This is a genomic window from Bremerella cremea, from assembly GCF_003335505.1.
Lineage (GTDB): Bacteria > Planctomycetota > Planctomycetia > Pirellulales > Pirellulaceae > Bremerella > Bremerella cremea_A.
Genome location: NZ_QPEX01000006.1, coordinates 1 through 57,671 on the forward strand (window position 1 = coordinate 1; position 57,671 = coordinate 57,671).

Here is a 57,671-nt window from a genome sequence, read left to right on the forward strand (position 1 = left end):
ATGGTTGTGGAAACACCTGTTCCCATTCCGAACACAGCAGTTAAGCACAACCAGCCGATGATAGTGCCCACCAGTGCGAAAGTAGGTATCGCCGGATTCATTTATACAAAACAAGCCCCAGCTTATCTAAGCGGGGCTTTTTTGTTGCGCTGTTGCTAACTTTTCACCAAGACTTAGCACGTTCGCTATGGCTATCGGTCTTGTTCTCTTAGTTATTGAGCCCCACGCTGCCAGCCTTGCCGCGACATCAGAACGTGGCCGACCTGGTTTATAGGGTGGCCCCACGATGCAGCAGTTGTTTATCGCAACCGGGTTCCGAGGGAAACCTTCTTAAGGTACTCGCGCCACGCTTATCTCAACGACTCTTCCTTTTGCGAAAGAAAAAGTTAGTCCGTTCCAAGGATAAGAGATTAGCGCGGCATTAGAATGTCGGCTTGGCTCCCCATAGGCTGCGATTACTTCCTCCCGCGTTGAGCCGATCCGAATTCCTTCTTCCGTTTGTCCTGGAAACGAATGTTGGTAAGCACCACGGTTAGACACGACAATAATCCCAAGTCGTCCTAGCTGGACATGGCCGGCTAACTGTAGCTCCAGCCCCATGGAAGGGTACTTGAGTGTGTATTCTGAGTTGATCGTGACTTCCGGTTCCCCCAGTATGGCGACAATCTCACTCCGTGACATGCCGAAGTGAATATCGCCGATCCCTTTTTGCGGTTTCAAGACCAGGTGCGTCGCCTCTTCCGCGCGTAGCGGCTCTTTCAGGGTAGGGTGTTTGTATTCTTGATATCCTTCTGGGATGCGGAACTGGAAAGCTGCCTGATCTACCGGAACATCGAACTGCATTTCTTCTACCAGGAAAAATTCCTGCTTGGTTTTCATAAGCAGCACCTTCATTCGGACCGGCATGCTCGTTTCTTCGTCTCGCCACACATGCACTTCAACCGCCTGTTTAATTTCACCGGCAGCTATTTCTGTTTGCCCAGCCCAGCCTCGATACCGCTTTTCGGAAGATGGCACATAATCTTCAATCGGTTCCGCAGCCGAATTGGCCAAACCCGTTAACATTTCTCGTAAATTCGGACGCCATTGCTCAGGCATGAGCTTCGAACGCTTAGCGATCTTTAATTGATGATCCAGCTCAAATACTTCTTTCAAGTCGGCATCCCAAATCACTTCCGACTTCCCATCCATGTCGACGACTCGCGTTTGCTTCCCCATTTCGGTTATCGTGATCCCGCGTTCCTGTTGGTTGTCGATTATCTTGGCCTGGAAAGTCTTGGTTTGTTCAACGGCTGCCAGCATTTGGGCGAATACCGATGTTGATTTGCCAGGCTGAATCCAAGCTAACGCCGCTAAAACCAAAAGAATGCTCGCCGCAAGCACGAGTTGTCCTCGTCTGCTGCTTGAGATGCGACTTTTCTGAGGCTCTGCTGGGTGCGGAATTGCAATTTCGCTGAGCAATTCTGCCGGAACATCTGAAGTGGGGAACGATTTCATGGCTGCTATCGCGTCGGCAAGACGATTTTCTGGCTGGTCTAAACCACGTTCTTTATCCATCACTTGGCTCTCCCTTCCGGGGCAAAAACAGATAGTTTGGTTTGCAGTACCTTACGGGCACGAAATAGAAGCACGCCCAAGTGATTGACCGTCACGCCCAGCACAGAAGCGGCATCTTCGTGCGAGACTTCTTCGATCGCCGTCAAAACAAAGGCCGTGGCCTGGTCGGGCGGGATTTCGATCAAGGCAAAACGCAACGCTTCCCGCAGTTCCTCTTCTGCCAGCACTGCTTCGGGGTTGAAAGATCGCTGCGCTGGCATGGAATCAGGCTCGGCAACTGTTGTTCTGCCTCGCTCGCGGATTCGCCGGCGGACCAGATCGATGGCTCGGGCGGCAGCGATTTTTTTCAGTAAGGCATTCGGGTTACGAACCGGCGACTTTTTGTCGGCCTGAGCGGCGTATTGAAGATACGTTTGCTGAAAACAATCGGCTGCGTCGTGCCCATCGTCACCTAACAGGCGGACGATAACATTCCACACGCTTTGCCCATGCTCGCGCAGCAAACAAGAGTTGGTCGATTGGTTCGTGGGCGCGTCATTCAAACTTCAGGCTCCTTCCCCCTTTAGGTCGCCTGAGTTTCGTTTTCATTACAGGACCGTATTATTTTCTGAAAAGCGAACCTATCCCGGCCCGATCATGTGAGATATTTCTTTTCCTAGGATTCGTCTTGAACGATAGCCGATCGGCTCGAGATCCGCGATCTGCCGTGGGGTGAAGTTTTTTTTGAGGCTCAATCAGCCAGGGGCATCTGGTTTAACATGCGTTCGAGCAGTTCCATCGGCAGGCCGACGACGTTGGACAGGCTTCCTTCGTCGATGCTGACCCAGCCGGTGCGGTCTTGGATGCCGAACGCGCCAGCTTTGCCTTCCCATAGGCCAGAGTCGAGGTACTCTTCGATTTGGTCGTCAGTAAGGTTGGCCATTCTTACGGTGGTTTGGTCGACATCGACGATGATTTTGTCGCTGGGACGATGCCACAAGCAAATTGCCGACCAGACAAAATGATCTTGGCCACGCAGCGTACGTAAAATTTCGCCAGCATGGGCTCGGTCGCGAGGCTTGCCGAGAGGCTGCCCGTTGAGTTCGGCCAGGGTATCGCCGGCCAGGACGATGCCCCTTTCCACCCGCTGGGCCACGTCGGCTGCTTTTTCTTGCGCAATTCGCAAAACCGCATCGCGGGGTAGTTCGTCTTTTCGAGGAGGAGACTCGGCGTGAGGATGAGGCGTGACTACGGTCACTTCGTACCCAGCCTCCCGTAAGAGGTGTTGTCGCCGAGGGGACTGACTGGCCAAAATGAGAGAAGTCTTGCTGTTTGCCATCCAACCGTTTCTCAAGAAAGAGTTACGTTGCCTCGCCTGGAAGTTTTGTACGAAGATAACCACCTGATTGCCATCACGAAACCGGCGGACCTGCCCACAATGGGAGTTAGCGAGGGAGAGGCAAGCGCGGTCACGCTGGTAAAGGATTACCTGAAACAGAAATATCACAAACCAGGTAATGTTTATTTAGGCGTTGTGAGTCGCTTAGACCGGATGGTGACCGGCGTGTTGCTGTTTGCCCGCACCTCGAAGGCGGCCAAACGGCTTAATGAGCAGTTTCGCGAACGCACTACGGAAAAGCAGTACCAGGCCATCGTCGCCGGCCAGGGAAGCATTAGCCCCGGTAAACTTACCGACTGGCTGCGCAAAGACGAACAAAACCACCGTATGATTGCCTCGCGGCACGACGGCCCAGGCGGGCAAAAGGCCGAACTGCAAATTGAAAGTGTCCAAGAGTTGCCCCAAGGATACTTGCTGGAAATCAAACTTCTGACAGGCCGCAAGCATCAGATTCGCGTGCAGTTGTCGAGCCGCCGGCTGCCGATCGTCGGAGACCGTAAGTATGGCAGTAATTCGCCGTTTCCGGCAGGAATTGCCCTGCATGCGGCACAGCTAGAAATTATCCATCCTGTTTCCCGCGAAAAGCTTCGTTTTCGCTCGGCTTTGCCTCAGAGTTGGGAAAACTTTATTTAGAATGGGGTGTTAAAAGCAACCGGTCAGAACATCTCCTCAAACGAAATCCTGTCTTTTTGTGAAATATTGTTTCGCTTAGTCTCCCCAAGACATAAGCTCAAAAGTTAAGATAACAAAGCCTGAAGCCTCTTTTTGTCGACCTTGCGGTGCCTAGTTCTCAAACGAAAAAATTCCGAGACTCTGCGATTGCCAGCGGCCTTGTGACTGCCAAGCAGCTTGAGGACGCAATGAAGACACTGCGCGAAAACTCGCTCAAACACGAGTTTTCCGACGAAGAGCTTTCCGAGTATCTGATCAACCAGAATCTGCTCACCCAATATCAGGCCGACCAGCTTTCCAAGGGGCTCTCTAAACTTACGCTAGGCCCCTATGTCATTACCGACTGGATCGGTCAGGGGGGCATGGGCCAGGTTTTCAAGGCCGAGCACAACTTTATGGGGCGCGAAGTCGCCATCAAAGTGCTGCCTCAGCAGCGGTCGACGCCTGAATCGATTGGACGCTTCTTGCGCGAGATACGCATGCAAGCGCAGCTCGATCACTCGAACCTCGTCCGCGCTTACGACGCCGGCCAAGATGGCAACGTTCACTTTCTGGTGACTGAATATGTCCCCGGGACCGATTTGCGGCGGTTGGTAAGGGCCAAAGGGCATTTGAATCAGCATCAAGGGGCCAGCATCATTTCTCAGGCCGCCCGCGGCTTGGCGTATGCCCATGAAAAGAAGTTGATTCACCGCGACGTCAAACCAGGCAATATCCTGGTAACCCGCGATGGGACCTCGAAGGTTTCCGACCTCGGTCTGGCCGACTTCATGAACGACAACTCCGAGGAATCGAAGCTGGGCAAGATTGTCGGCACGATCGATTACCTGGCCCCGGAACAAATTCGTAACCCGCACGATGTTTCGGCCAAGTGGGATATCTACTCGCTGGGCTGCACATTCTATTACGCGTTGACCGGCAAGGTTCCTTTCCCTGGCGGCAACGTCAAAGACAAGGCCCGGCGCCACTGCGAAGAGCCACCACTGCACCCGCATCGCTTCAATCCGACGATCGATCGCGAGCTCGTCGAGATCATCGCCGAGATGATGGAGAAAGATCCGCTGCGGCGGATTTCGTCCGCCAGCGAAGTGGTCGCCCGGCTCGAACCGTGGGCTTCCGATCATCGCGCGTCCGACTTCACCGGTCAGCCGATCAAATCGGCCTGGCAACCACCGCCGCCGGTTTATTCCGGCACGGAAGGAAGCCGCTTGAACGATACCGAAGCAGGCTCGAACATCTACGAGCTTTCGGAATCGAGTTCAGAGCAGGGGAGCCAGTATTCGCAATCGACCGTCCAGTCGTTGATGGCTGACCAAGATACCAAAACCATTCGCGAATCGCGTCGTTCGTTCGGTGGCCCGCCACCGGTTCCGGTAATTACCCGTTACACGCGTCGCGAAAAGCAACTGATGATGGCCTTAGTCTTCGGCCTGCCAGCTTCGGCAGTGTTTGGGGCGATTGTGGCCTACGTGGCAACCGTTTTAAGCCGCGGTTAGCTCTTTCTCTGGGGCGAATGCTACTTCTGGCGTTCGTGTTCTGCGCACTTCTGAATAGTACTCGCAACAATTTCTTGCTGCCCCCTGTCGATTAGTCGGTTCCTCGTTCGACCATTGGTAAAACGCCATCGGTTCCCGCCCAAGAGGAAACAGTTCATGACTAATTCGCTAAGCTCTGTCCGTCTCCATCGCGTGCTTCGTGCCCCAACCGAACGCGTGTATCGGGCATTTCTCGACCCCGACGCGTTGTGCCGTTGGCTGCCGCCGTATGGTTTTCTGGGGAAAGTCGATCGAATCGATCCCCAAGTCGGCGGCAGCTATCACATGACCTTTATCAACTTCAGCACGGGGCACAGCCACAGCTTTGAAAGCACGTTTCTAGAACTGGTACCAGGCGAGCGAATCCGTTCGGCAGGTAAATTTGATGAGTCTGGGCTCGATGGGGGCATGAACCGAACAATCACGCTGCGCAAAGTAAGCTGCGGAACCGAGATTGAAATTGAACAGGAATTTCCCGCAGCCATTCCTGCGGAGATGTGTTATCTCGGCTGGCAGGAATCGCTCGCGCAGCTTGCTCAGCTTGTCGAGCCAGAGATTCCAGGGCAGCCGTGATCGCAGTCACTTTTCGACGGATAGAATCGATGGCCAGGAAGAAGCCACGCAAGCAAACCCCGTTACCCAAGATGGCCAAGCCTGCCTTGCGAGTGCTGCAAGTCGAGTTGGGAAGCGAGACCTTGGAGGAAGTTTGCCAGTACAGCCGGCGCCAGGTGCTTGCCCTGCACGGCATGGGCCCCAGTGCCATGGCAATCCTAGAGCAAGCATTGGCCGCCAACGGCTTGTGTTTTGCCAACGATTCGTAACTTTTAGCCGCCTCTTTTTTCGCCACACCTCAGCATCTTTCGGGAGAATCCTTTTGCAGAAGTCCAACAAGTTCGCCATCGCTGGCTGGGTACTCAGCGGTTTGCTCGCTGCCTTTCTGATCATTGCCAGCGGGATGGGTAAGTTCACCCAATGGGAAGGCAAAGCCGAGATGTTCGCCAAGATGGGCTGGACCGAAGAGGTGATGTTTACGATCGGCATCGTTGAAGTCGCCATCGCGGTTTTGTTTCTCATTCCGCAAACCGCGTTTGTGGCGGCCATTTTGCTAACAGGCTACCTAGGGGGCGCCGTCGCAACGCATGTGCGAGTAGACGATCCTTTTTTCTTTCCGATCCTCATCGGCGTGCTGGTTTGGGTGGCACTGGGCCTACGTCAGCCGGTGATTTTCCGTTTAGCAATCGGGCAAAGTAGCGCGAACACTTCTGTCGTCGACGAAAGCTGATCAAGCCTACTTTCAACGAATTCATAACCCGCCATCCTTAAGCAGGTCAGGCAATGCAATTTCAAAACAAGATTACGCCGTTCCTTTCGTTTCCAAACGAAGCCGAAGAGGCTGCGAACTTTTATGTGTCGCTACTGCCTGGTTCGCAGATCGTGCGCACCCTTCGCAATCCGCATTCGGGCGACGTGATGACCGTTGAGTTTGAACTGGCCGGCATGACCTTTGTCGCATTGAATACCGGTCAAGACTGGCCGTTCAGCAACGCTTTCTCGCTGGCCATCAGCTGCGAAAATCAAGCCGAGATCGACGACCTCTGGACCAAGCTACTCGACGGCGGCAAGGAAATGGCCTGCGGCTGGCTCAGCGACAAGTTCGGCGTCCCCTGGCAAATCGTCCCCGCCGCCATCGGCCCCATGCTGTCCGACCCCGACCCAAAGCGGGCCAAACGGGTGTTTGATGCGATGTGCCAGATGATCAAACTGGACATTGCGACGCTGCAAGCGGCTTATGATGAAGGAAACGGCTAAGAAAGTAGTGCTTGTGTGGTGGCTGCTTTCTTGGGCTTGTTAGAGGACTCCAGCACTGGGAGACATCCTCCCTTTTGACGGTGGTTGACTCAAATCAGATTGGCTGAGCGAATATCAAAGGATATAATACTAGCATCGAAAAAACTCCTAACACCTGTTGGTGCAGAGGTAAGACATGCCGGCATTATCAACCTCCGAAGCTTCCGAGCTGTTAGCACAGGGCATCGAAAAAGCCAAGCCAACCGTTCTAAGGGAGATTAACGCAGAACTGTTTCCGGAGGAAGTTGCAAACAAAACTCGGACTGTCAGTGAGCTTACAAGCCACGTTCGAGGTGGCCTGACTGCAGAAGAACTTGTTGATCTCTGGAACGTCGTATTTCCCGCTCATCGTAACGTTTGGTACGACGAGGAAGACATGAAGATCCACTACAATGAACAAACACTCGGTTATGCCGAGGGAATTGAACGTTAGTTCTAACGAACTATAAATGCCTTTGGGAAAAGAGTGTGCCTGCTACAGCCCTGCAACACTTCAAGGACGATATTAAGCGAGCGAAGGCAATTCGGACGCATGCAGACTCGCTCCCCACGCAAACTATTCTTGAAAAGCAACTTCGCTCTGACTTGCTACGAAGTGCTTGGATGTTTGCAGTTGGAGCACTTGATGCCTATTTTTGCGATGCCTACACAGATATCATCGCCGCAACCGCTAGTTCAAAAAGTCGTCAACCCTCAATCACTCTTCCGGAGTGGTTCTACGAAATAAAATTTCCGCTACGAGCCATTCTTGAGGAGTACGATAATCAGAATTGGCGTTGGCGGATGGCCGCCAGAAAGATGATGGAACGAGAAAACGTTACTAGCCTGTCGGCAATACAAAGTCTCTTTAATAAGTTTTTTCGTGATAAGCAGAAGTTCTTCCAAGATCTACTTGATGTTTGGATGTCAGATCAGGATGCAAAGATTCGGCTATTCGGGATCTCACGAACGGATTACCTGGCAATGAACGATCCTACTGACAAACGCAGTGCCCGTGATGCTGCCAAGGCTCAGTTCAAAGAGCGCTTTCAAGTCATCTTTCAGAGACGACACGACTGTATCCATAACTGCGATCGACCGCGTGTTTCCCCTCAACCACTTGAACGTGGCGGCACAGTCCTGAAAGTCATCCAAGATATTGAATTCCTAGTTACCCGTTGCGACGAGCATATCAATGCTGAATTCCGTGAGTTCCTAGTCAGGTTCGGCTGCTCACCAGCGACTATTACCATAGCTGGGTATTAAGTTCAATCGCGTGAACGCTTACCATTTGTTGGCCGTACGCTTTAAGTTAGACAACATAGTATCCATGTCTGGCCAAGTCTGTTTGTAGGCCAACGCCTTCTGCCACACTTGTTCGATCCATTGATCGACGATGCCGGCATCGCCAATCCAGATGAGGTAGCAAATCGCGCATACGTTTAATGTGACCGTAAACCAAAAGGAAACTAAGAATTCCACCTTGCTGGACTTATGCCAGAAGAGGTACTGTGCTGCCAAGCCGCCTGGCCAGCCGCCGATTAGTCCTAAGAAAAGCAACGTCGATTCTGGTGTCCGCCATTTGCCTTGCTGGGCGAAGATTTTATCCCGACCGTAAACAATGAGCGTGATCAGGCTCAGGACTCCGTAGACCACCACCACCAGCCAAGAGATACGCTGAAAATAGGCAGAAGCGGCTAAGAAGCTGATAAAGAAGAGGACAAATAACAACGGGAAAGTGCTGTTCTGTTGAGTTTGCCGCCCGGTGAATTGCCTGGCAGGGCGTGGCTGATCGAAGAAACGAACCGACTTGGCCTCTGGCTTTCCTTCTTTTCCATCGGTGACTTCAAAGCTAACGATTTCGCCGACTTCTGGTCGCCGCCCCGAGGCAGTAAACGCTTTGATATGTACAAAGACGGCGTCTTCGACTTCATCCCAAGTGATGAAGCCAAAGCCTCGGTCATCATTCCAGTAGGTAATCTTTCCCTGGAGACGCATTCCACACTCTTCCTTGCCACACTTCGCCCAGGCCTTCAGGCAACAATCACCAGTTTATCCGAACAGCGAATGCGTAGGCTATCGGGCTACAACGCCCCTTTCAATTCGCTCAAATCGAACTCGTTTGGCGGTGGGCAGGCAGGGTTCACCCATTGGATAACGACGGCCCAGCCATCGCTTTCTGTGTCGTGTTGTAGATAGCCGTGGATTGGTCGCACGACGGTCCAGCCATCTTTCAGGTGGATGCTAAGCACAGGGTCAAAACGTTTTCCGGCGACGACTTCTTCGACGTAATCGGCGGCGCTTATTTCGTGGCTCTGTTTGCCGTAACCGGGCAAGCGGCTGGCTCCGACCATGCGCCAGAGTTGTTCCTCTTGCACCAGGAAGCGAGCCTGATCGGTCAGCGCGTGGGCGATGCCGTGGTGTTGATGCGTGGGATGAACCATGATATCGGCGCCGTACAGTGTCGGCCCATCGGCGTTATGATCGAGGAACGATCCGCCTGAGGTGAGAATGTCCCACGAGTCGTCAATGTGAAAATCCATCATCCGCAGCCGCAGCGTGAAGTGAACTCCGGCAACTTCGTCCCGGCTATTCTCGACCGCCACAAACTGCCCCTGAGGAAAAACCTGGCGATGGTCTTCCAACTCTGCGACGGTGTAGGGAACCTCGGTCGGATAAACAAGCCGGCAAATCTCGATGATCGCTTCGTAATCTTCAGGGGCTACGTGACGAATGCTGTAGTTAGATGGAAGCATAGAACGGCGGTTCCCCAACGAGGTTACAAACAAAGCGACAAGCCGCTACCGCAACTGCCCTGCGAAACAACTCGCCCCCAAAATATCCCACACACCAACATGGCGTAATCAAAGTCTTCGCCCCGATTGGAGGGTCCGCAAGTCAGAAAGAGACGCTTCTGGAAAGCTTGTTGGGGCTAGAACCAGTATAACCGATGCGGTCGGCATGGGTCTGCCAGCCCCCTGGAAGACATTCCTCCACCTGAGGTTGGAGCTCAGAAAATCGCAGGGGGCAACGAAGCGGCCCGTTGCTTTCTTAAGTTAACCGATGTGTAGCACGATTATTGTTTTGTGACTAAGGTCGGTTCGATCTTTGCGCAGTTGGCGAACGCCCACCCGCTTCACACTGCTGGGGGCAACAATGGCACACTTGTGCATATCACGAAACGAGTGACGGCTCATCCACTGTGTCACTCGTTCGCAACCAATCTGATCGAGGCGGGCTATAACATCCGTACAGTGCTGGAACTGCTTGGTCATAAAGACGTTCGCACGACAATGATCTACACATACGTCTTGCCCCTGGCTTACGGTCTGACTCGTGGTCACGGTGCGTGATAGGATGAAACGTCCTATCACGCAGCGAAAGTCTTGAAAAAGATTCAACCACCGAGTATGAAGAAGCCTTGCAACGATTGGCATCCCGCGCGTTAGGCTGACAAAGTTGCAGCCTACAGGTGATACGCTGATCACCCGATAAACAAGTTATTTGCTATGGGCCCCGCGATGATTGAAAAAAAGATCAATGTGATCCGCGAAGCCAGCACGCCTCTAATCGGGAGAAAAATCGAACGTTTCGAAACGGCCGAGATATTGCACCATGACGGAACGTGGGATGATTGGCCTGATCTGCCCATTCGCATCTACGGCAACGGCCGAACAATGCTTTCCGTATCTTGGTCACGATTTGACGACCTATGGCTGTCAAATGACACGTCGCTGCCTTTTGCTGTCGAGGACGCAACCACACGCTGGAAACCCAACGGAATCAATAAGATAACGGGAGCGATCGGCTGCACTATTCAAGGTGTGTCACTCGGTCGTGGCGAGATGTCGATCGAATCCCGCGATATTGAAATTTGGACGCGACTGGTGTTTGATCTGGATGGAAAATGGCTTGAAGTCTTCAACGCCCTGGACGAAAACGGATATGATCTGCATCTGGTCAAGCCGGATGGTGAATTTCGAAAATGCACATAACAAGGCGGTCAATCCGAGCGAGGGATCGGACGGTTTCTGAAAACAGAGGTTCTTGGCCGCCGCCGGGTTACCTTGGTCGTTATACCATAGTCTCTCATTGCTGAAGATCTTATGGCTGAATACCCAAAACGAACGTCCGAATGTTTCGGCCATTTCATCACCGCCACCATCTTGATTGCCACTTTCCTTTCATTCACGATCGGAATCGCAATCCTTACGTGGCGGGAATTTGGATTGGTAGGTGCCTTGCCAGTCTTCATTCTATCTATGGCGTTTTGGCTTCCCCGTTTCATACGATACTGGCGGTCAAAGGAGTATCCGCAGCTCACTGATGAACACAGCCTGTTTGGGGCGTCATTTGAATGCCCGAATTGCGGACGCAAGAGGTATCACAAGGACACCTGTCGTTGTGGTCACTCAGTGAAAAATTCGAATCGGAATATCCTGGGTGAATCAAATGCGTAGAGTAAACAGCTAATGCGCCGGTGTACCGAAAATGGTATAACCATACGGTGAACGGGAACCGCCGATGACGCGGGTTTGGAGATCCTAGTCTCTTGGCGGCGGCCCTGTTACCTCCGTCGCTACCAGGTACTTTGCTGATCGTCGTGGGCCCCGCCTTTCAAAATACGTAAGGAGGGCGTGCCATTTGCCTTGAAATGTTGTGCCAAATGACGGTTTGGCCTGTGCGTGCATGAAATTCGAGGGCTCAACTCATTGCAAGGATGGCAAGGATTGGTCCTGCGGGATTGTTGATCCTCGCAGTCGTTTTCGGCGGCGCCATTCCCTGCACGAATCTACCCTATCGAAAACAATATCTGCAGCGGCCCGTCGAGCGCATATCACGAAACGAGTGACGGCTCATCCACTGCGTCACTCCTTCGCAACCCATCTGATCGAGGCGGGCTACGACATCCGTACAGTGCTGGAACTGCTTGGTCACAAAGACGTTCGCACGACAATGATCTAGACACACGTCTTGCCCCTGGCTGACGGTCTGACTCGTGGTCACGGTGCGTGATAGGATGAAACGTCCTATCACGCAGCAAAAGTCTTGAAAAAAATGCAACCACCGAGTATGAAGAGCCTTGCAACGATTGGCATCCCGCGCGTTAGGCTGACAAAGTTGCAGCCTTCAGGTGATACGCTGATCATCCTATAAACAAGTTATTTGCCTTAGGAACGTCTTATCTTTCAACTCGCATGAACGACATTCCCAGAATCGACCCACTGATACTCAGCGACGCGTATCACCGTATTCTCGAATTGGGGATGGAGAATTTACAACGATTCCGCTTGCCGGGGCGTTTCGACTACCTCGCCATAGAAATCGACCATCTTCACAACCTCCCTCACTACATGCGGGAGTCCAACGTGTATGTGCACGCATACTACTTTTGCACCACGCGTCCGTTCTATATCGAGGGACTGGATTCTGTTACGGCGATTGACACGGACTTTCTAATTCGCCAGTACGAATCCAGCTGGCAACAACTTCGCGAAGGACTGACACCCTTCGCGGTCGCAATCAACATGAAAGAATACACTGAGAAACTGTGAGAGTGGCACCTAGAACCAACCGTACCGAAATCGCCGGAAAACAAAGCGATGAACACCGAGGTGAGATTTTCGTGGCTACAGAAACGACAGATTTGCGGAATGGATGCGGTTGAAGGGGGATGGTCCGTTTCGATAGCGCTGCGTTGAGCTGGACTATCTGCGATTTGTGTCGACAGTTAGCTGCTGCTGGAATCGTCCGTCGGATCGAGGTAAATTGTTGGCATTGTTCGTATAGCGTTTGGCAAAATAGGTAGGGGCCGAATGATGCTATGGGCATAGAGAGTAAATAGCGTCGTGCTGTCATCGGCTATTCGTTTGCTGTGTTTAGAATTCGAGTTGTCCGAATGAAGCGAAGTTGAACTGGGTCTAACGCATGCCTAAACGGTTTTCACTTGGCGAGTTACTCGTTCTGACTGCCGGCGTTGCTCTCTGGATCGGATGGTTTCGCATACCACCGGTGGAGTTGACCGGGTGCATTCAGGATAGGCCGACAAAGGCTGTACAGCATCTTGACGAGTACCGCATCCACGGAGAGGAGGACTATCGGCGTTGGTTCCGACGCACAATCTCGGATTCGATAGCTGCGTCTTTTCCCGGATACTCTTACCGCGTAATCGACGAGCGATCAGACCTATTGGTGATCCCGGTGTCGCGATGTGCCGCAAGCTCTCAACCGCCAGCAAGTTTTCAAGCCCGCAACCGGCTCAATGGCTCTGTCGTGTTCATTCGGCATGATTATGTTGAGACGTCTACCGCCGCACAGACGCTAGTTATTCCATCTAATGCAACCGTGATTCGTGGACCTTTTGCTTCGCCAGTTGTTGCCGACGTTTCAATCATTGCGTTGCCGATTATTCTCATCGTTTTTCTCCGGCGAAATCGACATCAGAGGATTGTGACGGAAAAAAGCGGATAACAAAGCGACGAACACCGAGCCGCAGATCGCGCGGAATTTGAAGTCAACTTCAACCGCCGCCGCCCGGTTACGCTGGACGTTAAGGGGATGAAGCTCACGCATCTTGAAGAGTCCAGTCTTAGGCACATCGCGAGCTCTCATGCCGAGCTGGCTGTTGCTCTTGCACTCGATCAGTGCAGCTCGGGCGAGTACACCGGCCCATGGCTTCTACACAAACTTCCGAGATCTCCCGCCAGGCCGACAATGGGATCGGCCACCCATCAATGACTGGGTCAGCGAAAGCCCCGATCTGGAGTACGGAGGCGGGTGCCTGCTGTGGCTGGAAGTTGTTGCCCCCAGCTGTCTTGAGATTTATGCGCACGGGCATGATTTTCCACAGCAGATATCTTTCTTTTCCCTCTCGCCTTGGCCCGCCAACACGCTATCCTAGGGGAATTAGCATACCTCGATCGAACAAAAGACAGCTTGGGTTACTGGCGGAGATGTCAATAAATCCCTAAGCCTCAAAGAAACAAGGACGATTTGCAATGGATGAAACGAAGCTGAACACGCTTGTCGGTAGTGTTCTCCAAGATCTCGGCGGCGCATTCTCCGTTCCTCTTGTGCAAATCGGAGAACGCCTAGGGATTTATGCAAGGCTGAGTGAGTTGGGGCCATGCACGCCGAGCGAACTGGCGAACTCGATGGGCTTGGCCGAACGCTACTTGGCCGAGTGGTTGTGTGCTCAGGCCGCTTCCAAATACATCGACTACGATGCCGAATCCAATCAGTTTTCGATGACGCCAGAACAGGCTTTCATTTTTGCAAATCCCAGTAGCCCATTTTATCTGGCACCCGCTTTTGGGGCAGCAGTTGCTTTCCTGAATAACGAACCCCAGGTGCGAGAGGCGTTCCAAACTGGCAACGGCGTTTCGTGGGGCGATCAAACACAATGTCTATCATGTGCCGTTGCTCGGTTCTTCCGTCCGGGGTACGAAAATCACTTGATTCAAGCGTGGCTGCCATCGATCGATGGGATGATCGCTAAATTGGAAAAAGGGATTCGAGTTGCTGACGTTGGATGCGGCCACGGTATCACAACCGCGATCATGGCGCAGGCGTTTCCCAATTCCGAGTTTACCGGCTTTGATTTTCATGCGAACTCGATTGAAGAAGCTCGTAAGCACGCGACGTCCCACGGATTAGAGAACGTCCACTTTGAAGTCGCTTTTGCGAAAGAGATGCCTGGAAAGTATGGCCTCGTAACCGTTTTTGATTGTTTGCACGACATGGGCGATCCGGTTGGCGGAATGAAGCATATTCGTGCGGCGTTGGATTCCGATGGCTCGTGCATGATTGTTGAGCCAATGGCTGGCGATTCCGTTGCCGAGAATATGAATCCTGTCAGTCGACTTTATTATTCCGCGTCGACGATGGTCTGCGTGCCGACATCGCTCGCGCAAGAGACCGGGGCCGCCCTAGGGGCACAAGCCGGAGAGAAGAGACTGAAGGAAGTTATCGTTGCAGGTGCTGGCTTCTCTCAATGCAGTCGAATTGCCGAGACTCCGTTCAACATCGTATTGAAGGCCCAGCCTTAGCACATCACTTTCGCCATGCTGCGGCTGGCCTGCTAGGTGGGCAAGCCGCTGTAGCGGCAAAATCATGTCGATGACTGCACGGTCCTGGGCACCCGAGATCCGCCAACAGACGAGGGCGTGTCATTTGGCTTGAAATGTTGTGCGTAAGGTCGGTTTGGCCTGTGTCACGAATAGTAGCCGCGATCGTGGAGCTTTTCAGACTCGTAGTCTGCGTCGGTGGCGACAGATCTTGCTAGATCTTCGTGTACCGCGCAATATGTTTCGCAAGCATTAATTCAGCGTGCGCGCATTGCTTTTGGCGAAGTGCGGCGTCAAACGGGAGAACATCAGGGAGCCTCAGTTCGGCCCAAACGGATGCGAATTTATCTTCTTTCGGCTGAGATGAGCTAGCGTGCCGCGTCATCTGCGCGAATCCGCGGATCGCATTGTTAGATTGAATTGGACTGTTCGGTCCCAAGACGAGCGACAAAAGAGAAGATACGTCGGTGTAGGAATCGCCGCCCAGTACAGACCACCCAGCAGGCGTTAAATGTCGTATCCCCCCGCCGCCTAACTGCGGCGATCTCAAACCTTTTACATCCAGCCTATCAGCGATTATCGTTGGCATAACAAGGACCCATTCCGCGTCCTGTCCGATGATAGGCGTGATGAGCCTAGAGAACTCTTCAATGGCAACGTTCGTGTGGGAAACCGGGCCAAATCCGCCGAATACATCTAAGACAAAGGAGGCGTACGCCGTCGGAAGCATGTCTTGCTTAAAGATCGCCTTGGGAGGGAAGTGGACCATCTGATCATTCTTGTTATCACTAATGTACGAATTCGTTGACGTAAAATAAGTTGTCAGAATCCGGATGCCGGCTCGATGAACGTGCCACGCCGTAAGCGGAACCAGTCCTTTTTCTGTAACGATGTAACACGGTCCCTTAACGACCCCGTCGCCAGGACTCATGTAGCTTTGCTTTTCCCACATCGGCGCTTGAAAGGGCTCGCGATCATTTGCTGGCATTCCTGCCTGAGCGAGAAGCCAAGCACAGTGATCGAGCAAAGCGTCTCGTTCGACCGCTTCCTTGTATCCTGGGACACCAATTACGTCGTTTCGTGTCAGGTTCAGCTCAAGGTTTGATGACTGATCAATCACGAGCACGTCGGGCTGTTTCAACTCTGTAACATCAGAGAACAAGTTTCTATCGAAATTCCGGTGCCATGATGCCACAAGAATCCCGTTTGCGTACAAGCGATGCCGCCAACTCTCATTCGCTGGCCGCCAAATAACGCGGTCAAATGCATCACATTCTACGGTCCGCCATTCAGAATGATCGATATCGTTCAGTGATACCAAAACACTTTGTGGCCGAATCTCAATGTCGTCGCCTCTACGAATACGGCAGAGAATTCGTGGCGAGTCCAGACAAAACCAGTCCCAACTGCGTTGAGGGCGCATCGGATCGTACTTTCCTGCCAAGCTCTCAAATGCCTCCTTAGTGATACGAATGCAAATCGACGTGCCCAGCGGTGAAACTTGCCTTTTAAGTTCGATTTCATCGTCCGATAGCCTAGCGCGGAACTGAGTCCCGAGTCTCTCTTCGGAGTAGTGGCGGGTCGTTACGCAAACCTCGTCGCCCAGCAAAAACAGAGCAAGAGTGCCAATTCCAAATTGTCCGCAGCGAACGACACCATCCCCTTTGCCGGATGCGAATGCTCTTTGCCACTCCAAACTTCTACGAAACGAAGCGCCTGCGCAGAGAAAGTAGTCGGTGACTGTTTGTGGCGTCATGCCTACCCCACCGTCAACGACTTCAACCCAGTGCTCCCAATCATCCGGGACTCCATTCAACGAAGAGTTGTCGGACTCACCACGGGTGCAAACATCTATGATCACGTCCACTCCAATCGATCTGAGGGATTCCGCATACTGCAATTCCGCCAACTCCCGACTCAATTTTCCTGACTTCTGTAGGGATTTCCTCTCGTTAACCGCATCAATCGCATTTTGCATAAGTTCACGAATTCCGACCTCGGGGCGGTCACCGTAGAGCGGTTTTGCGAGCAGAGGCAAGAGTGCAGTTTCGGTCGCTCGAAATGCGGCCAACTTTGGAACATAACTGAGGTTTCGCTGGGACGAGTATCTGTCTCGGTCTTGGAGTGGACTTGTTACGCGACGCAGCCTAAGCCCCAGCTTCGATAGGTTCTTCACGCCTCCATAAACCTCGCCCAGCGTTGCCCACGTATGGTCCAACTCGCTTTGGATGCCTTCAACCCAACGGAGCACTGACGTGTACTGCGCGGCCGAGGACGGTTCAGCAATGATTTCGAGGCGTTCCGGGTCATTGGAACCGCCGTATCGGATATCAGTTATTGCCGCATGCGCGGCCCACTCGCGTTGGCTAATAGAAGACCGCAGTGCCTTCACTTTTAGGAGATTGGAAGGTGCTCGTTCAGCATGAAGGTCAAGATAATCAGCGATACGAAGAACACCCATTTGGTAAACCGGTACTGTTGAATAAAGGGGGCCTGTACCGCCGTGTTGGTCGATGAGCCACGTGAATGTGCTCCTGATGTTGTAGCCATGGCTCCTCGCAACGATGCCACATAGGTCTAACAACTGCGGCTGATCGTCTGGTGGAGTAATCTTTAGGCCGCCTAGTGGGCCCGGTACACAGTCAATGGCAAATTCGTGAGCGAGTCTTGGGTGATGTCGTCTTATGAACTATCCGACAAAAAGACGATCGCTCTCCGAGAGATTACCAGGGTCGTTTGTGCGGTAAATAGACAACTCATCGATTGCTCGTTTCCGCCACTCTGAGCCGAGAACTCTAGCACGCTGACGTTCAGTCCAGTGCTTTGATTCGAACAAGTAATCGTTCCACTTTTCGGCCCACGTTCCACGATCAATATTTGGAATAAGGGGCGATCGCCGACGGTCTAGGATCAACGCACGAAAGCCATCCTCCGTTATATGCATCGCCGAATCGTGAAGAAGTATGGCAACCGTAAGGCATGCTACATCCCTCGCTGAGAGCAGCCTCCAGGATTCGCTGGGAATAAGCCAATCGGCGGTATCAATAACTCGCTGAAGATGGTCTGGCCCGTGGTCAGTGAAGCCCGGGAAAAAGGGCATGCCACTCGCCTTCAGCCACGGCTCAAGAAGCAGCAGGGTCTTTGACACGAATGCCGACGCGCTACGATCCTTTGACAGTTTTGACGTGAATCGTGATGGTAAGGAAATTGCATACATCTAAGAATCGACCTGCAACTAAGCGTTATGCCCGTCGAACCACAGGCGTGTGAGCGACCATTAGATGGCGACGAATAGCAATGAACGTACGGTACCTATGGATGGACTGCACCCGGAGCACATATTCTTGTTGATACAATTGTTGAATTCAAGCGACAGGTCGCAGAATCGACGCTAACAAACGGCAAGTTGGCACGCCAAAACGAGTAGAAGATCACCCCCGTATTCGCAGCACGAGACTTCGGCCTTGTCAACTCCTCGCCAGATGAGTTCATGTGCCGTTTCTGACATCGCGGACAATGTCCCCTCGCTCTTCCAGCATCTTGGCGCGGTTGCGACCACTACTTCCCGGTAAATCAATGTCGTGTAAGCACACCGATGCGAATTAATAACGTTTGAAACTGACCGAAGTTGGACAAACCGCAGCTTTGATCGGCCGATCAGAACAATCCACGTTGAAGAAGTCTGCAATTGGTTTTGTACCAATTTGGCTTCGCTGCCTCCGGCTCTGCCAAATCCAAACACATCGATCTCCAAGTGCCCAAGGTTGGCATGACATCAGCCTTGAAATGTAGTGCCAAATGTCGGTTCAACCTGGCCGCGTAAAAAAGTTTGACGGCCCGACGCGTGTTGGGCAGGGGGCGATTAGCACGCACGAAAAGACGTGACTGTTGAGCAGCCAATCGCTAGAATTCAATTTCTGTAAATCAATTGCCTGCGCGTTCGGCTGCACATTCGCGGCCTTCAGGTAATCGGCGGAAACATCCTCTGAACAAGTTAGCCCTAGAAAATGATGACAAACGCACGGCTTCTCCTGGGGCTCTTTCTCTTGTTCACAATACTCTTGGGCACCGGTTGCTCGAAGATGTCTGCGGAAGAGGCGAAGATCCGCCAGGCATTCCCATCGATCCCGGCGGAAATGCCGATTAAGAATCTTGGCGAGATTGATTTCATCTCTGGATCACCCAAGAAGATTGAACTCGACGGCGGACAATTATTGGCGATCACGGCAACGGCTCAGATCGATAAGACAATTCAAATCATTCTTGAATACCAGTCGACCAAACATTCGCTTGGCTCTGTCATCAAGCAGTCCTATACCGAAAGCAATCAGTTTCTGCTGAAGCCCGGAATGCGATGTGCTCCTAAGCTGGGTGATGACCTGGCAGTTGTATTCCTCCCCAAGATCATCGAATCGGCAGGGGAGACTCTCCCTTAACAGTCTGTTGGTTTTCTGCTTCGGCAGCGAGTTATTGAGATTAGGGCGAGCGTACTATGCCGACTGCGTGCCAGTCCCAGAATCTATTTCCATCTCTCTTCTTGCTCCTCTAAAATATCGCTCGTCTTCACCTCTATTCCCATTCTCCGCCCCAGGAGCCCCGTTCGATGAAAGCGTTTTTCCAACTTCCTTGCCTAGGGTTGTTTTTGGCGCTCGCGCTTGGCACCAGCCAACTCCGTGCCGAGGAAACCACGGAAGAACTGACCGCGATGATCGATCGCCTTTCGCAGCGGGTACCTGCTCCGGCGTTTCATGTCGCAAGCACCTTTCAAACGCCAGCCCGGCATGGGGAATTGTTAGACCTCTCGATCGACGGCTCGCGAATGGTTTTGATGCAGGCCGATAAGAAGCTTTCGACCTGGGACGTTGACCAAGGGAAGAAGCTGGCCGAGTTTGCGGCGAAGGATGACGCGATCGATGGGATTTTGAAGATCTCGCGCGACGGCAAGTGGGTGGCGTTTGCCAGTGGGCAGAAGTGGGTTCAGCTATGGGAAGTCGATTCTGGCAAGCTAGTCCATACGTTTGACGAGATTCCCTGGAAGATCGACGACCTGGGGTTCTCGCAAGATGGCGAACTGGTGTATGCCTCTGGAACGCAGAAACAACTTTGGATCGCCAAACGTGACGGCGAAGTCGTCCAGCATCAGTCGGAACCGGTGCTGGAAGAAGAACATCGCGTCCGGGTTTGTAACTTCGGCCAAGACCGCTGGGCGACCGTGGTTGAACACGAAGATACCAAAACCCTCGACCTGACCTGGGAAACGCCGGAAGGAAACGGCCAGGCCGAACTGCCGCGCCGCAACCCTCCTAATATTGCCGGAGGTTTGGGTTTCTTTTGTGTTTACAGCGGCAACGAGTTCTTCCTCGCCCCGATGACGTTCGGCGACCCGTTTCACTCTATCACCCTGCAGTACATTCGAGACTTGCGGATCAGTTCCGTCGAGAACAGTAATCAGGCCGATTACATTTGGATGTCGACTTGGAGCGGGGCCGAAATCCGTGGTTCGTGGCGACCAAGCCGCGTCGGCCAGATGATTGTGCCACGCAACTACGATTTTCAGGTCCTGCTCATCCCGGCCCCTAACAGCAAACGGATGATCAGTCACGAACCCAACGGCCAGACCACCGTTTACGCGCTGGACGAAGGAGCCGAGATTCGCCCCTCCGCTTATCGCACGCAAACCCTACTCGGTTCGGTAATGCAGAATAAGCGTTACGACGCCATCGAAGCGATCGGCAAAGTTTGGGAGAACCGCAATATGCCGATCACCGAAGACAAATTTTCGACCGCCTACTCCGAACTGGTTCACATCGTTCGCGAGTTTCGTGACGTCCCCCGCAACGATGAAGAGCAAGCCGCCTGGCTGGCGGAGCTTGTCGAGAAGTATCCCGAGAACGACGTCTTTCGCCTGGCCCTGGCCAGCAAGTATCAATCGATCGGTACGGCCGCACGCGGCACCGGCTACGCCTATAAGGTAACCCCTGAAGGCTGGGACACGCTCGAAAAATACATCCAGAAAAGCTGGGAAACCATCGAACCAATGCTGGAACGCGAACACGTTCCGCCGGAAACATTCGTCGAAGTGATCTTCATTGCCCGCTATCAAGGCTGGAGCAACGAACGGCTTCAGCCGTATCTCGATCGGGCCCTGGAAGAATCTCCGACCTACGCTCGCATTTGGAAACAGGCCGGCTACTCTAGCTTGCCGCGGTGGGGTGGCGCACCAGGAGACACCGAAGCCCTCGCCGCCAAAGTTGCCGATCAAGTCGGAGGCACCGAAGGAGACATCATCTATGCCGAGGTCGCCCGGCAGGTGAACACTTTTTTTGATTGGCAGGAACTCGTCGACGAAGTTGGCTTCGACCAAGATCGCTTGATGCGCGGCATGGTTGCCCTCTGCGAGCGATCCCCTGACACGTTCCTCGAAAACTACTCTTTGATCGTGGCTCGCCAGTTCGACGATCACGCCGCCGCGCACAAGATCGCCACGCTTTGGAAAGAGCGCAATCACACCTACGTTCATCGCCTGTGGAAATGGGACCTGGACAAAGTCAACTCGACGCTGGCCTGGGCCTTGGCAGACGAGCCGCCGATGCCGGCCGAAGTGAACGAGGAAGAGCCTTCCCAAGAGAAAGAGGCCCCCGCAGAGAACCCGTAATCGGCAGCCCCCATTCGGCGTATCGCCTAGCGGTCAGAAACGGTTCTACCTTTTCTTCCTCTAGGGAAGTACGGTATAAAGGTGGCCATGAGCTTCTTCAACATTGCCGGTATCCTCGTTACCCTTGCAGCCGCCTTCGCGTTCATCAACCACAAACTGCTCAAGCTGCCGACAACGGTAGGCTTGATGCTGCTGGCCATGCTGCACGCGGTCGTCCTGCTGCTGATTGATTGGATCGTACCCGAGGCGGGCGCGCTCGCTGCGGTCGAGACGCTCGTTGGCTCGATCGACTTCGACCAGACGCTAATGCAGGGCATGCTTGGCTACCTGCTCTTTGCCGGGGCGTTGCATGTCGATCTCAACGACCTCAAGCAACAATCTGCGGCGATCGTTCTGCTCGCGACCGTCGGCGTCCTTACCACGACGTTCATTGTCGGCGGGCTCACCTACGTCATTACCGGCTGGCTCGGTATCGAGGTCAGCTTTATCTACTGCCTGATCTTCGGCTCGATCGTCGCCCCAACCGACCCGATCGCGGTTTTGGGGATCGTCAAGAGCCTCGGTGCCCCCAAGCCGCTAGAGACCAAGATCGCGGGCGAGTCGCTGTTTAACGATGGCGTGGGCGTGGTGGTGTTTATCGCGCTGCTAGGCATCGCCGGGTTGGGCCACCAGCAGGGGGAATCGCCTGAAGACTTAGTGCACAAGGATGCGTCCAATCACGTGATTGACCTGGGCGAAGAAGATTTGGGCAAACAACCCAACGTCGAAAGCGATGCCCCGACCGTCAGGCCTGACGCCACAACGGATGTGGCACAGTCCGAAGGCGAACATTCGCCCGATGTTCAAAAACACACCGAGAAGGCAGAGACGACCGCCATGGATGTCGCCAAGCTCTTCGCCCTTGAAGCTGGCGGCGGGCTTGCCCTGGGCTTCGTGCTGGGGGTGCTCGCGTTCGCCCTGATGCGAACCATTGACCACTATGCAACCGAGATTTTGCTTTCGCTGGCAGTGGTGACCGGCGGGTATGCCCTGGCGATGCAGCTGCACCTGTCTGGGCCATTGGCGATGGTGGTCGCGGGGCTGATCCTGGGTAACCATGGCCGAACGCTGGCGATGTCCGACAAAACGCGCGAAGACCTGGACACGTTCTGGGAATTGGTCGACGAACTGCTGAACGCGGTACTATTTGTGCTGATCGGGCTGGAGGTCTTGGTGCTCTCGTTCAAGGTGCCGTATCTGGTGGCCGGGGCCATGGCGATCCCCGCCGCGCTGCTGGCGAGGTTCCTGTCCGTCGGCATCGTGCTGAACGCGTTGAAGAAGGTGACCAACCGAGAATTCACGCCGCACGCGATTAAGGTCTTAACGTGGGGCGGCCTGCGTGGCGGGATCAGTGTGGCCCTCGCGTTATCGCTCCAGGAAGAGATCCACGCCCAGCAATCACAGTACGACAACATCGGCGAACTCGTCCTGACGATGACCTACGTCGTCGTCGCCTTCTCAATCCTCGTCGGCGGGCTAACCATGGGCCCAATGCTCCGCCGGCTGGGTCTCGCAGGGCAAGGCAAAGTAGATGCCCACTAACTTCGGAGAGTGAGCTAGCCCCGTCATCCACAATAAGGGCGTGCCATTGGCATTCGATCAACTTACCCTAGCTTGAACCGATCGACCACGTATGCAAGCTTTGTCGCTGATGGCCTAGACTCATAGAAAAGCTCAAATCACGCCAACCGTCGCTTAAACAACCCATGGCGGGATTCTAGTTTTCGAGCTATTCCTAACGCGTTGCGTTTACTTCTTGGCCCGGGCTTTTTCCAGTTGGCTGGAGAGGTCCGATTCGATTAGGACGCTTTTATCTTGGGCGACTAGGCGTTGGCCTTTTTCGAAGAGGTCGTCGATGCGGCGTTTGATGGTGGGGTCGAGGTTGCCTTTGAGAAATTGTCCTTTGAAGGTTCGTAGTTCGAAGGCAAGTTCGTTGACGGTGCGTCCGGTTCGTAGTTCGTCGAGCCACTTTTGGGCGCCGTCGAGGTCGCCGGAGTCGATCTTGCGCTGCACACGTTGGGCTAAGATTTGACGGCGGGCCATGGTGTCGACCAGTTGATCGCGCCAACCTTCCAGGAAACCTTCGGCCAGCAAACGAGGGCTATCGTTGGTGATTCGAGCCGTCGATTGGGGCTCGAAACCAGGGACCATCGGCAAACGTGCCAGCAAGTTACCACCACTACGCACGTACAGCAGACGCACTGCGCTGGCCGGGTTGGTGGGAATTTCGATGTAGCCGTTGGGGTTCGAGGCCCCGATCAACGTGGCGCCGTCAGGATCTTTCGAGTAGATCTCGTAGCCTGCCAAAGGGACATCTTCGGCGGACTTGTCAACTAACTGCAGACGCGTTGTTTCTTGAGCAGGTCGAATTCCAATCGCGATACGCTGGGTACGCACGTTTCGGCGGCCTGGCAGCGGCGTGTTGAAACCGGATACCATGGTGCCGCGAATTTGGAGCCCGTCGTTTTCTTCGCAGGTGATGTAGGTCCACGGCATGAACATGATGCCGTTCTCTTTGACCAGGTTGCCTTGCCGGTCGTTGCGGCGCAGTACCGGCTGAAACGCTTCGCCAATGCCAACCATGCCGGGGATGAAATCAGGGTAGGGGACTTCGGCTTGATTCACGACGGAAGGTTTCTTCCAGTCGATTGTCTGATCTTCCGCCGGCGGGATAAACTCGACCGCGTTCAGATATTGCTGATGGCGACCGAGGTTTTCCTCTTCGACCAAGGTAGCCCCTTTAAGCCCCAGCGAGACCTTTTTCTTATCGACGTTATCGATCCGAGTCAGGGGCAGGAACTTCTCGTAAACCAGCTTTAACGTTTCCGTAGGGATCAGCTCGCGCTGCAAAACGGAAGTTGCATGGTGGCTGCCCAGGCTGTTGGTCATGCTATCGTATTCGCGGAAATCAATTTCCCAGGCCGCATCCCGTTTGATGGAAATCAGCATCACCCGGTCCCACTTCTCTGGCTCGATGTCGTTGGCCCTGAGGCGTTCGACGAACCGCTCGACATCGGCATCGGGCCGATACCAGCGGGTTAAATCGAGCGGGGAAGGAGCGATCGTCGTTTCCCACACCGAACCGCTGGAAGCATAGCGAACTTCTTCCAACTGCCGTGATAACCGATCGGTAAACGCGGCATCGACGTGGCACGAGGGATCGATATCGAGCCAAACCAAGGTGCGATAAGGGGCGACCTCCCAAGGCCGTTTATCAGCGGCCAGGGTGAACGAGCTGCCGACGAACATGCCCAAGCATGCCGCGAGAAGCACACGTCGAATTTTCTGCCGGTATGTCATCGCTGGAAAATTCAATTCTGAACCATGTCTAAAACAGGGGCGATGTTCCAACGTTCGACTTGCTGAAACAGACTCATCGGTTGATACCCCACGCCCCCAAGCGAGCGTCGGTAAACAAAGTAATCACGCATTTGAAACAGCGGAATAATCAGCAGATCGTCATGGGCCAGGCGGTGGAACGACCAAAACCGTTCGCGAACTTCCTGCCAGGTCCGTGCGTCGCCAAGCTGCCGCAGTGCCAACTGGAAGTATTGCGTCTGCTGAGCTTCCGGCACGTAGGTTTGAAACAGCCGCGGAATGTCGACCAGCGGTTCGGCGATTTGAACTTCGACGTACAACAGATCGACGCCTGCTTTTTCAGGGTCGGTTTCTTCCGGGCTTACCACTTTTAACTCGACCGGCAACGCCAGACGCTTGTAATACTGCACTAACGCCAGGCACGTTTGCCGCGACACTTCGGAATTGGGATGGCCGATCACCAGCTTCTCTAGCTTCGGCATCTCTTGCATGTCTTCTTCGGCTTCCTTCTTCATTTGAATCTCAGCCAAGCGGCGGAGCGTGACGCTCATCACCGGTTCGTACTTACGTGGCTCGATTGAAATGTCGTACCCGTAAGAGACCGGATCGTCGGGGCTCACCCCGCTGGGAATCGGCCCACTGAGGGTGCGACAGCCATCGACGTCGAGGCCACCTAACAGGCGCGAGTTGAGAATCTCTTGCCGGTCTATCCCGTACAACAGCCCGCGGCGGAAATCGCGGTTCTTTAGGTACGGATGATTCAAATTCGGAATCAGCAGGTGCATCGTCGGAGCACGATAGTAATCGACGACCAGGCCCTCTGGCGTTTCGGCCGACATCCGTTTCGCGATGGAAGGGTCCAGGTGGTCGATCATGTGAACCTCGCCGTTTCGCAAGGCGGTAAGGGCATCGTCGGACGATTGAAACGGCATCAGCAAAATCTCGCTGGGAGACTGCTTCGAGGCGGCTTTGGTCTCTTCCGTAGGGACAAAAGCCTGGCCTTCTTTCACTTTCAATGGGCGGTAGGGGCCATTGGGAGGAATCGGAAACGTGCCGAAATCGTTCTTACGCGGGACGAAGCCCAGCAGCGCTTCGGGACGGACGTGCGGTATTCGCATGCGCATGTTCAATTCGCGAATCTCTTGGACGGCCAAATTTTCAATCAGCGGTGTCAGGTTCGCCAGAATCGGGTCTTGCTGCGAAGCAGGATCTTCCAACTGCCGAGCCAAATCGAAACCGGTGATCGATGTCAGCCGGTCACGCAGCACGATCGAAAGCTCGAAGCGATCAATCGGACGCAACACCGATCCGTAGGGGGAGATGTATTCGCCACCTTCTGGCCCGTAGCCGACAATCTCGCACAGATCGCGATAGCTCAACCGTTTGTTCCGCCGCCCAGTGGCGGTTAACGTGGCGTGTGGCGGGGTTGCTTCGCCGGGGGCCAGGGTGGCGATACGAACCTGAGGGTAACGCCGAACGAGATCGGCCAGTCTTTCCGGAGCTTCCGGCAAGGTCGGATCGATGGCCAGGGCCAGTTCTGTCAGTTTGAGCGCCTGACGTAGGTCGTTTTTCTGCTCTTGCTGACGAGCGTTCTCGAGTTGGGCTTCGGCCAGCCCGGCCAGTTCGGCCCGCCATCGTTTCACCGGCGCCGCGAACGCCGCCCCGTAGCTATCCTCGAAGCGTTTCATCAACAGCCGGGCCGAAGCCCACTGCTTGGCGTCGATTTCGGATTGAACCAATCGCTGCGCCACGCTTTGAATGGAAGTGAGCGTGTTGCCTCGGTTGGGAAACCGCTTGTGCGCCTCTTCCAGCATCCCGAGTGCTTCGTCAAGCGCGCCGGCGTTGTAGCGCTCGAGCGCGTTTTGAATAAGCAGTTGTTCGAGAATCTGCTCGATGCCGGGATAGCCAGGATATTCCCCCTTCATCCGCTGCAAGTAGGCGAACACCGCGTCGAATTCTTTCGCTTTCAACTTGGCGTTGGCGTCTTCCATAAGGAGTTGCGGGAACGTTTGGTAACGCTGTATCGACTTCCACGAGATTTGAAACTTGCGTCCTGGGAACTCGAGCAACTCGACTTGAAAGGCGCCGGTCGGGTTGGCTGGCGGCCTTCCGCCTTCGAATTGAAGCGGTTTAATCCGATGCTGCTCGATCTTGTCGCCCGCTTTGACGGTGATCAGATCGTAGGGGTCCCGCTCGACGAGTGGTTTCTTCATGTCGGCCGGGATTTCCGGCTCGGCCTTTGGCTTTTCGTCGGCGGCATACGCCGGCGAGCAAGCAAGAGCCGACAAGCCCAGCGCTAAGCCGAGTACCAAGCGAGCGATCGTGATGCGGGTTGCGTATCGAGATAAAAACACTAGTTCGCTCCCTCCACCGGAATGCGATGCAAGGTGCCATCGTAGCCGTGGGCCCACAGTTGTCCTTGGCTCCACGAAAGGCCATCGACCAACGGTTCGCCAACGTTGAACTGCTCGATCACTTCGCCTGTCTGGGCACTAAGCAGCCAGACTTCGCCATGCTGGAACGAGATGGCCAGGTTATCGCCTACCGGCAGCGGTCCGCTGACAATTTGGCGACCTTCCAGGGGCCGATTCCAGGCCAACGAGAAGTCGTCTTGAATGGCCAGCAAGCCTTCGCTTGAGGTTGCACAATAGACCCGACCATTGACATGCTTGGGCGAGAAGACCACATCGCCGGTGATGGCAATCGGTTTTTGTTCTGCCATTTCCGGCAGTTGGAACAATCGCACGACGTCGTGGCCATCGTTCGTGCCAACCCCCACCAGCATCAAGCCGGCCACGGCCATCGAACCAGACATCTGATCGGCCAGCTTCACTTGCGATAGTGCAGCCAAGTGAGGTTCCGGCGTGGGAATGATTCCCAGGCGATAAAGGTTATCGAGACGATCGGAAAGGATCACCGAAGGATCGCTTCCCCCAACCGGTGCCGGCGGGGCCCAATCAACCTCTTCGCCGAAGGCCAGTTCCGGTTGATACGGATGAATATCAGAGGCCCCGGTGATGGGATCAACCACCATGATCTGCCCCATTTTGGTTGGCACCAGGATGTGCTTCTCCCACAACAATGGCCGTGTGTTGCGAGCCGTAGCGGGGATCTCCCAGGCAATCAGACGAGCCGTGACCTTTCCGTTAGTGGTGTCGACCACCAGCGAGCGGGTTTCGTCGTCGGGGGGATAGAAGACCTGGTTTTCAGGATCGACCGCAGCCCCACCCATAAATTGATAATGTTGCGTCGTCACGTCGAGCTTGGCTTGCGGCTTGTCGACGATTTGCGAGGTTCCCTCGGCGACGCTCGGCAAGTCGAACACGGTCCCGCGCGAGGTGGCCACCAGGGGTAGCTTGGCACCTTCCAGTTCGAAAGCGGGCCCAGCGGTCGGCGTACCGATGGTCGTTTCCCAAATGTTCGTAAGCTTGGTGGCCGCGATCCTTTGTGCCTGAACGACAAATCCCAACGCGTCGGAATTGCGCCGTGCGTGAATGATTTGATCTCCTAAGATGATCGGAGGAGCGACAAAAGTATCGCTGTCGTGATCGACCATCTTTCGCACCACCGAGCCGCGAGAAAGCTGCATTACGTAGCGTGTCATACGATTGCCGCAGACCCATAGCGTGCCACGGTCGACGCCGGTGTAACCGATGATCGGTTCGGCACTGTCCGACTTCGTGGCTGCCACCAGGCGAACCGGGTCGTCCTTAGTGGCCATGTTGACTTCATAGATCATCACTTCGCCCCGGTCGTTGGTCACCACGACGCGGGAATCGGCAATCGAAGGCGAAACCACCACGCGACCCGATTGGCGAACGGTATCTTGGGCCAGCTTCACCTGGCCCCCGCCAGCCCCAACCGTGTAAAGATGCACGAAGCTAAATTCGAGGCCAGCGTTCTCGAAGAGGAACAAGTGACGCAGCGTTCCGGTGGGGGCCACCGTGATCGTGCCGACTTCGTGCCCCACGGGGATCACTTCCACACACTTCAAATCGTTGGTTGAAAGGGCAAACACGTTCGAGTGCTCGGCCACCACGTACACGGCAGCCACTTCCGACAACATCCCCAGCGGGGCGGCGACTTGCTGCGGCAAGGTGACGGCGGCTTCCACTTCGCCGGTATCACAGGCCAGTTTCCAAACTTTGCCGTCTCGTTCAGGCAAGTAGATCGCACCGTCAAGCACTTGAGGCCGAAACAATTCGCTGGCAAACTCTTGCCGCCAAGCCAGCTTGCCGGTTCGTTTGTCGAGGGCCAGAAACTGGTTGCGGGTGGAATCGATCAGCCCGGCCATCCCTTGGCCATTTTGGCTCGTCCACGAGACCGCTTGAGCATCGTTGGCCACGCCGACAAAACGTCGCCAAAGCAAGTGCCCTGAATTCAGTTCGATCGCGTAGGCCGTTCCATCGAGGCGAAACACGGCCACGTCCGAATTGGGATCGGCAGGCAAGTTGGGTTCGTGCTGCACGAAGGTGATTTGAGCGAACGCGCTGTCCTGGGCCGGATCGTTGGTAGCCGGAACCGGGAAGTCACTGATCGGCTTCACCTGATCGACCAATGTCATCGCTGCAGCCGAAACCGCTTTGCTGAGGGCGTCGTCCGTTCGCAAGTTGGGATAACCGTTCAGCAGCGAACGACGAAGCTGATAGACCTCTTGGAATTTACCTTCCGACGAGGCTTTTTCGATTTGGACCAGGGTCTCGTTACGAGCCTGATCGCGCTCGATATCACGCCGCACGCGGATCAAGTTCATCTCAATCGTATCGATCCGCGACTGTTGGGCTTCCCGCAGCGAGGTCGGGAGGTAACTGGGATTGTTGACCAATTCCATCGCCTGGTCGGCCAAGGTCGACTGGTGCTTCTTCTTTTCTAGGTCGTTGGTAAGCTGAGCGTTTTCGGCTAAGCCGGCAGCAATTTCAGGCAGAATGGTCGCCAGTTCGGGACGAGCTTCGTCGAAGGCCGGCAACGTCTCGATTTCTGGCAGCACGGTTTGGGTGGTGGTTAATGCCGATTCCCAATTCGCCCCGCCTTCCACGGCATGCCACAAGCTGGACATCCCATAACGGACTTCCGCCAGCGGAGCACTGGGGTGATCAGGGAAACGTTTGACGAACTTCTCGTACTCGGTGGCTGCTTGCACGTACGAGCCGCTGCGATAGCTTTGTTCGGCGGCCTGGAACATTTCGTCGCCGCTATCGAACGAGAGCCAGAAGTAGAGCAGGGCACCTACCATCAGCAACAGCACCAAGCCCCCGCCGCCAAAGAGCAACAAAGGCGATTCCCACGGATTCTTCCGTGATTCTTTTTTGGTGTGGCCCGACTTCTTCTTTTTCTTCTTCCCTTTGCCGTCCTCTTCTTCCTGGTCGGCTAAGGGATCTTTCTCTTCCTCTTCGGTCCCGAAACCATCACCACTGCCCAGCCCGAAAGGGTCTCCCTCGCCGAGTGCTTCTTCCGAGGTCGGAAAGCCGTCTAGTCCTCCCAGATCACCGACGGCTGCTCCGCCGAAATCGTCTTCTTCTTGGGAAGGGCTGGCCCATTTATCGCCTGCGCCGGCACGACCGGGAGGAACCGCAAGGGAATCGGCTTTGACGCCGGCTTTGACTTCGGAAAGAAGTTTCTTCGCTTGATACTTCGTCAGCCGCTGCCGATCGAGCAGAAACTGCACGAGTTCCTCGATCGTCGTGTCCAAGCTGCCGGAAGCATGCTGGCGACGAATGGCGGAAATTTGGTTCTCCGCCATGTAGTCGTGGGCTTCGATCAAGTCGAGGAGGTCCGAAATGTTCATCGTGGCTATTGGTCTCTGCTAGTGAACGTATCTGGTAAGCGATAACAAGGTTGTCAGGCGAACGTCACATGTCCTCTTCGGTCGACTGCAATCGAATCGAGTCAACCCCAGCATCCATCCCGGCATCCAAGGCCGTCACGACCTTCTCGTGCAAGCACTCTTCATGCGCGATCACAATCAGCGTGCGTGGTGGACTGGCAGAATTGGAATCGCGGGCCGCGCGCACCTGGCGATAAAGCTCCTGCTCGCTCGGAGCTTCGCGTTCTTGGTCCCAAGCAGCGCAGCCGACGTAATAGGTATTGAACGAATCGATCCGCACCAAGATGTTATCGGGATCGTCTTCCGGTTCTTCCTGCTGCGAGACACTGCTGGGGGAGTTGTCTTTCGGAGCTGGAATTTGCATCGATTTCTGGATTTGAAACGAGGCGGTCACCATGAAGAAGATCAGCAGCAAGAAGGTAACGTCGACCATTGGCGTTAAGTCGAGCTCGCCATCTTCGCCATCTCGTTTTTTCGAGAACGCCACCGGGGCCTCTTGGGCGATGACGCTTTCGTGCGGAACCGGGGCAGGCCGCTTCTTGGTAACGACATCGACCTCGCTTAGTTCTTCGAATTGCTCCTCGTCGGAATCGTCGAAGTGAGTCGGCTTGGGCACCTCTAAACGGGTATCGCATTCCGAGCAATACGTTACCCCGCCGACCATGTCGAACGTGGCCGTCAAAGACTCGCCGCAAGCGGGACAGCGAAATCGGAAATGGTCGTGAGCGTGTTTCACTTCTTCTTGTACTCCGTTCCGATGAACACCCGATCGACTTCTTCGACCGCACCGGTTCGTAGGGCGGCCAGCATCACTCGGTTCACTTCGCCGGATGCGACTTTCCCGTCCGCTTTGACCAGCAAATGGACCTTGGGCACACCTCCATCGGCCTTGCCCGAAAACAGCCCTTCGATATAGTCCGCGATTTGTTCTTCTTGACGGTTTAAGTCGTTATCGCTGGCGAGCATCTCCGCACTGACACCATCGCCTAGATAAACGAGGGCTCGTCCTTCGCTACCGCCAGGGGTGACCGTCAGCACGGCCGATTTACTGGTCGTAACGCTGGTGCCGTTCTCTGCGGTTGGCATCTTGGCCGCACTTTGCTGATCGAGGTTCGAGGTCACGATAAAAAAGATCAGCAGCAGGAAAGTAATATCGATCATCGGCGTGATGTCGAGATCGCCACTGTCCGGCCTTTTGCGGGCCGGCATGACTTCCCCTTCATCAAGTTCCACCATGTGGTCGGACATATTCCGCTTCCTTTCGTGCTACTCGGTGCCGGCCATCGAGTGCGATTCGATCTCTTCCAGTTCGTGAACCGTCTCGTTGGCGATTGCCTCGCGCAGGGCGGCCAGAAAGCGGGTCAGCCCGACGGCGACCAGGTCTTCCATTTTGCGAATGCGGATGTTGATGCTGTTCAAACAGAAGGTCAGCGGAATGGCGATCACCAGGCCGAGTGCCGTGGTAATCAGAGCCAAGCTGATGTCGTTGGCCATTTGGCTGGCTTCCACCTGGGCCGCCGAAGCGAGCTTGGCGAACGCCCCCATCATCCCGGTCACCGTCCCCAGCAGCCCGACCATTGGGGCTCCTTTGATCACGGTGTTGACCCAACTGATGCGATGATCGAGGTCGGCCAGGACGTCGCGTTGGAAACGCTCGACAATCAACTGCTTCACCTGCGAATAACCGATCTCGCGGTTTTCGATGGCCAAGTAAGCCAGTTGAGGCAGTGCCCGCGGATCGCTTTCGCACAGTTCGCTTGCTTCTTCAAAGTCGCCCCGAGCCAGCGGTTCTTCCACCGCTTCCAGGAAAGCGTCTTGTTGCATCTCGTTACGAAATCGCTTCTGGGCGACTCGCATCCAAATGACCACGATGCAATACGCGCCCCACAAGGCGATTAAGGCCAACGCGCCGTACATCGACGTCGCGAAGATACTAGTTAGTCCGGAAATATCCATGTTGTAGGTACCGCTGTATTCGCTTTCGGCTTATCTCGGTTGACGATAATTTTGACGCATGACGAAGAACTCGTACCCGCTGCCTTTGGCGCGGATTCCGAAGATCGTCTTCTTAACGGTTTGCAAGGGCTTATCCCCCATGTATTGTTGCTCGACGTAGGCCAGCAAGTTCTCGGTGTCCGCCGGATAGAACTGCATAGGAATACGTCCGGTCGAGTTCACGCCGGCTCGGTCGAGTAGCGCGATATCGGCTTGGCGCAGCGAGCCAGACTTCCAAGTGAAGTACAAGCGATCTTCCTTGTCGCCCGGCCCTGAACGTGTGCGAACACCCCCTGAGGCAAAGTTCGAGGCGTATTCGATCGTACGAGAGCCACCACCGGCCACGCCTAATTCGATCTTGAAGAAGTCCAACTGCTTGGCATAAGTAATCAGGTCGGTCGAGGCGAACTCGATTTGCCATCGTTCCCAGCGAGGAACCAAGTCGGGGCCGGTGCCTTCCGGGCCGAGGGGGCGGCTATCGCCTTGGCCACCATTGCCCGAGGTCGTTGTGATTGCCCCTTCGATCGATTCCAGCGAAGCGGCCTGGGAAGTGACGGCATCGGTCACCGCTTCCAGATTCGCTTCGACTTGCGGTTCCAGCACTTCTTCCAGTTCTTCCAAGCCGGGGGCTTCTAAATCTTGAGCAACCCCCATCGCATGGTCCCCCCGACCAGCCGCCGGTTCGATAATCACCGGAATGTTGACCGCCGTGTCCCAGTTGCGCGTTGTCAGATAAATGACAAACAACACTCCCACGCCGGTAGCCACCATCACGAGCAAGGCGACCAACATGCTGGAAACCTGGTCGTAGGCCGAAACCTTGGCCAGATCGTGGTGCCGAGGCTTTTTCTTTTTCTTATTTTCCGTGGCAATTGAGGCCATAGAACTTGTTGCTTTCTAGGTGGGAGAGATTAGCGGTTACGCGTCAGTTCAGAAAAATCGCGTTGGGGCGTAACGATAAGTACCAATCTTTCCACTTTTGAATCGCTGCTTCCCGTTCGGGCGGAGTGGGATCGGACGGCATGCCAAAGCCATCGATTTTGCGACTCACAAAACGCAAGGCATCGCGGGCTTCGATAGCCACCCGCGGATCAGGATCGGACAAGGCATAAATCAGATCAGGCACACTTTCAAAGTCTTTGACGCTCTCGATGGCCCGAATAGCCATGATGCGTGAAGCATAGCTTCCTTGCCGTAACTTGCGTCGCACCGCCTTGAGAGCAATCTCGCGACTATCGCCATCCAGGTTCAAATCGAAAGCGACATCGGCGTCGACCAGGTCGTCGAGCGAACCGTCGTCGGAATTCAGCATTTCCAGAAAACGCTTCGTTTCAGGAATCTCTTTCACGTTGACCACTTTGCCGTTGCGAAGCTCGGCTTCAGACAAGTCGTCGGGCAAACCGCGTCCGCCAGCCAACAAGCCGTTGTCGAACGACTTCACATGCTTCTTGAGGGTGGCCGTTGTTCCGCGGACCAGGAAAAGAATCGAGAAGGCCGAGCCAATGGTATGGTCTTCGTCGAAGGCCTTAATGCTGCCGTCGTCTAGACGGCACTTTTTTATGAACTCGAAGCCTGCTTGGTACCACATCGGCTCCGGGTCCGGCTTACCGGTGTCGAGCTCTTCAAACGCTTTGTAACGCTCTAAAGCGTACAGGTAATACAATTGCCAACGTGTCCCCTCGACGGTGAAATGCTTGTCCATCCATTGGCCGCCCAAATCTTTCACCGATTGCAGGGCCCCCACGTCGACCAACTCGCGGGCCTTTTTGTTGTCGGCCTTTTTCTCTTCGTCGATTTCGGTGAAGCCGCTGGGGACGTCCGAGTCTGCTTTTTTCCGCTGCCCCCCCAAATCAAGGACATTTGCCGAAACATATAGCGAGCAAAGACCAGCAGTCGTCAAGCTTGGGCGAATGTCCGCTTGTTGTACGCGTGCTTTGCCACGTGGCGAAACAATCCCTTGATAGCCAAAACCGCCCGAAGGATCTTGCACCGACATCACCCAGTTGGTCATGCCCGCGATCGTTTCGATGGGAACATCAAACTGATTCGCTTTGGCTAACCACAGCCCGAGCGCTGCGTACTGGGTCATCGAATTGTCGCCGGTATCTTTCTCGGCATACCCGTAACCACCATGGCCTTTCTGGCATTTCACAAAGAACTCGACCAGGTTTTCGATCTCTTGATGGTTCGAGTAGGGATCGAGCTCACAGAGCAGAATCAACACCATCCCTGCGTCGTAGACAGCATCGTGTTCAAACTTGGGAACGGTGGCGGCGAACTTTTTACAGTCGGCCAAAGCCCCCTTAATGAGTGGGTGATCTGGCTTAGTGCCCGATTTATAGAGAGCTAGCGCAACGAGGCATCTGCCACCGATACGGCTGTAGGGCTTGGAAGACTGCAAGAATTTGTTAGCGCCAGCAACGATTTCAAGAACTTCGGGAGACTTCGGATTCAAGGCCTGCGCCGTCGAATTCCATCCAGCCACCATCCCGAAGAACCCAAGCATGTAGGCGCAAACCGTCCACGATGGTTTCGTATAAGAAGGCATTCAAATTGTATCTCTGTTCCAGCGATGAAGAGCGCGACCCAATAGTCGGTCTAATCCGCTGAACTTAACGCGATAGCATCGCTTTAGGCAAACAGATTTCCCGAATTGGGTACAACTGAGGGGCTGAGCGTCGCCCCAAAAGCAGTACTTAAGGGCAAAGCTATCTCTCAATATGCGTTGATGTTAAGGCTAGGAACGAATGACTACCGTGTCAAGCAAGTTGTCGAAATACGCGCAGATTGTTAATTTATGCAGAAATACATGCACTTTTTGACATGGCCATCCTGTAGAACTGCCTGCACTTCTGTTTTTCTTGGCTCAGAATCGACCCTGTGCAAGAAACTTGTAACATCAACCGCAGTCAGTGGTTCCCCCAGTTGACATCCACCCAGGAGATCTCTAGACTTAGCTCCTTCCTAGCAAGGTCAGATAGCTCAGTTGGTAGAGCAATGGACTGAAAATCCATGTGTCGCCGGTTCGATCCCGGCTCTGACCACTTCGGCAAATCGCGGCGGAACTTCGAGTTTCCGTCGCTTTTAGCCCACAAGTTAGTTCTCGCCCATAAAAAAAGCCCTCAAGATGACTCATCTTGAGGGCTTGATTCGTTCTTGGCCACTGCTTCCTAAGCCCATACGGGCAAAGAGCTTAGACCATTTCTTTCAGGTTCTTTAGAGGGCGAACCTTGACCTTGGTCGAGGCCGGCTTGGCCGGAACGTCCATCAGCTCGCCTGGCTTGAACGGGTTAGGCACACCTTTGCGAGCAGGCTTGGCCGGAACCTTCTTCTTTTCGATCTTCACGATGCCAGGAATGGCGATCGCACCGGCGCCGCTACGTCCGAGGGCTTTACCAATCTCTGCGGACAGCGAGTCTAGGACCGCGCTGACATCCTTCTTCGCAATGCCCGTGGCTTCCGAGATGTTCGTCAGCAGTTGGGTCTTGGTAAGGGGTTTTTTGACGGTTGCAGCTGCAGCTTTCTTTGCCATGGGGTTTCCCTACTAGAAAGGCTATCCAATGTAAAAATGGGTCACAAAAATCCGATTTCCGGAACGCGTCGATTAAAGAAGTTTGCCACGTTTTTTCAAGACAGCCAAAGCGTAAAACGCCCTTTTTACCGGGAAATTGAAGGAAAATTGCCGGAAATTCGGTCTGGCGACCTCGAAATAGGGCCAAACAACCCTTTTTTTTAAGGGCCAAACCTGCCTCGGGCACCCATTTTAAGCCCCATTTTCTCGCTTCAAATGTCCTGTTTGGTCCAATCTGCGTACTTCTCATCCGCTAGCAGGCTTCTCTAGACCGCACGAAATGCCCTAACAAATCGACGGTCTATAATCGACAAAACTTGTTTTCCTAACGGAAGCTGGAATAGAGTACATTATCAGCGTGTTGATTTTTCTACCGCTGTTGCAATTTGAGAAACTCAACAAGCCGTTAAGCTTCAGCAGAGGCTTTACGTGGCTGGACCGCCGCGGGTGACCGCTTTTCTTCCCTCAATGGAAATGCAGGGCATGCTCATGTATCGGAATCTTCAGACTCAACCTTCCGCTAGCACCCGCCAAAGCGTGGCTTGTTCTGGCTGGGGCAGATTATTCACTCTGGCGTGGGTTATGGGCTTGGGGATTCTTTTGCTGCCGCAGGGCACCGCCCAGGCTTCCTCCCTAGGTGGGCTGACCTGCGACCTCATGCTTGCTGCCAATGCCACCGGGCAATTCGATGAGGACGAACAGAACGATCTCGAGTCTTCCTTCTTTCTGCCCATTCCGCGCGAAGAGCGGATGCGTTTGGTACGGATCAACGATTTCACCGCCGAACAGCGTTGGACCGATGCCGCCCAAGACTTAATCGAAATACTGGCCGTCGAGGACAACGAAGACTACCTGGTTCCGCTGGAAACGAGTGACGGAACCACCTCGGAAAGTGTCAAAACGTCGACGCTCAAGCTCGTTAAGACCTTGCCTTCCCAAGTTCTGGAAGCCTACTTGCTGCTGGTCGGGGGCGAACCCGATGCCATGCTGCAGAATGCGTTGACCACCAACAACCAGCGCGAACTGGCCAACGTCGCCCGCCGATTTATTTTCACCCCTGCCGGCGAGAAAGCGGCCATCATTCTGGCCCGCAAAGCGATGGACAACCGGCAGTGGGAAGGAGCTTTGCTCGACCTGAACCGCCTCGACTTCAAGCCGGATAATACCCGCCACTATCGGAACGAAACCAACCTCATGAAGGCGATCTGCCTGAAGGAAGTAGGGCAAGTCGAATCAGCGAATGAAATCATCGACAACCTGCTGAAGGAAAAGCAACTAGAGCAACTTCTGCCCAAGTCGATGATTGCCAATAAGAACGCCCAGCAAATTCTCGACCAGCTGACCCAAGTCGGCTCGCTCAGCGAGTTCCCTCCTTATGCTTGGACAATGTTCCAAGGCTCGGAATCACGCACCGCCCCTTCTCGTGGCAGTGAACCGCTCCAGGAAGTCCAGTGGAACGCTCGCATGGCACTCAGCCGGCAACAGCAAGATGAAATTCACAAATCGGTACAGCATTTTCGCGACAACCGCGTCCCGATCTTCCCTGCCATCCATCCGGTGCTGGTTGCCAACCAAGTCATTTTTCGCACTCCTGGCGGTCTGTTGGCCACCGATATCCATAGCGGGAAGGTTTTGTGGAAGTTTCCGTGGGATACCGTCGAGCTCGACTTGTCCGAACGAGAAGATGATGTCATCTCCACCATTTTCCCTGGGCTGGGCAAAGAGTTTGAACGCGCGATCTGGTCTGACGCTCGTTCTGGGTTGATCTCGTCGGATGGCAAACGCTTGTTCTACGTTCACGAGCAAAGCTCGCCCGAAGATGCCATGGGAGCAATGTTGGCGCCAGGCAACATGCAAGGAGGCGGCCTTTTTTCCGGTCAGCAGAACCACCTGTATTGCTTCGATATCGAACGAGAAGGAGCCATCTTGTGGCAATTGGGTGGGATCGCTGCCGACCCCATTCAAGAAGAAAACCAGCTTTCTGAGGCCCGTTTTCTTGGTCCGCCACTTCCCATTGGCAAAGACTTGTTTGTCTTGGCTGGGATCATCGATGAAATTCGTTTGCTTTGTCTCGATGCGGAAACGGGCCAAATCAATTGGACCCAACAGTTGGCCCGCCAAACGGCCGCCTCGCCGGGAGACGTCTTGGCCAACTTGATGCAAGCGGCCACCCCTTCGCACAAAGGGGGCATCTTGGTTTGTCCCACCAACACCGGAGCCATCGTTGCGGTCGACTTGGCTAATCGCACGCTCTTGTGGGGCTTTCAATACAAAGAACCCAATCGCAATCGCCCGACTCGCCGTATCACCAGCAACAACCAAGGGGAAGATATCCTCTCCATGGCCGACCGCTGGAGCGACGGGACGCCGATCATCCATCAAGGCAAAGTCTTAGTCACGCCAACCGATTCCGACTACCTCTACTGCCTCGACCTGTTAACCGGCGAGAAGCTCTGGGAAAGCCCTCGGCGCGACAACATTGCTTTGGTCACCGTCGAAGAGAACATCGCCATGGTTGTCGGCAAAACGTCGGTGAGCGGGATTGATATCGAAACGGGCGAACCCGCCTGGACGCCGGAGAAATCGGAACTTCCCGAACAGGCTTTGCCTAGCGGATTTGGCTTTCGTTTGGGTAGCAAATATTACTTACCCACCATCCGCAATCAGATCATTCCGATCGACATCACCACCGGGCGCCAAGACACCCCGATCGAAGCCGTGGGCGAACTGGGCAACATGGTCTGTTATCAAGACTATGTCATTTCGGTCAGCCCTGAATACGTCACCGCTTACAAACAAATCGACGCGCTCCGACGCGAAGTCCAGGCCCGCCTCGACAAAAACCCCGACGACGCCGAAGCCCTCCGCTTGGTCGGCAAATTGCAGAAGCACGACGGTGACTTAGAGACCGCATTGCGTTCGCTGCAACGTTCGCTGGAACTAGAAGCATCGGAAGAAACACGCACCCAGCTTGTGCTGACCGGCTTGGCGGCGCTGAACGACGACTTCACCAAGTTTCGCGATCTCGTTCCACAAATGGAAACTTTGGTAACCACGAACGACGAGAAGATCTCGCTCGCACGATTGACGGCCCGCGGTTTAGACGGGGAAGGAAAATATCAAGAGGCGCTAGCGCACTACTTCGATTTCCTTAACCTGACCGACGAATACCTTCAATCTCAGGTCACCCCTAACGATCTGATCATCCGCGACTTTGCCCCAGAGATTGAAGTGACCGCCGATCGCTGGGCCCGGGGCATGATCAGCCAAATGTACGACGCGATGCCTGCCGCAGAAAAGCAGCAGGCCAACCAGCAAGTCCAAGCCCGCTTGAACAAACTACTTGCCGGGGAAGGGGACCACACCGCCACATTAAGACGCTTTATCGATCGCTTCCCTCGCTTCCCAGTCACGCAGGAAGCCAGGCTGAAACTGGCCACGTCGTACTTGACCTCTGGTAAGATCATGCAAGGAGAAGCGGTCCTACGTCCGTTGCTAACCGCCGACCTTCCAGCCGAGCAGCTTGGCCCCTTGGTTTACTTGCAGGCGAAAGGTCTCAAAGAAGCTGGTCTCGAGGACGAGTCGGCCCAGTGGTTTGCCCTGTTGATCGATCAATATGCCAGTATCCCGGTCGACGGCAAGCGTTCCGGCAGCCAAGTGGTCGCCCTCGAACAGTGGGACCCGGTGGCCTTGGCACTTGTGCGCAACAAACAGCTCTGGCCATACACCCAGGCCCAAGCCACAGATAAAAAGCTCGAAAACACTACCTTCACGCAAGCCAATTTTCCTCTCCGCTTGCATGAACAAAATTCGGAGCTGCCTACCGACTACTCGTTGCTGCTCGATACCGAAGCGAATCTGATCATCGTCCGGGATGAATTTGGAAACACCGTCGTCCGGATTCCCTTCACGCCCCAAAGCCGTCGCAAGCTCTATCAACCTCAAGTCTGGGCTTTGCACGCCACGCAAATGGGTCACCTGCTCATCTTTTCGCTCGGCAGCGAACTACAAGCATTTAACATGATGCCGCGGCTTCCGAGTGAAGAGTCGCCGCGTTTGCTCTGGACTGCCGACCTGCATAATGGCCTGGGTGGCTCTTCTCGACGCGCCCGCGAGTTTGACGCCCATACCAACCCGTATAATCCCTTCGCTGGGATGCAACCAATTGCCCGTGATGTCACGACCCAGAGGTCGATTGGACTATTTGCGTGCAACGAAGATTTGATCTGTTATCAGGTCGGCACCCGCTTGTACTGTCGTGATCCCGAAACCGGAGCGATCTTCTGGGAACGGGACGACGTAGAACTTGGTTGCGAACTGGTCCTTACCGATCGTTATATCGTTGCCATTCCGGAAGACGCCAAATCGTCACGCAGTGAAGTAGGAAATACCGTCAACGCGCTGGTCCTTTCTGCCGACAACGGCGAGTTGATCGACACGGTCGAGTTGCCAAGCAGCGATCGAATCTGGACGGTCCGCGATGGCGTTGTGCTGGCCTGGGAGAAAAAGCCGAAGGAAGAACCCCAAGGGCTCGAGGCTTTTGACGCCGTGACCGGAGAGAAAGTCTGGCATCGCACATTTGCAGCCGATTCAGGGACGAAGGGTGTCTTGCTGCAACGCCACCCCCGTTTGGTTACCTTAAACAAAGCAGGCGAATTAAACGTTACCAATATCCCTACCGGTGAAGTGCTGCACGAACAAGTTCTGGCAGACAAGGTAGACATCTTACAATTGAAAGCAGTCGAATCGGACGATCAATACCTGATCGCCGTTTATCAAGATGAGAAGCCTAACCCTCACTTCAAAAGCATTCCGTACAACACCAACGAGAAGCTGTTGCGAGGTGAGATCTACGCGTTCGATGCCAAGACCAACCAGCCTCAGTGGGATACGCCGGCTTTGGTTCACGACAATTACCTGGTCGAAAGTTATCAATCGAGCGGCCTGCCGGTAATCGCTTTATTGGCTCGCATTCATCGCCCGGATGCCCGGACACCGCAAACCAATTCAATGCTGGAAGTGCTGCTGATCGATAAGCGCGATGGTCGCGTCCTCTATCGGCAAGAGTTCAGCGAGATCAGCAGCACCTTTAGTCTTTTCGGTAATCCGGCAGACTCTTCGGTTCACTTGAAGTTGGTTGGTCGAGAAATCACCTTGAATTTCGATTCCAACCAGGCCCCGGCGCCGGCCCCTCCGGCGGCGACCGAAGCGGACTACACTTTCCCCGCCAACGCAGGGAAAGAGCAAGACCCGGAAAAGCAATAACCCCCCTTTTCGAGGCTACCGAGACATTTCATTTATGTTGTGATTTCGCGCAGTACAAGTTACGATTAGCGTGTTAAAGTTTAAGGATCCGGAAATCGATTCCGTGTCATAATCGCTTTAACCGCTTCTTCTCCTAGATCTCTCACAGAACGGAAAGAGCCTGGATGTCCGAATCAGAGTTCGCCGAATCGGCGATCGAGAAAATATCTGTCGCGCGTACGCGGATCTTAGACCAACTGGGCCAGGTCATCGTGGGCCAGTCGGAAGTGATCGAGGAACTCCTCATCTGCTTGATGAGCCGTGGGCATTGCCTTTTAGAAGGTGCCCCAGGGCTGGCCAAGACGCTGATGATCAGCACCCTTTCCAAGGTGCTTGAACTGAGCTTCAGCCGCATTCAGTTCACGCCCGACTTGATGCCGGCGGACATCACCGGGACAGAAATCATTGAAGAGAATAAGACGACCGGCAATCGCGAGTTCCGCTTTTTGCAAGGGCCGCTCTTTTCGCACGTGATTCTGGCTGACGAAATCAACCGAACGCCTCCCAAAACGCAAGCCGCTTTGCTGGAAGCGATGCAGGAACGAACGGTGACCGTGGGACGCGTTCGCCACGAACTGGCCGATCCGTTCTTCGTGCTGGCCACCCAAAACCCGATTGAACAAGAAGGGACCTATCCGCTGCCCGAAGCGCAGCAGGACCGCTTCATGTTCAAGGTGTTTGTGAAGTACCCAACCTTCGACGACGAATTCGAGATCGCCCGCCGCACGACCGTGAAACAATCGGTCAAGCTGGAACCGGTCCTCACCGCCGAAGAATTGATCGAACTGCAAAGCCTGGTGCGCGACGTGCCAGCTTCCGATCATGTGATTCGCTATGCGATCACGCTGGTCCGCCAGACTCGCGTCGGCGAACCAGGCATTCCCGACTTCATTCCCGAGATGCTCTCGTGGGGAGCCGGCCCGCGTAGCGTGCAGTTTTTGATTTTAGGCGGCAAAGCCCGCGCACTGCTGCATGGACGTACGCATGTCACGACCGACGATATCCAAGCTTTGGCTAAGCCGGTGCTGCGTCACCGCATCGTGCTGAATTACGGCGCGGAAAGCGAAGGCATCTCGGCCGACGACGTGATCGATCGGATTTTGAAGGAAACGCCCGCCAAAGAGGATCAGCTAACCAGCGATGCCCGATTCCAAAAAATATTTGCATCCTGAGACACTCGGGCGGATTTCCAAATTGGAACTTCGCGCCCGGCATGTAGTTGAAGGCTTTCTCTCCGGTACTCATCGCAGCCCCTACTTCGGGCAGTCGATCGAGTTTCTCCAGCATCGCGAATACGCGACCGGGGACGATCTGCGCCATATCGACTGGAAGGTATGGGGCAAGCACAACAAGTACTTTATCAAGCAGTACGAAGAGTACACCAACCTCCGCTGCATGATGCTGGTCGATGCTTCGGCGAGCATGAGCTACGGCAACGGTCCGCTGACCAAGTACGACTACGGCTGCACGATTGCGGCTTCGCTGGCCTATTTGATTTTGAAACAGCAAGACGCGGTCGGCTGTGCCGTGTTTGACGATCGGATTCGTTACCGCGTGCCGGTGCTCAGCAAACGGACCCACTTGAACACCATCGTCGACGCCCTGGCCAACCAGTCGCCGCGCGACAAAACCGATATGCAGACTATCTGTCGCCAATTTGCCGAAGGCTACACGAGCCGCGGTTTGGTCGTGATGATTTCCGATTTCTTCGGCGATCAAGAAGCGACCGCCAAAGGACTGCGTATTCTGCGGCAACGGGGACACGATGTCATGGTCTTCCATGTGATGGACGACGACGAACTCGACTTTCCTTTTTCCGGTTCAACCCGGTTTGAAGGCCTGGAAAACGCCGACCATCTGACATGTAACCCCCGTGCCCTACGCGAAGGTTATTTGGAAGCGGTTAACGAGTTCACGTCGGGTATGCGGCGCGAATGCAGCAAGAATACGATCGATTACGCCCTGGTTCGGACCCGCGATTCGCTCGCCACGGTTCTGACGACCTACCTTTCCAATCGATTGGGAATGCATCACCGTAACTAAGTTCGAGGCGTAATGCTTTTTGTATATTCAGCTCTGGCTTGGGGTTTCGCCCTGATTTCGCTTCCCGTGTTGATCCACTTGATCAACATGATGCGGCATCGTCGTGTCCAATGGGCAGCGATGGATTTTCTCATGCAGAGCCACCGCCGCATGAAGCATTGGGTCATGATCCGGCAGTTACTTCTGCTGCTGACCCGCATGGCGGCGATAGCCCTGATTGTGGCCATGTTGGCCGGACTGATCACCACGCAAACGTGGTCGAACATGCTGGCCGATCGGGTCACGCACCATTTGATTTTGCTGGACGATACGTTCTCGATGGGGGAACGTTTGGGGGGCGATACGGCCTTCGATGCCGGCATTCAAACGACCAATCGCCTGATCGAACAGCTCGCCGAGCAAGACCAGCCGCAGCGAATCTCGGTGATGCTTTACTCCGATATCCTTCGTAACGGTCCGGAAGAAGCGGCCCCGAACCTGGCCTCGCGCATGCGGGTCGATATGGATTCGACCAGCATCACCAAACTACAAGAATTGCTTGGTACACTCAGCCCCACCGAGCAAACGGTTCCCCTGGCTGAAGTGCTGCAGCGTGGCAGTGAAGTCGCTGCGCAGTTCGACCAAACCGAAGTTGCCAAGCTGTACCTGGTTTCCGACTTCCGCGAAAAAGACTGGGGGGCAGAAGCCGCCGTCCGCGATCCTCTGGCTCGCCTGGAAGAACGCTCGGTCGAGATGAACTGGATCAATTGTGCCCGGCTACCGCAAGACAACTTGGCAATTACCGATGTAACGGTCGGCAATGGAACCATCGTCCCTGGCGTACCGACGATTGTGAAGGTTTCGGTCCGCAATTTTGGCGAGCAAGCCGCGATGGACGTCCGTCTGCAAGTCGACTTGTTTGGCTCGTCCTCGGGCAATGCCGACATTTCCCAGGCCGGTCATAGCCTCGAGCGTCTTGGCGAGCAGCTTCCGATTAACTTCGATGAAATCCCTGCCGGCGATCAAGTCACACGGCAAACGCAAATCATCTTTCCAGCCGATGGCTCGCAGGTCTTGTCCTTTCATCTGCCCGACGACGCACTTTTGCTCGACAACAACCGCTACGTGGCGGTCGACGTGCAGTCTTCGATTCCGGTTTTGATTGTCGATGGCGATCCGAAGTTGACCAATGCGTTTTACCTGCAGTCGGTTTTCAATCCGGCACCCAACGTCACCACCGGTGTCACACCGACCACCAGCAGCACCAGCTTCCTGACCTCGGCGGAACTGAAAGACCTGCAGAAGTTCGAGAACATTTTCATCATCGATCCCCCACAATTTGACGAGCGGGTCATCACCACGCTCAAGCAGTACGTCGAATCTGGCGGTGGACTTATTTGGTACCTTGGCCCTGGCACGAACGAAATCGGCCTGAGCGACCTTACGACCGCAGGACTTCTGCCCGCGAATTTGCAAGCCGTTGAAGAGTTGGAACAAAACATTCCCGATGGTCCGCCCGACTTTGTTCCTGGCGACAACCCGGTCTTCCGCATCTTCGCTGGCGAAAAGAATCCTTTCCTGCGGCGATTGATCGTCAGCAAGTACTTCCCGGTTCCGCCAGAATTTTTAAGCGAGAAACCAGCCGACGTGCAAATTCTCGGCAGCCTCCGCAACGACGCCCCTTTGGTCGTGCAGCAACCGCTGGGACAAGGGCAAGTCGTCACCTTTTTGACATCGCTCGGTCCGCAATGGAACAGTTGGGCCACCAATCCCAGTTTCATCGTCACCGTGCTCGAACTGCGTAACTACAGCAGCAAGTCGCGGGTCAGTGGTGCTGCGTTACCAGTCGGTTCAGAGATCGCGGTGATCGCACCGCTGTCGGAATACCGCTCGGACGTGCAGTTTTATGCCCCTGGGTTTGTGGCACCAGGCACTTCGCAGTTGCCGACGGTTCGCAGCGAACGGGTTGAATTCGCGACCCTTGGTGGCACGCTCGACGGCAAGGCGGTTCTGGCGGGGGTCGATAAGGTCACCGGCAAATTCCTCACCGGCCAAGCTGGCGTGTACGAAGCTTGGCTAACCAAGGTCGACGGCTCGAACGAAGTCCGCCGCTCGACGCTGGTGCCGGACGTACCGGAAAGCGATCTTTTAGGCATGAACGAGACCAACCTGCGTCAGCTTTATCCTTCGGTCACGTTCAACTACTTCAGCGCCAGTGCCTGGCAGTACGATGACGCCGCCCAACAAGGAACCAACTGGCAAACCATCTTGCTGGCCTTGGTGGTGGGGGCACTGCTTTTAGAACAAGTGTTGGCCTACTATGCCAGTTACCACCCGGCGACTGCAGGAGGGACGGCCGCATGAACGACGCTTCCACCAATACAATTACGGCCTATCAATTCAGCCGCTTGAGCGAGCTTCCCTATTGGTCGCAGTGGGCCTTGCTGGTTGCTGTGGTCATCGCGATCACTTCGTTTGTCTGGTGGTGGTCTCGCCGCGACACGCATGCGTTGCCGACCCTCAGCCGCTATGTGCTGTTCGGCCTGCGCACGGCCGCTTTATTGGGACTGCTGTTCTTCTTTTTCAACTTAGAAAAGAAAACCCAGCGCGAAGTCCGCGAGAACTCGCGCGTTGCCATTCTGGTCGATACGAGCCAAAGCATGGGGCTCCCCGATCAACGTCCTGGGTCTGGCACCGATCCGACCTCGCGGGCCGATCAAGCCATCACGCTCCTTTCCCAAAGCGAAATCATCCCGCAGCTGCGGCAGCAACACGATGTCAGCGTGCTGACGTTCGACAATGCTGCGCCGCCGCAAAGCGTTGCGTTCTTCCACCGCACCGGCGAGCCGGAAACAGTCCTCGAGCAAGAGGCGTCCGCCACCTACCAGCAGCAGTGGGACGAACTGACTTGGATTACCTGGACCGGCATTGGCGTGGCCGCAACCGGTTTGCTGCTATTGCTGTTGGCTGGCTTCAACGCCGGTGGCCAACTTGGGGCTACGTTCAGTTTTCTGAGTGCCGTATTGCTGTTGGCTGCCGTCGTCTTGGTGGCCGTGGGCGATTTACGTAACGATGAAGTCCGCCCTTGGGAAATTGTTTTCGGCAAATCCGAAAACCGACCCGCCAGCGAAGTCGAAACCGCCCCGTTAGAAACGCCTGCCGAGCAAGATTCACTACGCATCGAACAAATCGACTGGGCCAAGGCGCTGCAGCCGACCGGTATTGAAACCCGCATTGGGGATGCTGTCGTTCAGATCGTCAACCAAGAGCGAGGAGGCCCATTCTCTGGCATCTTGCTAGTCAGCGATGGTGCCAACAACGAAGGAACACCTCCTGCCGACGCCGCTCGCATGGCTCGGGAAATTGGGGCCCGGATTGTCACGGTTGGGCTCGGCTCCGACGAACAACCGCAAAGCGTCCGCGTGGTTGATCTGGAAGCCCCCGCCAAAGCGTATCCTGGCGACGAATTCCAACTTCGCGGCTACATCCAAGGCTTCGGCATGCCCAACAAAATGGTCACGCTGCAAGTCGCCTCCGGCACGATCGACGCGAACGGCGAGTTCCACGAAGAAGCAATCGAGCAATCTTCCGATCCTATCCAACTAGGCAAAGATGGCGAAGTGATTCCGGTCGACTTCCAAATCACGCCCGAATCGGTCGGCACGCGGGCTTATCAATTGCGAATCGTGTCGAGTTCCGAAACCGACCTCGACCAAAGCGACAACCAGCGGGTTGTCAAAGTTCAGATCATCGAACAACGCAACCGCGTGCTGCTGTTGGCCGGTGGCCCAACCCGCGAGTTCCGTTTCCTGCGTAATCAACTTTTCCGCGACAAAGACGTGGAACTGCACGTGCTACTGCAAACGGGCGAACCAGGAATCTCGCAAGAGTCCGACGAATTGCTGTTCGAGTTCCCCGATGACCCGACCGTGCTGTTTGAAGAGTACGACTGCATCGTGGCGTTCGATCCCGATTGGTCGCAACTTTCGCTGCAGCAGATTGAGCTCTTGGAACGTTGGGTCGGCGAAAAAGCTGGCGGCTTGATCGTCGTCGCCGGTCCGATCTATACACCCAAGTGGGCCAGCTTGCGGCGGGGCGATCCGTCGATCGACATCATCAAAGATTTGCATCCGGTCACCTTCTTCAGTCGGGGAACCTCGATCGGTCTGGGCCGTTTCGGTTCCGAAACATCGCGGAAGCTGGTGCTCACCGCCGAAGGTCAGAAAGCGGAAGCACTGCGGTTAGATCCTTCAGCAGACGTCAGCAACCGCATTTGGCAACAGTTCCCCGGCGTGTACGGCTACTTTGCCGTCAGCGGGGTGAAACCTGGTGCGGCGAACTGGATCGACGTCGAGGCGGAAACACGCAGCCTCGACGGCAAATTGCCCGTTTACATGGCTTCGCATTTTTATGGTGCCGGGCGGGTGATCTTCCTGGGTAGTGGCGAAATGTGGCGAATCCGCAGCATGGATGTCGGCTACTTCGAGACCTTCTATACCAAGCTCATCCGTTATGCTTCGCAAGGGCGACTAGCGCGGGATTCCAGCCGAGGCTTACTGCTGGTCAGTGCCGAACGGGTCTCGCTGGGAGAAACCGTCGAAGTACGGGCCTTCCTCACCGATGCCCAACACAACCCGCTCACCGATCCCCAGTTAGAAGGTCGCCTGATTATGCCGGACGGCACGGAAGAAACCCTCATGCTGCGGCAATTGCCGGAGTTCGAGGAAGGGCAGTACGCTGGGCAGTTCACGCCACTGCAAGATGGCGAATATCGGATCGAAGTGACGCTGCCTGGTGGCGGAGAAGATAGCTTGCTGACGCGTGAAGTTCGTGCTCGGATTCCCGATCGCGAAATCGCCAAACCGCAACGAGACGACGCCGTGCTGACCGCGTTCTCGAGCGAGACCGGCGGCCAGTCGATAGTGGGGATTAGCGAATTGATGCCAAGCGAGAACCTGCCGGCGTTGGTCGGTAGCGCCGTCTTGCCACCACGCGACATGTATACGGCACTTCCCGATCTGACGGATCGAACCTTTCAGGAACAACTACGCGGCTGGCTTCTGGCATTCATCGTGCTCGCGTTGAGCGTGGAATGGATTCAACGGAGGTTCGCGAAACTGGCATGAGCACCTCACGAGAACCACTGCCCGAATCGATCACCAGCCTGCTGGATACCCTGCGAGGACGCATCCGGCGCTATGTCCTTATCGAAGGGTTCGCCACCATTTTGATTTGGCTGGCGTTGGTCTTCTGGATCGGGCTGGCGTTGGACTACGTACCGGTGACCTTCGGCGCCAGCGAAATGCCGGTAGAAGCCCGCATCGTTTTACTCGGTATCGCCGGGCTTGGAACGCTGTGGATTTTGTACAGCATGGTATTAAGCCGCTTGTGGGTGTCGATGCCGTATCGCAGCTTGGCACTTCTGATCGAGCGGCGTTACCCGCAGTTGGGCGAATGCTTGTTAACGACGGTCGAAGCCGCTGAATCGCCACATGCCGTCGCCGACGCCTACGAGCAACAAATGCTCGATAAAACACGTCACGACGCCTTGGCGGCCCTGCCCGAGATAAAAATAAGCGAGCTGTTCGATCCCACGCCACTGTGGCGAAAAGGGCTCGGGGCTGCGTTTGCGGTGGTCACCATTGGCGTTTTCGCCTTGGTGGCGTTCGCTTCGTTTCAAATCTGGATCAGCCGACTTGCCCTGAACGATCAAGCTTGGCCCCGTTTGGCCCGGATGGAAGTACTGGGAATCGAAATCTTAGAACGAGACAACGACGGCAGCGAAGGCTCGACAACCGTGCTGTTGCCGTTTCAAGACAAAGTAGTCAAGGTCGCTCGCGGTAGCTCCGTTCGCTTGCTGGCCGCCGCCGACACCGCTGCCTCGTACGTGCCACGGTATGCAACGCTCGTTTATCGCACGGCAGACGGTCTCTCCGATTCGGTCCGCATGCAGCGGATGGGAACCTCGGAAGAGGACGAGCAGTTGCCGTTTGTGTATGACCGCAAACCCCTGATCGGGATGGCCAACTCGCTCGAGTTCGATGTGATTGGCTACGACCACAAACTGTCTGGCTATCGGATTGAAGTGGTCGATCGCCCCTTTATCACCAGCAGCGAAGTCGACGCTGTGCTGCCGGAATACACCGAACTGCTACCACGCAAAGAAGTTGTTTCCGGGGCGACGCAGTTGCCGGTCGGTTCGGAGGTCACCCTAACCATGACCACCAGCAAGCCGATTGTCGCCGCCACGCTGTTGGACCTTTCCACGCAAGAGACGAAAAAGCTGACCTTTGATCCGCCGGTAACCACCATCGAGCAGCAATATGCCCGCTTATCGCGTGACTTGCCGCTGGAAGTTTCGCTTGAAGATGTTGACGGGATCGCTAACGAAATTCCCTATCGCCTAAAAATTTCGGCTGCCCCGGATATGGCTCCAGCGGTGGAAATGCGGCCAATTGGGATCGGCTCGGCGATTACGAAAGATGCCCGGATTCAACTGGAAGGACGCATTCAAGACGACTTCGGCGTGGCCCGCTCGTGGATCGAAGTTCAAGTCGTCGGTGGTGCCGTGCTGGAAATACCTTTGCAGACCGATGCGGAAGGCAAATTTACCGCCCTGATCGATCTCAAAGATCAGCAAACGCCTGATGGCATCTTGCGAGTTGAGCCTGACGACAAAGTCATTATTACCGTTTTTGCGCAAGACAAATGCGATTTGGACGGGGAAGGGAACATCGGTACGGCCGATCGTCTCCAATTAGATGTGGTGACGCCGGATAAGCTTCTTTCGCTGCTAGAAGGACGCGAACTCGATCTTCGCCGCCGCTTCGAGCAAATACGGGACGAAACCGTCCGCTTACGGGAAGATTTCACCCGTATTCAATTTGATGCGAAGCGTTTTGCTTTGGGCGCTAAGGAATTTACCCCCAAAGACGCCCCCTCAGAAGAGGGAAAACCGAGCGTAAATACCGAAGAATTGTTCCGAAAGGCACTCGATCTGCAACGTCTCCGTATTCAAAGGGCCTATCAAGCGAGTAAGAAAGCCGATGGAGAACTTGTGGGGATACGGATTGGTTTCGAAGAAATTCGGGCCGAACTAACGTCTAACCGTATGGATACGACGGCCCGCAAAGAGCGTCTCGAGAAGATGATCATCGAACCGATCAAGCAGCTTTCCGACCCGATGCATGCTCAATTACAGAGCACCACGCAACAATTGGAGGCACTTTATGATCAGCCAGAACCGTTTCTTCCGGTCGTAGAGGTTGCCCTGGAGCAAACGGACGCAATCATTCTCGAAATGGAACGTATTTTAGAGAAGATGTTTGATCTGGAGAACTTCAACGAACTTATGGAAAAGATGCGTCTATTGATCGACGCTCAGACCAAACTTCGCGAAGAAACGGAAGATTTGCGGAAGCAGCAGATCCTGGATCTGTTAGATTAAGAAGCATGGATGATCATTTTGTGATCATCTCCTTTTCTCAACCGAGGGAACCTGAAATGCCTGAACGTCCTGCGAAACGAAATGCGCTGCTTGGACTGCGAAGGCTGATTCTCCTGACCTGCCTCGGTATCTTCTCGCTCTCGACGGCCGCGACTGCTCAAGAGGTCGCGACCAAAGAAGGGCTCTCCGACCGGCAGCAGCAAATCACCGCCAACTTCGACGAGCTAGAAAAGCTGATGCTGAAGATGGCCGATATCGACGAAGCCAACAACCCGCAGCGGGCCAACTTGCTGCGCGAAGCGGTCGGCAACAGTCGCAACCTGCGCGTGCAATCGCGCATGACGGAAACCACCGGCTCGCTCAAAGCGGGCCAGTTAAAGCGAGCCAGCGATCAGCAAGCGTTGATCGAGAACGATCTGCGCGGGCTCTTGAAGCTGCTGCAAAGCGAAAACCGAGACGAACAAATCAAAGACGAAGAATCGCGGATTCGGGACTACATCAAAAACGCCCAAAAGCTACTCAATCGCCAGCGGAGCATTCAGGGACGCACCGAAGGAGGCAGTGAGACGAAGCCTCTTTCCGAAGAACAAGCCCGCCTGGCTGACGATGCCAAGTCGCTGGCCGACAAGATTGCCGATCAGGAAGAAGGGGGCCGTTCCAACGAGAACGCAGATACCCCCGAAGGTGAAAACGGCGACGCCTCCGAAAAGAACTCCGCCAAAGAGAACGACGGAAAGCCAAACGCCCAGGAAGGCAAAGAAGGCCAAGAAAAAGAGTCTTCTGGCGACATGAATGAATCGGGCGAATCAAAAGAAAACGCGTCCGATTCTCAGAAAGGCGAGCCCGGCGAAGGGAAACAAGGCGAATCGAAAGAGGGCCAATCGAAGGAGGGTGAGTCCTCGGGCAAGGAAGGGCAAAAGTCCGACTCCGAAATGAAAGAAGGAGAAGCAGGCGAGCCCAAGGGCCAGGAAGATCAGAAGGATCAGCCCAAAGAAGGGGATTCCTCGGAAGGCAAGCCCGAAGATGGCCAACCGACGGAAGGGCAACCGAACGAGCAAAGCCAAGACGGTCAGCAAGGTCAAAAGGGTCAACAAAATCAACAGCAAGGTCAGCCGGGACAACCGAGCCAGCCGGGCGAGCAACAGCAAAACGACCAGCAACAACCACAGCAGCAGCAGGAAGACTTCTCGCCGCGGAAGCGGATCGAAGAAGCCCAGCGCCGCATGCAAGAGGCCCAGAAGAAGCTCGACGATGCCGACAAGGAAGGGGCTGCCCAAGAACAACAAGCAGCCCGCGACGAACTCGCCCAAGCGATCGCCGAACTCGAAGAAATTTTGCGTCAGCTTCGCGAAGAGGAAATCGAGCGTGTCTTAGCTCGACTGGAATCTCGCTTTACCAAGATGCTGGAAATGCAATTGCGTGTGAATGAAGATACCGAACGCCTTTCGCAAATCCCCGTCGACCAGCGTGGTTCCGCCGAAGACGCCGAAGCCGGTAAGCTAAGTTTCGCCGAAAAGCAAATCGTCGTCGAAGCAGATAAAGCCCTGGAATTGCTCAAAGAAGAAGGCTCGTCCATCGCGTTCCCCGAATCGCTGATGATGGTTCGCGAAGACATGCAAGAGGTCTCCAACCGCCTGGGCCAAGTCAAGCTCGATAGTCTTACCTTAACCATCGAGGAAGACATCGTGGCTGGGCTCGAAGAACTGCTCGAATCGCTGAAGCAGGCCCAAAAAGAACAAGAAGAACGCAAACAGCAGCAACAGCAACAACAACAGCAGCAGCAACAACCGGGTGAAGAGCCGCTGGTCGATCAGATCGCGGAACTGCGGTTGATTAAATCGATGCAGGTTCGTGTTAACCAACGAACCAATCGTTACGCCCAAATGCTGGAAGACGCCGACGACGAGGTTGGCCAAGCAACCAGCGATGACTTGAAAAATCTGTTACGAGATTTGGCCGAGCGTCAAAGTCGTATTTACGAGATTACTCGCGACAAAGTTCAGGGGAAGAACAAATGAGTTTTCGCCGAATTGTCTGCAGCCTAACGAGCCTCGCCCTCCTCGGAGGTTTTTTGAGCATGCCTCGTTTCGTGCAAGCTGAAGCTGGTTTAGGTGTCCCAGACCGTTGGTCCCCACCCTCGCGCGAGCAACTGGCGGAAGAGTTGACCACTTGGACGCAATCTTCGCAGATTCCTGTGGATACGAAGGCCCAACTGCTCGAGCTATGGCAAAACACCAGCAGCTCGGCTTTACCTTTGCGTGATCTCCTCGATCAATCGCTCGAAATAAGTTCCGCCGATATTTGGGCCAAGCTCAATACCTTCCGCGAAACGGGGACGTACCAAGGAGCCCTCGAACTCGATAGCAACAACGTCGACAACTGGCCTCCCAAGTTCCTCATTCACCACGCCAAGTTTATCTACGGCAAGTGGCTGGCAGAAAAAGGGTTCTACGACGAAGCCCTCCATGAACTCAGCGAACCCCTTCCCGATCAAGTGGTCGACCCGGCGGCGCTCCTGTTCTTCGAGGCTTCCTGCCAACATTACTTGCTCCAGAAAGAGCAGTGTGTGGCCACGCTCAAGCAGTTACTCTCGCGCAGCGAAGGGCTACCGGTGCGTTACTTGGCGGTCTCGCAAATGATGCTAAAAGACATCGAGCCCCTCGAAGCAGATTCGCTGGACGAAGTTGCCCGGATGATGCGTGATATTGAACGCCGCTTAGACTTAGGCCGAGCTGGTAAAAAGGTACGCCAGACCGAAGAAGACGTCGTCGCCAAGCTCGACAAGATGATTGAAGACCTGGAAGAACAACGCCAACAACAACAGCAGCAGCAACAACAGCAAGGGCAGAACGGATCGAACAGCGCCACCCAGCCCAAGCAGCAGAGTACACCCGGCACCGATACCGGACCAGGCAATGTCGATAAGAAAGAAATGGAACACAAGCACGACTGGGGAGATGTTCCGCCCAAGGAACGCCAGGAAGCTTTGCAGCAGATTTCCAATGAGTATCCCTCGCACTACCGCCGGGCTATTGAAGAATATTTCCGCAAGATCGCGCGCGACCCCGCAGCGGGCAACAACTAACTAAAGCAACGATTGCCGTTCCCAGAGATACGACGCTCTATGAAGATGCTATGCCTGATCATGCTCCTGCTTACCGCCGCGACACCGGCGGTTGAGGTGCAACAACTTGATGGTTCCGTCGCCGAAGGTACCTTGGTCGATTTAACGAGCAAGTCGCTCACCCTCCAGGCGTCCGACCAAACGACCACCACGTTGGGCACGAAGGAAATCATTGGCGTTAAACCGGTCGTTACCTCTCCAGCGGAAAGCCGAAAAGCTCCGACATCCGAGTTGATCTTGGCAGACGATTCACACGTGTTGGTTTCCGATCTTCAGGTTGAGTCGCGGAATGCCAAACTCACGTTGACGTTTGGCGAGCAAGTGGAAATCGGGAGAAGCAACATCAAAGCAGTTCGCTTTCTGCATCCCAACGCGGAAGAGAACGACCCGCACCAGGAAAGCTGGCAAAAACTGCTCGCGGAAAACTCGACCCAAGACGCGATCGTGCTGGTTCGCGATGGTGTCTTAGTGGTGCAGGAACTTGTCATTCACAATATCAACTCGGAAGGCATCCAGATTCAGCTCGACACCATCGAGCGAACCGTTGCCCCAAGCAAGCTGTACGGCTTGTTGTTCTTTCAGCGGACAGCTCGGGAGTTCGCTGCTCCGCTCTGTCTCGTTCATCTGCAAGACAATTCGACGCTGATTGCTAAATCGGTGCGGCTGACCGGCGACCGTTTGCAAATTAGTACCTTGGTCGGGAGCGACTTACCGATTCCGTTTTCGCAGATTCGCGACCTAGACTATGCCGCCGGGAACATTCAGTTTTTGGACGAGATGAAACCGTCTTTGGTCGAATGGACCCCCATTCTTCGCTCGGCGATCGGCATGCGCGAGTTGGCACTGATCTATCAGCCCCGCATGAACGAGTCCTTCGAGAATGAACCGTTGCAACTAGAATTCGACGGACAGCCGGTCTCCTTCACCCGTGGCATCGCCATGCACGCCACATCGGTCTTGGTATACGACCTGCCGTCTGGTTTCCGTCAACTAAGCCTGCAAGCCGGTATTGCTCCCCGTAGCTTGGGGATGTGTACCGCCAAATTGCAGATCGTTGGGGATCAAAAGATCTTGCTGGAAAAGGAATTCCACGAAGATACTCCGCCCGAGGACATCGTCGTCAACATCTCAGGCGTCCGCCGTCTGAAGATTATCGTCGCTGCCCTGGATGATGAAGACTTCGGCGACACCTTGCATTTGTGCCAGGCTCGCCTCCTGAAATAAGTTCGAGAAATTCGCATGTATCGTTATTTCCCCCTCTCGCTGATCCTGGCCTCGTTGGTGATCTCGGCTGCGCCGTTGTCAGCCGCCGACATGGATCTTGTCTTAAAAGCCGAACAAGAGCGAATCGACGCCGTCGCGAAGGCCTCGGCATCGACGATTTCGGTTTTTGCCGGAGCCGCCGGTGGGGGCAGCGGAGTGATTGTCAGCCCTGACGGCTATGCCGTTACGAACTTTCACGTGGCCGAGCCAGCGGGCAACTTCATGAAGTGCAGCATGCCCGAAGATGGAGGCAAAGTTTACGATGCCGTCATCGTCGGAATCGATCCCGTGGGAGATGTGGCCGTAATCAAAATGCTCGGTCGCGACGATTTCCCCGCCGCCGAGATTGTCGACAGCAACGACGTCAAGGCAGGCGACTGGTGCTTTGCCGTGGGGAATCCTTTTCTGTTGGCAACCGATCTGCAGCCAACCGTTACTTGGGGAATTGTCTCTGGGGTGCATCGCTACCAATACCCGGCCGGCACGCTGTTGGAATATACCGACTGTTTACAAACCAACGCCGCGATCAACCCGGGCAACTCGGGTGGTCCGTTGTTCAATGCCAAAGGGCAACTCATCGGCATCAATGGCCGCGGTTCCTTCGAAAAACGAGGACGCGTGAACGTGGGTGTCGGCTACGCGATTTCAATTAACCAGGTGATGAACTTCCTTGGTTACTTGAAAAGTGGCCGGGTGATCGATCACGCCACGCTCGGCGCGACGGTGACCACCGATTCGGAAGGACGGGTCGTTGTCACGAACATCCTTAGTTCGTCCGACGCCTACCGTCGCGGGCTACGTTACGGCGACGAGATTATCAGCTTCGGCAATCGCGAAATCACTACCGTCAACGGCTTCAAAAACATTCTTGGGATCTATCCGCGTGGTTGGAGCATCCCGCTTTCGTATCGTCGCGATGGCAAACGTTACGACACCGTCGTTCGCCTGACTGGCGTTCACTCGCGCCGCGAACTGCTGGAAAAGATCGGCAGCGCCCCCATTCCTCCGAGCCCTGAAGAAAAGCCGGAAGAAGAGGGGGACAAGCCGAAAAAACCGCAGCGTCCTAGCCCCCCTCCAGGGCACGGCAAAGAAGAAGCCAAGCCGCCCGAACAGTGGAAACATCTGTTCGCCAAGAAGACGGGCTACGCCAACTATCACTTCAACCAAGAACACCAAAACCGCCTGCGAAAAGCGCTCGACGCTTTGGGCAAATGGGGCGAAACTTCCGATTCCTGGGAATTCGAATACTCGCTGGTCGATAACGACACCGGCGTCATTCACCTCGACCCGGCCACCGTGCAAGGCAAACTGGCTGGCGTCAATCACAACATCGAGATCACCGGCGACCTGACCCAAAAGTTAGAGCCTGCCGGTAGCGGTGGCTTGTTTTTGGCGTTGTATACGTGGAAGCGTTTGCTCCGCGAGCCGTTTGAAACGTTTGGCGAAGTTTACTACTTGGGTACCGCCCCGCGACGTGACTTTAACGTTCAGTACGACGTGCTTGTCGGGCTGTACGATGCTCTGGAAGTTCGGGCCTATTTCGATCAGAAGACTGGCGAGTTGGCGGTGCTGGAGATGTTCCCAGAATCGGACGCCGACCCCTGCGAGATCGAATTTAGCGACTACCGGGAGGTCGACGGATACACGCTTCCCTATCGGATGGTCGTTCGTTTTGGTGACGAGCCGTTTGATATTGTGACGGTCAAAAAATGGAATGTCCTTCCAGCCAGCGAGGGAACCTAAGATGTGTGGGAAACGAACCTTCAATCTGCTTTTGCTGGTGTTGACGTTGGCCGGACTCGGCCTTGGGACTCGCTCGCTGCAGGCCGAAGCAACCTTGCGCGACATCACGCGTGATGTCCAGCGGAAGGTCGTCAAGATCTACGGGGCAGGGGGGCTGCGTGGCCTGGAATCGTACCAATCGGGCAGCCTCATTACGCCGAACGGCCACATCCTTACCGCGTGGAGCTATGTGCTGGATTCCAGCGTAATTACGGTCGTCCTGGACGATGGAAGGCACTTCACGGCAGAACTAGCCGGCGCCGATCCTCGCTTTGGAATCGCGCTGCTCAAG

At 54.9% G+C, this 57,671-nt stretch carries 42 protein-coding genes, 1 tRNA gene, 1 rRNA gene and 1 pseudogene (1 of these 45 running past the window's edge); 29 read left to right on the forward strand and 16 right to left on the reverse strand.

Translation table 11 applies throughout. From position 1 onward, the window contains the following. Positions 1–97: ribosomal RNA gene (rrf, locus tag DTL42_RS00510) — 5S ribosomal RNA — on the forward strand; the annotation flags it as partial. A gap of 233 nt (positions 98–330) precedes the next feature. Here rrf and DTL42_RS00515 read toward each other — a convergent pair. The 3 genes from DTL42_RS00515 to DTL42_RS00525 form a co-directional block, all read right to left on the reverse strand. Further along, a complete protein-coding gene (locus tag DTL42_RS00515; protein ID WP_114366719.1) occupies positions 331–1,557 on the reverse strand; it encodes a hypothetical protein in 1,227 nt (408 codons plus the stop codon). Next, complete coding sequence (locus tag DTL42_RS00520; RefSeq protein WP_114366720.1) at positions 1,557–2,099, reverse strand: RNA polymerase sigma factor; 543 nt, start codon at positions 2,097–2,099, stop codon at positions 1,557–1,559. Before DTL42_RS00520 ends, DTL42_RS00515 begins: the two co-directional genes overlap by 1 nt. A 188-nt stretch (positions 2,100–2,287) precedes the next feature. Then, the gene (locus tag DTL42_RS00525; protein WP_114366721.1) at positions 2,288–2,875 is read right to left on the reverse strand and encodes a Maf family protein; all 588 of its coding nucleotides are present in this window, start codon (positions 2,873–2,875) and stop codon (positions 2,288–2,290) included. Positions 2,876–2,902: 27 nt separating this feature from the next. Here DTL42_RS00525 and DTL42_RS00530 point away from each other — a divergent pair, with 27 nt between their 5' ends. The 8 genes from DTL42_RS00530 (at position 2,903) to DTL42_RS00565 (ending at position 8,235) form a co-directional block, all read left to right on the forward strand. Then, positions 2,903–3,568 carry an RluA family pseudouridine synthase gene (locus tag DTL42_RS00530; protein ID WP_114366722.1) on the forward strand — a complete coding sequence of 222 codons (666 nt, stop codon included), beginning with the start codon at positions 2,903–2,905 and terminating at the stop codon, positions 3,566–3,568. Between the two features lie 146 nt (positions 3,569–3,714). After that, entirely contained in the window at positions 3,715–5,103 is a 1,389-nt protein-coding gene (locus DTL42_RS00535; RefSeq protein WP_114366723.1) for a serine/threonine protein kinase, read from the forward strand. A gap of 156 nt (positions 5,104–5,259) precedes the next feature. Continuing rightward, complete coding sequence (locus DTL42_RS00540; protein WP_114366724.1) at positions 5,260–5,715, forward strand: SRPBCC family protein; 456 nt, start codon at positions 5,260–5,262, stop codon at positions 5,713–5,715. A 29-nt stretch (positions 5,716–5,744) separates the two neighbouring features. Next, the gene (locus tag DTL42_RS00545; protein WP_114366725.1) at positions 5,745–5,963 is read left to right on the forward strand and encodes a DNA-binding protein; all 219 of its coding nucleotides are present in this window, start codon (positions 5,745–5,747) and stop codon (positions 5,961–5,963) included. Positions 5,964–6,016: 53 nt separating this feature from the next. Then, complete coding sequence (locus DTL42_RS00550; RefSeq protein ID WP_261341587.1) at positions 6,017–6,424, forward strand: DoxX family protein; 408 nt, start codon at positions 6,017–6,019, stop codon at positions 6,422–6,424. Between the two features lie 53 nt (positions 6,425–6,477). Beyond that, positions 6,478–6,951: a VOC family protein gene (locus DTL42_RS00555; protein ID WP_114366726.1), complete on the forward strand. Its 474-nt coding sequence runs from the start codon at positions 6,478–6,480 to the stop codon at positions 6,949–6,951. Positions 6,952–7,126: 175 nt separating this feature from the next. Then, positions 7,127–7,423: a hypothetical protein gene (locus DTL42_RS00560; protein ID WP_114366727.1), complete on the forward strand. Its 297-nt coding sequence runs from the start codon at positions 7,127–7,129 to the stop codon at positions 7,421–7,423. Between the two features lie 35 nt (positions 7,424–7,458). Further along, on the forward strand, positions 7,459–8,235 hold the full coding sequence (locus DTL42_RS00565; RefSeq protein WP_114366728.1) for a HEPN domain-containing protein: 777 nt from the start codon (positions 7,459–7,461) through the stop codon (positions 8,233–8,235). An 18-nt stretch (positions 8,236–8,253) separates the two neighbouring features. On the opposite strand, the gene DTL42_RS00570 is transcribed toward DTL42_RS00565, so the two are convergent. Beyond that, on the reverse strand, positions 8,254–8,967 hold the full coding sequence (locus DTL42_RS00570; protein ID WP_114366729.1) for a DUF1294 domain-containing protein: 714 nt from the start codon (positions 8,965–8,967) through the stop codon (positions 8,254–8,256). Between the two features lie 86 nt (positions 8,968–9,053). Continuing rightward, complete coding sequence (locus DTL42_RS00575; protein WP_114366730.1) at positions 9,054–9,725, reverse strand: GNAT family N-acetyltransferase; 672 nt, start codon at positions 9,723–9,725, stop codon at positions 9,054–9,056. A 330-nt stretch (positions 9,726–10,055) separates the two neighbouring features. Between DTL42_RS00575 and DTL42_RS00580 the strand changes: the two genes are divergently transcribed. The 4 genes from DTL42_RS00580 (at position 10,056) to DTL42_RS00595 (ending at position 12,524) form a co-directional block, all read left to right on the forward strand. Next, positions 10,056–10,322 carry a tyrosine-type recombinase/integrase gene (locus tag DTL42_RS00580; protein ID WP_199590005.1) on the forward strand — a complete coding sequence of 89 codons (267 nt, stop codon included), beginning with the start codon at positions 10,056–10,058 and terminating at the stop codon, positions 10,320–10,322. A 156-nt stretch (positions 10,323–10,478) separates the two neighbouring features. Continuing rightward, positions 10,479–10,964 (forward strand): hypothetical protein, encoded by a 486-nt coding sequence (locus tag DTL42_RS00585; protein ID WP_114366731.1) that lies wholly within the window; start codon positions 10,479–10,481, stop codon positions 10,962–10,964. A 694-nt stretch (positions 10,965–11,658) separates the two neighbouring features. After that, positions 11,659–11,934 (forward strand): tyrosine-type recombinase/integrase, encoded by a 276-nt coding sequence (locus tag DTL42_RS00590; protein ID WP_114366732.1) that lies wholly within the window; start codon positions 11,659–11,661, stop codon positions 11,932–11,934. A 233-nt stretch (positions 11,935–12,167) separates the two neighbouring features. Continuing rightward, a complete protein-coding gene (locus DTL42_RS00595; RefSeq protein WP_114366733.1) occupies positions 12,168–12,524 on the forward strand; it encodes a hypothetical protein in 357 nt (118 codons plus the stop codon). Positions 12,525–13,356: 832 nt separating this feature from the next. On the opposite strand, the gene DTL42_RS00600 is transcribed toward DTL42_RS00595, so the two are convergent. Continuing rightward, positions 13,357–13,542, reverse strand: coding sequence for a hypothetical protein (locus DTL42_RS00600; protein WP_147274109.1), 186 nt, complete (start codon positions 13,540–13,542; stop codon positions 13,357–13,359). Between the two features lie 425 nt (positions 13,543–13,967). On the opposite strand from DTL42_RS00600, the gene DTL42_RS00610 reads away from it, so the two are divergent. Then, entirely contained in the window at positions 13,968–15,017 is a 1,050-nt protein-coding gene (locus DTL42_RS00610; RefSeq protein WP_114366736.1) for a class I SAM-dependent methyltransferase, read from the forward strand. 232 nt (positions 15,018–15,249) lie between these two features. Here the strand turns inward: DTL42_RS00610 and DTL42_RS00615 are convergent. Next, positions 15,250–18,252 (reverse strand): annotated as a pseudogene (locus DTL42_RS00615) (HD domain-containing protein). Between the two features lie 829 nt (positions 18,253–19,081). On the opposite strand from DTL42_RS00615, the gene DTL42_RS00625 reads away from it, so the two are divergent. From DTL42_RS00625 to DTL42_RS00635, 3 genes are all read left to right on the forward strand, one after another. Then, a complete protein-coding gene (locus tag DTL42_RS00625) occupies positions 19,082–19,471 on the forward strand; it encodes a hypothetical protein (RefSeq protein ID WP_147274110.1) in 390 nt (129 codons plus the stop codon). Positions 19,472–19,638: 167 nt separating this feature from the next. Continuing rightward, positions 19,639–21,690, forward strand: coding sequence for a WD40 repeat domain-containing protein (locus DTL42_RS00630; RefSeq protein ID WP_114366740.1), 2,052 nt, complete (start codon positions 19,639–19,641; stop codon positions 21,688–21,690). Between the two features lie 87 nt (positions 21,691–21,777). Beyond that, positions 21,778–23,271 (forward strand): cation:proton antiporter, encoded by a 1,494-nt coding sequence (locus DTL42_RS00635; protein ID WP_114366741.1) that lies wholly within the window; start codon positions 21,778–21,780, stop codon positions 23,269–23,271. A 207-nt stretch (positions 23,272–23,478) separates the two neighbouring features. Here DTL42_RS00635 and DTL42_RS00640 read toward each other — a convergent pair whose 3' ends face one another. From DTL42_RS00640 to DTL42_RS00675, 8 genes are all read right to left on the reverse strand, one after another. Beyond that, positions 23,479–25,029: a hypothetical protein gene (locus DTL42_RS00640; RefSeq protein ID WP_147274111.1), complete on the reverse strand. Its 1,551-nt coding sequence runs from the start codon at positions 25,027–25,029 to the stop codon at positions 23,479–23,481. Between the two features lie 11 nt (positions 25,030–25,040). Further along, positions 25,041–27,401, reverse strand: a complete 2,361-nt coding sequence (locus DTL42_RS00645) for an ABC transporter substrate-binding protein (RefSeq protein WP_114366743.1) — start codon at positions 27,399–27,401, stop codon at positions 25,041–25,043. Continuing rightward, positions 27,401–30,832 carry a PQQ-binding-like beta-propeller repeat protein gene (locus DTL42_RS00650; protein WP_114366744.1) on the reverse strand — a complete coding sequence of 1,144 codons (3,432 nt, stop codon included), beginning with the start codon at positions 30,830–30,832 and terminating at the stop codon, positions 27,401–27,403. Before DTL42_RS00650 ends, DTL42_RS00645 begins: the two co-directional genes overlap by 1 nt. 64 nt (positions 30,833–30,896) lie before the next feature. Then, positions 30,897–31,607 carry an ExbD/TolR family protein gene (locus tag DTL42_RS00655; RefSeq protein WP_114366745.1) on the reverse strand — a complete coding sequence of 237 codons (711 nt, stop codon included), beginning with the start codon at positions 31,605–31,607 and terminating at the stop codon, positions 30,897–30,899. Continuing rightward, entirely contained in the window at positions 31,604–32,119 is a 516-nt protein-coding gene (locus tag DTL42_RS00660; protein ID WP_114366746.1) for an ExbD/TolR family protein, read from the reverse strand. Before DTL42_RS00660 ends, DTL42_RS00655 begins: the two co-directional genes overlap by 4 nt. Positions 32,120–32,137: 18 nt before the next feature. Next, positions 32,138–32,827: a MotA/TolQ/ExbB proton channel family protein gene (locus tag DTL42_RS00665; RefSeq protein ID WP_114366747.1), complete on the reverse strand. Its 690-nt coding sequence runs from the start codon at positions 32,825–32,827 to the stop codon at positions 32,138–32,140. Positions 32,828–32,857: 30 nt separating this feature from the next. Further along, positions 32,858–33,748, reverse strand: a complete 891-nt coding sequence (locus DTL42_RS00670) for a hypothetical protein (RefSeq protein WP_114366748.1) — start codon at positions 33,746–33,748, stop codon at positions 32,858–32,860. Between the two features lie 43 nt (positions 33,749–33,791). Continuing rightward, a complete protein-coding gene (locus DTL42_RS00675) occupies positions 33,792–35,414 on the reverse strand; it encodes a hypothetical protein (protein WP_114366749.1) in 1,623 nt (540 codons plus the stop codon). 423 nt (positions 35,415–35,837) lie between these two features. Here DTL42_RS00675 and DTL42_RS00680 point away from each other — a divergent pair. Then, a tRNA-Phe gene (locus DTL42_RS00680) sits at positions 35,838–35,910 on the forward strand. Between the two features lie 149 nt (positions 35,911–36,059). Here the strand turns inward: DTL42_RS00680 and DTL42_RS00685 are convergent. Continuing rightward, complete coding sequence (locus tag DTL42_RS00685) at positions 36,060–36,398, reverse strand: HU family DNA-binding protein (protein WP_114366750.1); 339 nt, start codon at positions 36,396–36,398, stop codon at positions 36,060–36,062. A 528-nt stretch (positions 36,399–36,926) separates the two neighbouring features. Between DTL42_RS00685 and DTL42_RS00690 the strand changes: the two genes are divergently transcribed. The 11 genes from DTL42_RS00690 to DTL42_RS00740 all read left to right on the forward strand — a co-directional run. Then, positions 36,927–41,702 carry a PQQ-binding-like beta-propeller repeat protein gene (locus DTL42_RS00690; protein WP_158545178.1) on the forward strand — a complete coding sequence of 1,592 codons (4,776 nt, stop codon included), beginning with the start codon at positions 36,927–36,929 and terminating at the stop codon, positions 41,700–41,702. A gap of 164 nt (positions 41,703–41,866) precedes the next feature. Next, entirely contained in the window at positions 41,867–42,913 is a 1,047-nt protein-coding gene (locus DTL42_RS00695) for an AAA family ATPase (RefSeq protein ID WP_114366752.1), read from the forward strand. After that, entirely contained in the window at positions 42,882–43,784 is a 903-nt protein-coding gene (locus DTL42_RS00700; protein WP_114366753.1) for a DUF58 domain-containing protein, read from the forward strand. Before DTL42_RS00695 ends, DTL42_RS00700 begins: the two co-directional genes overlap by 32 nt. Before the next feature lie 12 nt (positions 43,785–43,796). Continuing rightward, positions 43,797–46,127, forward strand: coding sequence for a BatA domain-containing protein (locus DTL42_RS00705; protein ID WP_114366754.1), 2,331 nt, complete (start codon positions 43,797–43,799; stop codon positions 46,125–46,127). Next, the gene (locus DTL42_RS00710) at positions 46,124–48,889 is read left to right on the forward strand and encodes a hypothetical protein (RefSeq protein WP_114366755.1); all 2,766 of its coding nucleotides are present in this window, start codon (positions 46,124–46,126) and stop codon (positions 48,887–48,889) included. The genes DTL42_RS00705 and DTL42_RS00710 overlap by 4 nt, the downstream gene beginning before the upstream one ends. Then, positions 48,886–51,210 (forward strand): hypothetical protein, encoded by a 2,325-nt coding sequence (locus DTL42_RS00715; RefSeq protein ID WP_114366756.1) that lies wholly within the window; start codon positions 48,886–48,888, stop codon positions 51,208–51,210. Before DTL42_RS00710 ends, DTL42_RS00715 begins: the two co-directional genes overlap by 4 nt. A gap of 56 nt (positions 51,211–51,266) precedes the next feature. Then, entirely contained in the window at positions 51,267–53,228 is a 1,962-nt protein-coding gene (locus DTL42_RS00720) for a hypothetical protein (protein ID WP_114366757.1), read from the forward strand. Next, positions 53,225–54,295: a tetratricopeptide repeat protein gene (locus DTL42_RS00725; protein WP_114366758.1), complete on the forward strand. Its 1,071-nt coding sequence runs from the start codon at positions 53,225–53,227 to the stop codon at positions 54,293–54,295. Before DTL42_RS00720 ends, DTL42_RS00725 begins: the two co-directional genes overlap by 4 nt. Before the next feature lie 39 nt (positions 54,296–54,334). Then, positions 54,335–55,558 (forward strand): NPCBM/NEW2 domain-containing protein, encoded by a 1,224-nt coding sequence (locus tag DTL42_RS00730; RefSeq protein ID WP_114366759.1) that lies wholly within the window; start codon positions 54,335–54,337, stop codon positions 55,556–55,558. A 15-nt stretch (positions 55,559–55,573) separates the two neighbouring features. Further along, positions 55,574–57,340, forward strand: a complete 1,767-nt coding sequence (locus tag DTL42_RS00735) for a S1C family serine protease (protein ID WP_114366760.1) — start codon at positions 55,574–55,576, stop codon at positions 57,338–57,340. Between the two features lies 1 nt (position 57,341). Further along, a protein-coding gene (locus DTL42_RS00740; RefSeq protein ID WP_114366761.1) for a S1C family serine protease crosses the window boundary here: on the forward strand, positions 57,342–57,671 show its start. Its footprint extends 696 nt past the window's final position; the window shows 330 of its 1,026 coding nt (coding positions 1–330); the start codon lies at positions 57,342–57,344; its stop codon lies beyond the right edge, outside the window.

What these genes read in the sequence shown, in the direction of transcription:
- DTL42_RS00515 (WP_114366719.1), bottom strand. Translation starts at nt 1,557, where the DNA reads ATGGATAAAGAACGTGGTTTAGACCAGCCAGAAAATCGTCTTGCCGAC.
- DTL42_RS00700 (WP_114366753.1), top strand. Translation starts at nt 42,882, where the DNA reads ATGCCCGATTCCAAAAAATATTTGCATCCTGAGACACTCGGGCGGATT.
- DTL42_RS00590 (WP_114366732.1), top strand. Translation starts at nt 11,659, where the DNA reads ATGAAATTCGAGGGCTCAACTCATTGCAAGGATGGCAAGGATTGGTCC.
- DTL42_RS00600 (WP_147274109.1), bottom strand. Translation starts at nt 13,542, where the DNA reads ATGCGTGAGCTTCATCCCCTTAACGTCCAGCGTAACCGGGCGGCGGCG.
- DTL42_RS00720 (WP_114366757.1), top strand. Translation starts at nt 51,267, where the DNA reads ATGCCTGAACGTCCTGCGAAACGAAATGCGCTGCTTGGACTGCGAAGG.
- DTL42_RS00540 (WP_114366724.1), top strand. Translation starts at nt 5,260, where the DNA reads ATGACTAATTCGCTAAGCTCTGTCCGTCTCCATCGCGTGCTTCGTGCC.
- DTL42_RS00560 (WP_114366727.1), top strand. Translation starts at nt 7,127, where the DNA reads ATGCCGGCATTATCAACCTCCGAAGCTTCCGAGCTGTTAGCACAGGGC.
- DTL42_RS00640 (WP_147274111.1), bottom strand. Translation starts at nt 25,029, where the DNA reads ATGACATACCGGCAGAAAATTCGACGTGTGCTTCTCGCGGCATGCTTG.
- DTL42_RS00610 (WP_114366736.1), top strand. Translation starts at nt 13,968, where the DNA reads ATGGATGAAACGAAGCTGAACACGCTTGTCGGTAGTGTTCTCCAAGAT.
- DTL42_RS00665 (WP_114366747.1), bottom strand. Translation starts at nt 32,827, where the DNA reads ATGGATATTTCCGGACTAACTAGTATCTTCGCGACGTCGATGTACGGC.
- DTL42_RS00650 (WP_114366744.1), bottom strand. Translation starts at nt 30,832, where the DNA reads ATGAACATTTCGGACCTCCTCGACTTGATCGAAGCCCACGACTACATG.
- DTL42_RS00690 (WP_158545178.1), top strand. Translation starts at nt 36,927, where the DNA reads ATGTATCGGAATCTTCAGACTCAACCTTCCGCTAGCACCCGCCAAAGC.
- DTL42_RS00725 (WP_114366758.1), top strand. Translation starts at nt 53,225, where the DNA reads ATGAGTTTTCGCCGAATTGTCTGCAGCCTAACGAGCCTCGCCCTCCTC.
- DTL42_RS00585 (WP_114366731.1), top strand. Translation starts at nt 10,479, where the DNA reads ATGGGCCCCGCGATGATTGAAAAAAAGATCAATGTGATCCGCGAAGCC.
- DTL42_RS00670 (WP_114366748.1), bottom strand. Translation starts at nt 33,748, where the DNA reads ATGGCCTCAATTGCCACGGAAAATAAGAAAAAGAAAAAGCCTCGGCAC.
- DTL42_RS00660 (WP_114366746.1), bottom strand. Translation starts at nt 32,119, where the DNA reads ATGTCCGACCACATGGTGGAACTTGATGAAGGGGAAGTCATGCCGGCC.
- DTL42_RS00730 (WP_114366759.1), top strand. Translation starts at nt 54,335, where the DNA reads ATGAAGATGCTATGCCTGATCATGCTCCTGCTTACCGCCGCGACACCG.
- DTL42_RS00570 (WP_114366729.1), bottom strand. Translation starts at nt 8,967, where the DNA reads ATGCGTCTCCAGGGAAAGATTACCTACTGGAATGATGACCGAGGCTTT.
- DTL42_RS00695 (WP_114366752.1), top strand. Translation starts at nt 41,867, where the DNA reads ATGTCCGAATCAGAGTTCGCCGAATCGGCGATCGAGAAAATATCTGTC.
- DTL42_RS00630 (WP_114366740.1), top strand. Translation starts at nt 19,639, where the DNA reads ATGAAAGCGTTTTTCCAACTTCCTTGCCTAGGGTTGTTTTTGGCGCTC.
- DTL42_RS00715 (WP_114366756.1), top strand. Translation starts at nt 48,886, where the DNA reads ATGAGCACCTCACGAGAACCACTGCCCGAATCGATCACCAGCCTGCTG.
- DTL42_RS00545 (WP_114366725.1), top strand. Translation starts at nt 5,745, where the DNA reads ATGGCCAGGAAGAAGCCACGCAAGCAAACCCCGTTACCCAAGATGGCC.
- DTL42_RS00735 (WP_114366760.1), top strand. Translation starts at nt 55,574, where the DNA reads ATGTATCGTTATTTCCCCCTCTCGCTGATCCTGGCCTCGTTGGTGATC.
- DTL42_RS00525 (WP_114366721.1), bottom strand. Translation starts at nt 2,875, where the DNA reads ATGGCAAACAGCAAGACTTCTCTCATTTTGGCCAGTCAGTCCCCTCGG.
- DTL42_RS00555 (WP_114366726.1), top strand. Translation starts at nt 6,478, where the DNA reads ATGCAATTTCAAAACAAGATTACGCCGTTCCTTTCGTTTCCAAACGAA.
- DTL42_RS00595 (WP_114366733.1), top strand. Translation starts at nt 12,168, where the DNA reads ATGAACGACATTCCCAGAATCGACCCACTGATACTCAGCGACGCGTAT.
- DTL42_RS00575 (WP_114366730.1), bottom strand. Translation starts at nt 9,725, where the DNA reads ATGCTTCCATCTAACTACAGCATTCGTCACGTAGCCCCTGAAGATTAC.
- DTL42_RS00635 (WP_114366741.1), top strand. Translation starts at nt 21,778, where the DNA reads ATGAGCTTCTTCAACATTGCCGGTATCCTCGTTACCCTTGCAGCCGCC.
- DTL42_RS00710 (WP_114366755.1), top strand. Translation starts at nt 46,124, where the DNA reads ATGAACGACGCTTCCACCAATACAATTACGGCCTATCAATTCAGCCGC.
- DTL42_RS00685 (WP_114366750.1), bottom strand. Translation starts at nt 36,398, where the DNA reads ATGGCAAAGAAAGCTGCAGCTGCAACCGTCAAAAAACCCCTTACCAAG.
- DTL42_RS00705 (WP_114366754.1), top strand. Translation starts at nt 43,797, where the DNA reads ATGCTTTTTGTATATTCAGCTCTGGCTTGGGGTTTCGCCCTGATTTCG.
- DTL42_RS00675 (WP_114366749.1), bottom strand. Translation starts at nt 35,414, where the DNA reads ATGCCTTCTTATACGAAACCATCGTGGACGGTTTGCGCCTACATGCTT.